The organism is Xanthobacter pollutisoli (assembly GCF_040044995.1).
Classification (GTDB): domain Bacteria; phylum Pseudomonadota; class Alphaproteobacteria; order Rhizobiales; family Xanthobacteraceae; genus Xanthobacter.
Genome location: NZ_JBDZDP010000009.1, coordinates 1 through 57,463 on the forward strand (window position 1 = coordinate 1; position 57,463 = coordinate 57,463).

Sequence of the window (57,463 nt, forward strand, 5' to 3'; positions counted from 1 at the left end):
CGTATCCACGCCCTTCATCCCCAGCCCGCCCGTCGCAACAAAACGACGGACCATGAGCCAAGAGGGGGGTCAAAATTACACGCCGATCCCCCTCACAACGGGGTCAATCTTCCATGCCGAAACACACCGCGGGGCGCCCACCTTCCAGCCCGCAATTATGCGGAGCAGAACCCCCGCCGAAACCGGCGGCAACACAGACCTTACAGGCCGGCGCTCTGCATAATCCCGCTCTCCGCATAATCGATCCGGCCCACCAGGACTCGGTGGCTGGGCGCGTTCTCGCCGTTGGCCCGCAGGTCGGGGACGATGCGCACGCCCTTGGCCTGGACGCTGAGGGTGACGATCTCGCCGGTGAATTCGTTCGTGCCGGTCTTCTTGAAGGTGCCGATGGTGGCCATGGTAAATCTCCGTCTTCCGTTTCCGAGCCCGCACCATTGCGGCCTCGATGGCGATCGGAAGGCCGGAGGCGACCGACGCCGCATCGCCTCGGGGTCCCCGTCGCGCCCGCGCGATGGGGTGAGGTTTGCGACCGGAGCGCAGCAGAGGACGGCGCGAGAGGGACTTTCTTGCCTCGCGAGGAATGACGGCGCCTCGGGGTCCCACGCGACCTGTCGCGTGGGGTGGGGTCCGGCAGGGGAAGAAAGTCATGATGCGCCGTTGCGGCAGAGGCGGTCGAGGCGCAGCCGTCCTTCGGCCAGATCCGCCCATTGGAGAGGCCGTTTGGAGCGGTCGACCGACGGATACCGAACGGGGATGATGGCGACCCGCCGCAACCTCACGGAAGACCGGCCCGATCCTCTTCGGCTTTACGTCCCCCGTTCCGGGCCGGCTCCGTGTGCTTCCGCCGCGCCGGGTCCAACCGGCCAAGATCGCTCCCACCATGCACTGGTCCGCCACTGACCGCGGGGCGCCGTGCCCGCGACCTGCATCAGCGTCGTGACGCCGATGGCAACAGCTCCGATGATCGAGAAAATGATCTGCCACGTCTCGGACGGCATGGCGAGCTTCGCGATACCATGCGTGGCGTGATAGCCGGCGAAGACGGCCGGGGCGACGAAGGCGAGCGCAATGGTGAGGCGCGCCCACATCGGACGCACAATCACGAGCAGAACCTGGCCGATGCCGAACGTGATGCCGCCGGCGATCAGGCCAACGACGATCGCACCGAGCCAGCCCGCGCCGGTTTGGTATGCCCAAGTGCCGGCGCTGACGGCGGCGAAGAACGGCAGCGCGAAGACGGCGAGCGTAAACAGCAGCCAGCAGAATAAGACGATGGCGGCGAGGCCAAGCAGGATGCCGAGGAAAATCATGGTGGTGTCTCCGTGAGGACAGCTCTGACGGTTGCGCCTTCCACCACCACCGCGGCGCGATCACCAGCATAGCAAGGGAAGATGGCTGCCGGAATCCCTGCAAGGGGGAGGCTCCGAACTTCCGCGCTCCCTCCACTATCTGGCGAAGGGGTCGATCTCACGGATGATCTGCGCAGCGTCACCGTCGAATTCGTCGGCCGGTACGACCGACAGGCTATCGTCGCCGGCGCGGAAGATCACGATGACGACCATCAGGGTCTTGGCGAGGCTAAGGGCGAAGGCCTGCGCATCGGTGGAGGACATGGGGGCCGGCTCCTGCTCGAAGCGGAGGACCATCCCCCGCTGACAGGCGCCCGATGGGTCCGGCCGATGGCCGCAATCACCGCGACGGCGAAGCGGAGCGGCGGCACGCTGTGCGTAGCCGACCCCTTGCGGATTGATGGCGTCAGGCCTTCGGCCGGCACCTAAGGATCTGCGCAGGAAAGCGGGGATAGACCGTCGCTCGAAGATCGGCAGGTGCGGCCGTCTCCCTGCATAAGCAGGCTCTGGAGGCTTTGTTCAGCTCCACGTCTGATGAGTACAGGTCCTGCTTGTCAGTCCGGTGAAAATCGACGGAGCCTGCACTTTCATGAGAAACGTTCAGGGCTCGTGAAATACGATTCCGATGGTCGAGGAAGGGGCAGCGCTTACGCGCCGCCCGACCCGAACCGATAGACCGGGATGCCGAGCTTGCGAGCCTTGTCGGCGAGATTGTCCTGGATGCCCGTGCCGGGGAAGATGAGGACCCCAATGGGCATCACCGCGAGCATCTGGTCGTTGCGCTTGAAGGGCGAGGCCTTGGCGTACCGCGTCCAGTCCGGCTTGAAGGCGACCTGCGGCACCTTGCGTGCATCGGCCCAGCAGGCGGCGATCCGCTCGGCGCCCTTGGGCGAGCCGCCATGCAGCAGCACCATGTCGGGGTGCTTGGCGTGCACCTGGTCGAGCTTCGTCCAGATGAGCTTGTGATCGGCCGTGTCGCCGCCGGAGAAGGCGATTTTGGGGCCCGCGGGCATCAGCACCTCGGTCTCCGCCCGCCTGCGGGCGGCCAGGAAATCGCGGCTGTCGATGAGGGCGGCAGTCAGATTGCGATGGTTCACCATGGATCCGATGCGGGGGCGCCAGACTGAGCCGGTGTGGCGCTCGAAGGCGTCGGCGGCTTCGTCGCGCATCAGCTCGAAGGAGTCGCGGCGCTCCACGAGGCTCTGCCCCTCGGCGATGAGGCGTTCCAGTTCCACCGAGCGCACCTCGCTGCCATCCTGCTCCTGCTGGCTGCGGCGCTGGCCCTGCTCGTTATCGTCAAGTGTGCCCGAGATCCGGCCGGCGGCACGATGGAAAAGGTGGACCGTCGACCACAGGAGATCGGGAAGGTCCGGCTCGAGACGGGTGTCCTGCAGCGTCGAGATGAGCGCATCGAAGATGTCGGCGATGGCGCCGGTGATGTGGTTGGCCTCGGGAAGGGGCCGGGGATCGGACTCGTCGTTGAGCGGGCGGTAGCCGTAGAGCTGGAGGTCCTGCAGCAGGTGATCGGTGGGAGAAGAGGCGTGGGGTTCGTCGTGCTCGGTGCTCATGGGATGCTCCGTCGGTTGGACCGCAGCCTTGCGGCCTTCATGGCGACGAAGCCGGCGGGCGGGACGGACCTGCACCCCGCGGGACGCGCGGGGCCGGAGCGCAGCGGAGGATGGCGGAGTCCGGCGATTTTGCTTCGCGATGGAACGGCGCGTGTCGGGGCCCCCGCGACGCCTGCGTCGTGGGGAAGCACCGCCGCCGGAAAATCGTCGGCCGCAGCCATTGCCGGGACGGCGCGACTGCTTGCCGATCGCCCTCTGGAAGGCTTGGCTGCGGGTCCTCTGTCGACGGTGAGCCTCAGAGCGTGGCGTCAGCGCAACCCCGCTCCTTGCTCCTTCAAATCACGGCTCAGCATCATGAAGCGGTTGACATCCTCGGGAGCAAGCAGACATCTCAGTTCCGCACGCAATGCATCGACGCCAAACGCGCGCAGATCCTCGTTGAAGTCTCCAAGCGCTGGCGACAGCACGACGGCCTCGATCCCGGTGGAGTTCGCTCGTGCGATGAGGCTGTCTCGTGCCCTGTCGCCGGCAGGATCGTTGTCGCGGACGATGTAGAGCCGCCGCAGGTCAGGTGGAAAGGCGATGACGGCAAGGTGTGCAGCCGAGAGCGCCGCCACCATTGGGAGGCTGGGCAGCGCTGTGCGCACGGAGAGAATGGTCTCGATGCCCTCGCCGGCGGCCATCACATCGTCAGCCCTGCCGAAGCGAACCGCATGCTCCAGCAGGTGGCCCATAGCGCGCCGGGGTGTGGCGATGTTGGCCTTGTCCGATCCATCCGGAGCGAGCCATGTCCGGTGGATGCCCATGATCCGTCCCGTGAGATCGGTGACGGCCGCGATCATGGCTGGCAGGAGTTGAGTGGACCCGTGTGCATCTGGACGATAGTAGCAGCGTGGGTTGAAGCGCAGGCTGCCGGTTTCGTGCAAAGCCGTGATGCCGCGGTTCCGCAGATACGTCTCCACGATTGTGCCCGGAATAGGCTGTGCTGCAGCGAACACTCTATGTGCCGAGATAACCGGATCTCGCGGGGAGCATGGCCGTGTGCGAGGGGGGGCTTCCGCGTATCGCGAGGCTGGCGGAAGGCGCAGAAATGCTTGGGCCTCGACGACCACATCGCTGAAGTTGGATAGGCCCCGGCTTTCGCGGATCACGTCGAGCAGGTCCCCGTGCTCCCCCGTGGCCGCATCGGTCCATTTTCCGGCCGGGCCATGTGCACTGTCTCGCAGCCGCACGAACATGGAGCGGCCCGGCGCATTGCGGGCATCTCCCACCTGCCAATAGTGACCCTGCCGCCGGCCTGCGGAGAGATAATGGCGGCAGACAGCCTCTGCCTGCCGCCCCAGCTGCCGGGCGAGATCGTGCGCAGCATCCGTCATGGGGACGCTCCAAGAAAATGGCCCGCCGTCCGGGCCACGCGACAGGGGAGCGCGAGGCGACGAGCGGCGGGCCAGGTTGCCCGGGAGGATTATTCGGCAGCGATCGGGGGAGACACCGCCTCGGGCTCCTCACTATCGGCGAGGTCCCCGCTGTCGCCTATGGCCGTTTCGCCGTCGATCTCCGCCGTCTCTTCGCCAGCGGTGTCGCAGGGCTGGGTCCGCAGGGCTTCCGGGAGCCAGCCGCTGTCGGCGAGAAGCGTTTCGGCCTCCCGGGCCATGTCGCCTTTCTTGAGGTGGGCGATCCGCTCCGCCGAGCGTTCCCCCTTGGCCTCGGTCACCGCCTGCAGAATGCGGGCCTTGGTCACCCGGCCGAGGAAGGTGTCGACGGTGGGCTTCCATCCGGCGGCCGCCATGTCGAGTGACACCGCCTGCGCCAGCCGGTCGGCATGGGCGAAGGCGCGTGGACGCCGGTTCCAGGCCTCATGCACCGCATTGACCGACAGGCTCACTACATGAGCGAACAGGGCAGCCCGGCTGTCGTGGTCCCAGCCGCCCAGGGTGTCCCAGAGCTCCCCCGGCTCCTTGGGCAGGGCTTTGGCCCAGCTTTCGTGCCGGACACGGATCGCCTCGGCCGAAACGCTGTCGTTGAGGCCCGGCGCCTGGGCGTTGAAGGACACGCTCTTGAGATCGAGTTCAAGGCAGCTGTCCGAGCCGTAGACGTAAAAGGCCTTCAGTGTCAGGGCGTGGACCGCGGCGAGGAAGGCGATGTCAGGCTGCTCGCCCAGCGCATGGCGCAGGCCGAGGGTGCGATGGGTGGTCAGCTCCGTGAGCAGACGGTCGGAGATGGGGGTGAGGCCGTCCTCCTCCTCGGGCTCAGCGGAAGCATCGGACGTTACTGCCTCCTGTCGAGATGCCGATGGAGCTCCGGTCGAAACTTCGGCGTCGGTGGAAGCGTCATGCACTTCTTCGACCGGCACTTCATCCTCCGGGCGGACATAGCCCCGCTCCACCCGGAGCTTGCCATCCTGCGCGATGCTGACGAAGGCGCCGGCCCTGGCGACCTCCGCCGGATCGAACGTGAGGGGCCGCGTCTCGAAGACCTCCAGCATCGCTTCGAGTTCTCCGAGCCGCGCGTCGACTTCCGCGGGAAGCTCGTCGGCATCGGCGTGTTCTTCGGAGAGGCGATCGTATTCCGCCTGGGCCGTCGCCCGAGCTGCCTCCTCCTCCGCGGTCAGGGGCGTCGGCTCACCCCGCAGCTGGCGCAAGCCGTAGGTGTGGCCATAGGCGAAGTCCGGCGCGACCTCGATCCACTTCCAGCCTTCGCTTCGGATCCCGTCGGCCTCGGCTGTGAGCTTCTCGGCCAACATCCGGTCGACGAGGGTCACATCCTGCAGCCAGCCGCCGTCGTCCCCCTGGAACAGGTCGCGCAGCACCGTGCCGCCGGCCGTCTCATAGGCCTCGATGCCGATGAACCGGGTCCGCTTGTCGGATGCGCGGACCGCACCCTCCGTCAGCATGCGACGGATGGCATGGGGCTGCTTGTCGTAGGTCTGGGCGAGACGGTCCAGCACCTGCTCCTGCCGCTCATGGTCGCCCGACACGGTGAAGGCCATGAGCTGGTCGAGGGTGAGACCATCCTCGGCATAGGTGTCGAGCAGCTTTGGTGAGACGGAGGCGAGCTTCAACCGCTGCTTCACCACGGCGACCGAGACGAAGAAGGCGGCCGCGATCTCCTCCTCGGACTGGCCCTTCTCCCGCAGAGCGAGGAAGGCGCGGAACTGATCGAGGGGATGGAGCGGGGCGCGCTGGACGTTCTCGGCCAGCGAATCCTCCTCGGCGATGCCGCCCTCGCGCACGATGCAGGGCACGGGCGCGGTCTTGGCGAGGCGCTTACGCTTCACCAGAAGCTCCAGCGCCCGATAGCGCCGTCCGCCGGCGGGGATCTCATACATGCCGGACTCGACGCCATCGGCATCGACCACGGCGCGGACATTGAGGCCTTGGAGCAGGCCCCGCCGGGCGATATCCTCGGCGAGCTCCTCGATGGACACGCCGGCCTTGACGCGGCGAACGTTGGCCTGACTCAGCACCAGCTTGTTGAAAGGGATGTCGCGGGACGACGAAAGGGTGATCTTCTGAACAGCCGTGGCCATGGGATGCTTCTCCGCGACGGGCGGCCGGAGAACCTCTCTCTGGCCTTCCACCCGTCACGAAGCACGGCGCCGCCCTCTACCTCTGAGGACGGCGCCGCAGAACCGACGATCCGGAAAGCCGGAACAACGCGGAGCCGGAGACACGACATTCCGCATCTTCGGCTTTGCGGATATCAGGCGGCCCGATCGAGCAGCTTCTTCGCCCGGGCCTCCAGATCGAGCCGGGCATCCTGGTGCGGCTTGTCCCGGGCCACAGCCGTGATGCCTTGGACGAAGTCGAAGATGCTCTCGGGCTTGCGGCCCTCCTCGGCGAGCACGGTCTCGATCACCTTCTGCGTCTCCGCCTTGGAGAAGCCCTTGCGGCGCAGGAACTCGGTGCGGTCCTCGTCGGTGCGCGCCACGATGCGCTCGCGTGCGGCCTTGATGCCGTTGACGAAGGGCATGGGCGAGGAATTGGCGAAGCGCTCCAGGGCCGGCGCCGCCTGATGGGCGAAGCGGGACGCGGCGTATTTGGAGTGGCGGATGGTGATCTCCTCGAAATCCTCCACGCCCCACAGGTTCCGGTTCTGGCACACGGCCCTGAGATAGAAGCTGGCGATGCCCAGCGTCTTCGCCCCCACCTCCGAGTTCCAGCAGTAGAAGCCCCGGAAGAACAGGTCGGGCGAGCCATCCGGCAGCCGGCCGGCCTCGATGGGATTGAGGTCGTCCACTAGGAACAGGAAAACATCCCGGTCCGAGGCGTAGAGCGTGGTGGTGTCCTTCGTGATGTCGACTCTGGGATTGTAGATGCCGGTCGACCAGTCGAGTACGCCCGGCACCTTCCAGCGGGTATCGCCCGTGCCATTGCCGGCAATGCGGCGCACGGCGTCCACCAGTTCATGGTCATAGATGCGGCCGTAGTCAGGGCCGGTCACCGCCCGGAGTTCGACGCGCCCGTCCTCGACCTCCAGCGTCTTGACCTGCTCGGCGCGGTGCGTGAGCAGGCCGTGCTGCAGGTTGATGCCGGCGAGCGGCGCCGGGAGCTGGCGCAGATAGGAAGCCGGCGCGCCGATGAGGCTCGCGAGCTGGCCGAAGCTCCAATGGGTCGGGGCAACAGGAGCCTCCGCCCCCGGCAGCGCGAGCGTCAACCGGTCCGGAGCCTCCCGGCTCGCCTCGACGCGAATAGCCGCGCTCTCCGCGGTGCGCGTCCGGCTCCGGTCGGACCGGCCGCGCACCGCGCCATACAGCTCAGACAGGGACAGAAAGCGCTCGTCCGCCGGCCGGAAGAACCACTCCGACGACACGCGCCCGTTCCGCTCGCCGCGGCTCGCATCCACCTTGTAACCGCTGGCCGCTTCCCGGCTCGCATCTAGAAGCTGAATCTCGGTCATGGGATCAAACTCCACGACAGGCGCCGGAAGCCTCTCTCCCGGTCCTCGACCCGTCATGGCAAACTCGACAGGCCTCTCACTCTCAGCGGGCGGAGCGGGCACGTCCGGTAATCGGGGAATCCCATCTTCCCGAGGATTTCCACGACAACCGATTGAGGCTCTCGGAGGGTCTTCGAGCAGTGGTCGCTACGTCGGACCGCTCTGGAACTGCGACTGAGCGCTCACCGAACTGGCTAAGCCGTAGGTCCCGAACGCCCCCCTCCAAAGACGGCGCGAGTGCCTCTTCACCGATCGCCCACGAAGAGGCACAGGCTGTCTTCTGCAGCCTTGTCTGACCGAGGTGTGGAAGCGCTTCGTAGAGGATCGCGGGCGATGCGGCCCAATCGCAAGGTTCAGCCAAAACCGTTTCAAAAACCGTTTCAGACCCGAAAACTGAAACGGTGAATGACGGCTAAGTACTTGTTTTAATGGCGCGCCGGGGAAGATTCGAACTCCCGACCCCCAGATTCGTAGTCTGGTGCTCTATCCAGCTGAGCTACCGGCGCCTGTGCCCGGGACCGGCGGGCCGGTCGGGAAGGCTGGAGGCCTTCCGGGCGTCGCGGCTGGGAACGCCGCGAGGCCCGTCTGCTACTCCTTTTCGCCGGAGGGTGCAAGGCCCCCGCCCGGACCTGCCGCCCTTCCCCCGCCCGGCATGTGGAAAACCGCGCGGCGCCTCACGCCCGGATGCGCTCGCGGCGGTGGTGGCGGCTTTCCGGCTGATCCGGGATGGTGATGCGGAAGGTGGTGCCCACCTGGGTATCCAGCAGGCGGATGTGGCCCCCATGGGCCCGCACCAGCTCGTCGGCGATGGGCAGGCCGAGGCCGGTGCCCCCGCGACGGGCGGAGGAAACGAAGGCCTCGAACAGGTGCTCGCGCCGCGCGGGCGGAATGCCGGGCCCGGTGTCGCCCATCTCGATTTCCACCACCAGTCCCTTGCGCCGCGCGCGGATGCGCACCTGATCGCGTTCGGGATCGAGCGGCGCGCGCGCCTCCAGCGCCTGGACGGCATTGCGCGCGATGTTGAGGATGACCCGGAACAGCTGGTCGGGGTCGGCATCGGCGGTGAGGCCGCGCTCCACGTCCATCACCCAGCCGATGCCGGCGCCCGGACCCAGGCCGAGGGTGTCGCGCACCTCCTCGAAGAGATGGATGAGCTCCACGTCGCGCCGCTCCGGCAGGGGCTCCTTGGCCTTGCCGTAGGACAGGGTCTGCTCGCAATAGGCGATGGCGCGGTCGAGCGCCGCCAGAAGCTTCGGCGCGAACCGCTGGACGGTCGGGTCCGGCACCGAGGCGAGACGGTCGGAGAGCAGCTGCGCCGAAGACAGCAGATTGCGCAGGTCGTGGTTGATCTTCGACACCGCGAGGCCGAGGGCGGCGAGGTGGCTCTTCTGGTGGAGCGTGTGGGTGAGCTCGCGCTGCATCTCCTCCAGCGCTTCCTCGGCCGTGCCGATCTCGTCGGAGCGCCCGCTGGGCACGATGATGCGCGAGGCGTCCTCGGGATTCTCGCGGAACGCCGAGATGCGCTCGGTGAGCCGGCGCATGGGCCGCACGAACAGCCAGTTGAGGCTGACGAAGACGAGGACGCCGGCCGCCATCGCCACCGCCAGCGACACCAGGAGCACGGTGGCGGCGAAGCGCAGCAGCGCAGTGCGCAGCGGGGTCTCGCTGAGGACGATCTCGATGAAGTCGGCGCCGCGGGGCGGATCGCCCACGACGCGCACCACCCGCCCGTCGTCGGCGGCGAGCGTGTCATAGGCGTCGCGCACCGCGCTCCACAGGGTGGTGGTGCGCATGTCGATATGCACATCAGCCTCGGGCGGCATGTCGGAGGCGGCGAGCAGGCGGCGCGTGCCCTCGCGCTTCACCACGATCACCATGGCGCCGACGCTTTCCAGCAGCTGGTGGGTCAGATCCACCGAGACGCCGTCCTGGGGCGTGGCATCAAGTACGAGCGCGGCGGTACGGGCGGCGGCGAGACGGTCGGACAGCCAGGCGATGCGATAGTTGGCGATGGTGGGCACGAGCACCGCGATCTCGGCCGCCGCCACCACGGCCACCGTCAGCGCCAGCAGTTTTGCGGACAAGCCGAGGCTCCACCGCGCGCTCTTTGGCGCCGGCCCCTCCGCGGGCGTATGGCTCCTCGGCTCGAACATTCATCTGATACGGGGGGAAAGCCCGTCCCGGATCTCCGGCGCCCTGCGCGCAGGGGATCGAGATTAAGAGATAGGCAACCATGGCCGAAGGGGCCAGAGCTACCTGCAATTGAGGTAAACGGCCGAAGGAAGAGGCTTTCGCATCGCGCCGCAAAGTGGGGGACGGAGCGGCCTATTCGTCCTCGCCGAACCGGTCGGCGACCAGGGCGCCGAGGGCGTCGAGCACGGCGGAGGCCTCTCGGCCGGTGGCGGTCACCGTCACGCACGTCCCCGGCCCGGCGGCCAGCATCATCAGGCCCATGATGGAATTGCCGCCCACGGCCTCGCCGCTGCGGCATACGGTGACGAGGGCGTCGAAGCGCTCCACCGTCTGCACGAACTTGGCGGAGGCTCGCGCATGCAGGCCCCGCTTGTTCACGATGGGCAGGGTGCGCACCAGCGCCTCGGGGGGAATGGGACCGCCGCAGGCGATCGCGGCCTCCTCGGCACCGCAGCGGGCGGCCGACCGCTCGGGCGCCACGGTATCGCCGGCGAAGGCGTCAGTTACCGGAGAGGACGCGGCTTGCGACATTGATGTATTTCCTACCGGCTTCCTGGGCGACGTCCACGGCCTGGGCCAGCGGCATCTCCCCGCGCACCTTGGCGAGCTTCACCAGCATCGGCAGGTTGATGCCCGCCACCACCTCGACGTCGGGCGTGTTCATCACCGATATGGCGAGGTTGGAAGGGGTGCCGCCGAACATGTCGGTGAGGATCACCACGCCATCGCCGGCCCGCACCCGGTCGACCGCCTCGATGATGTCCTGCCGACGCCGCTCCATGTCATCCTCGGGGCCGATCGTAACGGCGGCGATCTGGGTCTGCGGACCCATGACGTGCTCCAGTGCGGAGCAGAATTCGTCTGCCAGACGACCGTGTGTGACGAGGACGAGACCGATCATGCTTCCTCCGCCTCCACCTCCCCCTGATGAAGGCCTCCCGCGCTGCGGGATGGCCATATTCAGATCGGCTCAAAAATTACGCAAGGGGTGCAACGCACAAAAGCACATTTAGTTTTCGTAATCGTCACTCGTGAGAATGCAAGCGATTATGAGTGCCGCCGTCTCCGGATCGTTGAGGGGAAGCCGTGATATTTCAACACCTTCCATCATCACCCGCCGGGCCTCCGCGGACGGCATCCGCTCGGCATCGGCTGCCATCAGATCGACCACATGCCGCAATGCGACGGCGGGGCGATGGGGCATGCGGCGGATGCCAAGCCCCCTCACCTCGATCAGCCCTTCCAGCCCGGGAGCCGGTCGGGCGACCAGCGCACCAGCCTCGACCGTGAGTATGACGCGGTCATCGGCCACAAGTTCCGCCGGCGGCAGGATGCGCGGCGGATCGAGGATGAGGCGAAGGGCAAGGCGCGACTTGCCGGCCCCGGACGGTCCGCGGATCAGCACCCCCGTTTCGCCGATGGCGACGCAGCTCGCATGAATGCTGGCGGGGGCGCCGGGGGCCACGGCTCAGCCGGCCGGAAGGCGCACGATGAAGCGCGCACCGGCGATGCAGGGAGTGCCGTCCGCGTCGGTCTCCGTGCGGTTCTCGGCCCAGATGAGCCCGCCGTGGGCCTCCACGATCTGCCGCGAGATGGAGAGGCCGAGGCCCGAGTTCTGCCCGAAACCCTGGTGCGGGCGATCGGTGTAGAAGCGCTCGAAGATGCGCGCCAGCGCGTCCGGGCGGATGCCGGGACCGTCGTCGTCCACCACGATCTCCGCGCCGTCCTTCACCCGCCGACAGGTGACGCGGACCGAACCGCCCGAAGGCGAGAAGGAGCGCGCGTTCGAGACGAGGTTGTCCACCACCTGGCCGAGGCGGGAGGCGTGGCCGGCGACCAGATAGTCGGCCGGCGCGCCGGGGGCCCGCTCGAAGGCGAGGGAGACGGAGACGCCGTCATCTTCCTTGCGCACGTCCTGGGCGAGGCCCACCACCATTTCCAGCAGCTGCTTGAGGTCCACGCTCACCGCCTCCTGCCGCTGCAGCTCGGCATCGAGGCGACTGGCGTCGGAGATGTCGGAGATCAGGCGGTCGAGACGCTTCACGTCATGCTGGATCACCTCCAGCAGGCGGCCGCGGGAGGTGTCGTTGCGGGCGAGCGGCAGCGTCTCTACCGCGCTGCGCAGGGACGTGAGGGGGTTCTTCAGTTCGTGCGCCACGTCGGCGGCGAAGCTCTCGATGGCTTCGATGCGGTTGTAGAGTGCGCTCGTCATGTCGCGCAGCGCCCCGGAGAGGTGGCCGATCTCGTCGGCCCGGGCGGTAAAGTCGGGAATTTCGACGCGGGTCTTGATGCGCCGCCGCACCCGCTCCGCCGCTGCCGCGAGCTTGCGCACCGGATCGGCGATGGTGCCTGCGAGCAGCACCGAAAGCAGCACCATCACTGCCGCCGCCACAAGGAACACGCGCACGATGACGAAGCGCTCGGCTTTCACCGCCGCGTCGATCTCGCCGCTCTGGGTGGAGAGCAGCAGCACCCCCAGGATGGCGCGGAACCGCTGGATGGGAACGGCAACGGAAACCACCACCTGGCCGCGTTCGTCCACGCGCACCTCGCTCGCCTTGGTGCCGAGAGCGGCGGAGGCGACTTCGGGATAGTTCTTGCCCGCCTGGGGCCCGAACTCGCGGTAGAGCGGCAGGTCACCCCGGCCAAGCCACAGCTGCACCGCCCGCCACGCCCGCTCGACGATGCCGGGCTTTGGCTCGTTGGGCGAGGGCAGATCGAAGCGCAGGATCTCGCCGCGCGAATAGAGCGAGCGGGAATCCAGCAGCAGCTGGCCCTCCCGGTCATAGATGCGGGCGCGGGTGCGGGTGGGCCCCACGAGCCGGCGCAGCACCGGGGCGACGCGCTCGGGATTGATGGGGAACTCCAGCGGCGCGAAGCCATCGTCCGGGCCGTAGCTCTCGCCCGCCTGCAGTTCCAGCAGCCGGTCGGGATCAAGCGTGATGGCGTTGGTCTCCACCTGCGCCGACGAGGCGATGGCGGCCGCGATGATCTCGCCCTGCACCAGAAGGCTCTGGATGCGCGCGTCGATGAGGCCCGAGCGGAACTCAGACAGATAGAGGATGCCCGAGACGAGGGCGCACAGCCCGGCGAGGTTGAGCAGGACGATGCGGCGGGTGAGCGAGGAGAAGCCCTTGAACGCCACAAAGCGGCGGACCCGCCGCAACCAGCCGAGGATCGCCGCGAACGGCGCACGCCGGCGCGCCAGCCGCGCCGCCCGTGCTTCGACCGCGTCCCTCTCGACCGAATTCGTCTCGACCGTCATCTCGTGCCGGGCCCGCGCGCGGTCGTCCGGCTCACTCCTTGAACCGGTAGCCGACGCCGTAGAGGGTCTCGATCATCTCGAAGCTGTCGTCCACCGACTTGAACTTCTTGCGCAGCCGCTTGATGTGGCTGTCGATGGTGCGGTCGTCCACATAGACCTGGTCGTCATAGGCCGCATCCATCAGGGCATTGCGGCTCTTGACCACGCCGGGACGCTGGGCGAGGGCCTGGAGGATCAGGAACTCGGTGACGGTGAGGGTCACCGGCTCGCTCTTCCAGGTGCAGGTGTGGCGCTCGGGGTCCATGCGCAGGTTGCCGCGCTCCAGCACCTTGGCGCTGTCCACCTCGCGAGGGGCGACGCCATCCTTGGCGCCGGCGCGGCGAAGCACCGCCTTCACCCGCTCCACCAGAAGGCGCTGGGAGAACGGCTTCTTGATGAAGTCGTCGGCGCCCATCTTGAGGCCGAACAATTCGTCGATCTCCTCATCCTTGGAGGTGAGGAAGATCACCGGCATGTCGGTCTTCTGGCGCAGGCGGCGCAGAAGCTCCATGCCATCCATGCGGGGCATCTTGATATCGAGGATGGCGAGGTCCGGCGGATTGGTCTTGAAGCCATCGAGCGCCGAGGCGCCGTCAGTGTAGGTGTCGATGCGATATCCTTCCGCCTCCAACGCGATGGAGACCGAGGTCAGAATATTGCGGTCGTCGTCGACGAGGGCGATCGTGGGCATGACACCTCTTTTCAGCCGTCCGGAACGCGGCCTGTAACTGCGGCCTTGCGCGGGTGAACCGCGTTCGCGTGGCCGAAATGTGACACACAAGAGTCGAGTGCCGTAAAATAGCGGGATTCGTCACTGCCGCCAAACGAAGCGCTGCGGCCAAGCCGCGCGTTGCCGCAAAGGGCTGGACCAAGGCATCCTGACACCGCCGCAGGGGAGAAAAACATGTCCGACACGGCCGCCCTCGTGATCCGCCGCCTCATCCGGGAAGCCCGATTCGCCAGCTTGGCGACACTGGAAGCCGGTGGCGCGCCCTACGCCTCGCTGGTGGCGGTGGGCACCGATCGCGCGGGGCGTCCGACCCTGCTCATCTCCCGCCTCGCCCGCCACACCCGCAACATCGGCGCAGATGAGCGTGTCTCGCTCCTGGTGTCCGCGACGGGCACGCCCGATCCCCTGGACGCCCCCCGCGCGAGCCTGCTGGGCCGCATCGCGCCGGCACCTGCGCCGGACGTGCGGGCGCGCTATTTGGCGCGACACCCCGCGGCCGAGGGCTATGCCGACTTCACCGACTTCGGCTTCTACGCCGTCGACATTGCGGAGGCCCATCTGGTGCAGGGCTTCGGCCGCATCGTCGACGTGCCGGGCGAGGCCCTCCTCTCCAACTGGGACCGGGCCGATGAACTGGCGGCGGGCGTGGAGGGCGTGATCGCCCACATGAACGCCGACCACGCCGACGCCGTCCGCCTCTATGCCACGGAGCTGCTGGGCGCGCCCGAAGGCGCGTGGCGCATGCTCTCCCTTGATCCCGACGGGTGCGAGCTGACCAACGGCGATCTGGTGCGGCGGCTGGAGTTCCCGCGCCGGGTGGCCGACCTTGGTGCAGTGCGGCAGGAGCTCGTCGCGCTGGTGCAGGAGGCGCGGCGAGGGACCGCAGCCTGAACTTAAACGTTTAGGCCCATCCGCCAACGGTTTCCTTGCGGGCCAAGTGGCTCTAGCGTGCTTCGAGTGGCCGGGATGGATGCGCAAGACGTCCCCCGCCCGCCGCGGTTCGGCCCCAAGCGGGCCCGCCCCGCAAGCTGCATCGCCGCGCTTCAGGCCGGCGGGAACAATGGGAGATTCGTCCGTGCTCGAAACCGGTCACCGGAACAGCGCCTGCGGCGCCGACAGCTTCGGCCTCAAGCACCTCACCGCCGTCCACTGGAATCTGCTCGAGCCTGAGCTCTACGAGCATGCGCTGGCCCATCGCGAGGCGCATCTGTCGTCCGGCGGGGCGCTGATGGCCGAGACCGGCGCCCACACCGGCCGCAGCCCCAAGGACAAGTTCGTGGTGCGCGACGGCGCCACCGAGAACGAGGTCTGGTGGGACAATAACGGGGCCATCACCCCCGAGCAGTTCGAGACGCTCTACCAGGACTTCCTCACGGCCGCCGAGGACAAGTCGCTGTATGCGCAGGACCTCTACGGCGGCGCCGACCCGTCCTGCCGCATCAAGGTGCGCGTCTACACCGAGTTCGCCTGGCACTCGCTGTTCATCCGCACCATGCTGCGCCGGCCCGAGCGGGCCGAGCTCGACGGCTTCGTGCCGGAGATGACCATCATCGACCTGCCGTCCTTCCGGGCGGATCCGGCGCGGCACGGGGTGCGCTCCGAAACGGTGATTGCGGTGAACTTCGCCCGCGGCATCGTCCTCATCGGCAATTCGTCCTACGCGGGCGAAATGAAGAAGTCGGTGTTCACGGCGCTCAACTACATCCTGCCGAAAAAGGGCATCATGCCCATGCACTGCTCGGCGAATGTCGGCGCCGAGGGCGACGTATGCCTGTTCTTCGGCCTGTCGGGCACCGGCAAGACCACCCTCTCCGCCGACCCCAACCGCACGCTCCTCGGCGATGACGAGCACGGCTGGAGCGCCGACGGCATCTTCAATTTCGAGGGCGGCTGCTACGCCAAGACCATCCGCCTCTCGGCCGAGGCGGAGCCGGAAATCTTCGCCGCCTCCAACCGCTTCGGCACCGTTCTGGAGAATGTGGTGCTCGACAAGGTGACGCGGGAGCCCGACTTCGACGACGGCAGCCTCACCGAGAACACCCGCTCGGCCTATCCCCTGTCCTTCATTCCCAACGCCAGCCCCACCGGGCGGGCGGGGATGCCGAAGAACATCGTGATGCTCACCTGCGACGCCTTCGGCGTGCTGCCGCCCATCGCGCGGCTCACTCCGGCGCAGGCCATGTACCACTTCCTCTCCGGCTACACCGCCAAGGTCGCGGGCACGGAAAAGGGCGTGAAGGACCCCGAGGCCACCTTCTCCACGTGCTTCGGCGCACCCTTCATGCCGCGGCATCCCTCGGTCTACGGCAATCTCTTGCGCGACCTCATCGCACAGCACGGTGTGGACTGCTGGCTGGTGAACACCGGCTGGACCGGCGGCAAGTTCGGTACCGGGCGGCGCATGCCGATCAAGGTGACGCGCGCGCTGCTCACCGCCGTGCTCGACGGCTCCCTGAAGGATGCGTCCTTCCGCACCGACCCCTATTTCGGCTTCGAGGTGCCCACCTCCCTGCCCGGCGTGGAGCCGCACATCCTCTATCCGTCCAAGACCTGGGCGGACAAAGCCGAGTTCGACGCCACCGCGCGCAAGCTGGTCAGCATGTTCCGCGAAAACTTCACCCGCTTCGAGACCCATGTGGACGCCGCCGTGCGCGACGCCCAGCCGCAGGTGCGCATCGCCGCCGAGTGAAGGCGTCACCCGCAATGGAAAAAGGCCCGGCGCAAGCACGCCGGGCCTCATTGTCTTCTCAGCTTCGCAACGTCCGGTCGCTCAGCGCCCGCGGCGGCGCTGCTGGCCGAGGCCCATCTGCTTGGCGAGTTCGGAGCGGGCCGCCGCATAATTCGGCGCCACCATGGGGTAGTCCGCCGGCAGGCTCCACTTTTCCCGATACTGCTCGGGAGTCATGTCGTAGCGCGTGCGCAGATGGCGCTTCAGCGACTTGAACTTCTTGCCGTCCTCGAGGCAGATGATGAAGTCGGGATGCACCGAGCGCTTCACCGGCACGGCCGGCTTTAGGGGCTCGACCTCCGGCTGCTCCTCATTGCGCGACAGGCGCTGGAGCGCCGCATGCACGTCATAGATGAGCGCCGGAAGTTCCGCAGCCGCAACGGTATTGTTGCTGACGTAGGCGGAAATGATGTCGGTCGCGAGTTCGATGAAAGCCGGAGATTGCGTCGGTTCGCTCATGGGACCTGCTTCGCGTTGAGATCGTTCTGCTCAAAAATTTGCGTAATTGGTCAGGATTGGATGCCCGAATGCTGCGGGGCGACAACAATCGTCCAGTCGAGCGGGGCAACCCGATGGGTGGGAAAGACACGACACCTGCACCAAGGCTTCCCCGGCGACGCGGCCGACTGCGCTCATCCTTCGACGAACTGTGCGCAGAGCAGTGCGATCGCGTTGCAGCAATGCTGTGAAGACGCCTCTACAACCCTGTTAGTTTCGGTGCCCGCATTTTGCAACCATTAATTCGACCAATACCCGCGCTCTTCTTGCGCACGGCCGGGAGGACAACAGAAGGCCCGCCCCCGACCACGCCGATGCAATCGATTTCGCGCAGGCTCCCGCATCCGGCAGTCCGATGACGGTTGCGGCCGCCCGAGCGGCGGCGCCCGCGATGCGCCCTGCGCCGGATGAAAGCATTGGCATCTGATCGCGCCTGCCTTGCCGTTGCCATGTCCAATGCCTACGTCTGCGCAAGACGAACCGGGGACCTGCCATGTCCAATCCCGCCCCTTCCGGCATCGATCCGGCCAAGGTTGTGAAGAGCGACACCGAATGGCGCTCCTGCCTCACGCCGGAGCAGTATCGAATCACCCGTCAGGCCGGCACCGAGCGCGCCTTCACCGGTCCCTATTGGGACGAGAAGCGCGCTGGCCTGTATGCCTGCGTCGCCTGCGGCGCACCGCTGTTCCGTTCCGAGACCAAATACAATTCCGGCACCGGCTGGCCGAGCTTCTTCTCCCCGGTGTCGCCCGAAGCGGTGGTCACCCATGAGGACACCTCGCACGGCATGCGCCGCATCGAGGTGCGCTGCGCCGCATGCGAAAGCCACCTCGGCCATGTCTTTCCCGACGGGCCGGCCCCCACGGGCCTGCGTTTCTGCATGAATGGCACCGCGCTTTCCCTGAAGCCGGACGGCGGGGAAAACGGTGGCGCCTGAGACCCTGGCGTCCAAGCCCCCGATGAGCGAGCCGCCGCGCGCGCCGCGTCGCCCCAGCACCCGCACCGTCCACGGCGTCGCCCTCAGCGACGATTACGCCTGGCTGCGCGCCGACAACTGGCGCGCGGTCATGCGCGATCCCACGGTCCTCGACGCCGACATCCGCACCTATCTCGAAGCCGAGAACGCCTATGCGGACGGCTATTTCGCCCCCTTCGGCGACCTGAAGTCCAGGCTGGTCGCGGAAATGCGCGGCCGCATCAAGGAAGATGACGCCTCCGTGCCCGTGCCCGACGGGCCCTTCGCTTATTATTCCCGCCACCGGGAAGGCGGCCAGCACCCCCTCGCCTGCCGCAAGGCGATGCCCGCCGGCGAGGAGGTCATCCTGCTCGACGGCGATGCGGAAGCCGCGGGCAAGGCCTATTTCCATTTCGGCCACTGGCGCCACAGCTTCGACCATGCCCGCCTCGCCTTCTCGGCCGACACATCGGGCTCGGAGCTCTATTCCATCCGCATCCGCGACCTCGCCACCGGCGCCGATTTGCCCGACGCCATCGAGGAAACCACCGGCGACCTGCTGTGGAGCGCCGACGGCCGCGTGCTCTATTACATCCGGCGCGATGCCGAGCACCGCCCCTCTAAGGTGTTCCGCCATGAGCTGGGCACCGACCCGGCGGCCGACGTTCTGATCTATGAGGAGCCGGACAAGGGCTTCTTCGTCTCCCTCGGCGAGACCCAGTCGCACCGCTACGGCCTCATCGCCTGCGGCGATCACGATACGTCCGAGGTCCATCTTCTGGATCTGGAGGACACATCGGCCGCCCCGCGCTGCATCGCGCCGCGCTCCGCCGGCGTGCGCTACGATGTGGAGCACCACCCCGACCTGGGCGGCACCGACACGCTGGTTCTCCTCACCAACGCGGACGGCGCCGAGGATTTCAAGATTGTCGTCGCGCCCACCTTCGCGCCGGGGCGGGACAATTGGGTGGACTTCGTGCCGCACAGGCCGGGACGGATGATCCTCAGCCATTCGGTGCTGGCCGGCCACATGGCGCGGCTGGAGCGCGAAGCCGGGCTGCCGCGCATCGTCATCCGCGATCTCGAGAGCGGCGCCGAGCACGACATCGCCTTCGACGAGGAGGCCTACGCCTTGGGCCTGTCGGCCGGCTTCGCCTTCGATACGACCGAGGTCCGCTTCACCTACGCCTCCATGACGACCCCGTCGGAAGTGTGGGACTACGACATGGCCAGCCGCGAGCGGGATCTGCTGAAGCGGCAGGAAGTGCCCTCCGGCCATGATCCCGCCGACTATGTGACCCGGCGCCTCCAGGCGCGCGCGCCGGACGGGGAAATGGTGCCGGTTTCGCTCATCTATCGCCGCGACACCCCGCTCGACGGCAGCGCGCCGCTTCTTCTCTACGGCTACGGCGCCTACGGCATCACCATCCCCGCCGGCTTCGCCACCAACCGACTCTCGCTGGTGGATCGCGGCTTCATCTATGCCATCGCCCACATCCGCGGCGGCACCGACAAGGGCTGGCGCTGGTACTCCGACGGCAAGCTCGCGAAGAAGACCAACACCTTCACCGATTTCATCGCGGTGGCCGAGCATCTGGTGGCGGAGGGCTTCACCCGGCCCGACCGCATCGTCGCCCATGGCGGCTCGGCCGGCGGCATGCTCATGGGCGCGGTGTCGAACCTGAGGCCGGATCTCTTCGCCGGCATCATCGCCGAGGTGCCGTTCGTGGACGTCCTCACTACGATGCTGGACGACACCCTGCCCCTCACCCCGCCGGAATGGCCGGAGTGGGGCAATCCCATCGCCGACGCCGAGGCGTTCGAGCGGATTCGCAGCTACTCGCCCGTGGATAACGTGACGGCGGCCGCTTATCCCTCCATCTTCGCCCTTGCCGGGCTCACCGATCCCCGGGTGACCTATTGGGAGCCGGCGAAATGGGTGGCGCGGCTGCGGGCGTCGGACACCGGCGGGCGGCCGATCCTGCTGCGGACCAACATGGACGCGGGTCACGGTGGGGCTGCCGGGCGCTTCGACCGGCTGGACGAGGTGGCGCTGGTCTATCTCTTCGCGTTGCGGACGGTCGGGCGCGCCGTCTGAGGGCGCGGCCAAGGCAAGGTGGGACCGCGATGCGGCGCGGCCCCGGCTCACAGTGGGGCATTTGCGCGGCGGCCGGCTTCCGGCTATCCAGAGCCGTTCTCACATGGACATGCGAGTGGGGGGCGGCTCCGCGCATCAAAGGCACGCAGGATGGGCCGTCTCGATCGCTACATCTTCTCCACGGCCGCGGTCGCCTTCCTCGGTGTCGTGGTGGTGCTCGCCGGCATGATCTGGGCGACCCAGGCCCTGCGCCAGCTCGATCTTGTCACCAGCCAGGGCCAGACCATCCTCGCCTTCGTCGCCATCACCAGCCTCACCATGCCGACCCTGGTGCTGGTGATCGCGCCGGCGGCGCTGTTCATCGCCACCGCCTACACCCTGCTCAAGCTGAACGGCGACAGCGAGATCGTGGTGATGGCGGCGACCGGCATGGGGCCATGGCGGCTGCTGCGCCCGCTCATCATCCTCGCCATGCTTGTCTCGCTCTTCTGCGCCGCCCTCGCCGTCCAGATCGTGCCGTCGAGCCTCTCCACCTTCCGCGAGCAGGTGACGAAAGTGCGCGCGGACGTGGTGTCCTTCGTGGCCCAGCCGGGGCGCTTCGTGAACCTGTCCCAGGGCCTCGTCTTCCACGTGCGCGAGCGCGCCGCCAATGGGGTGATGCGCGGCATCTTCATCAACGACGCCCGCGACAAGGAGGTCTCCACCTATCTCGCCGACCGCGGCCAGATCATCGAGAACGAGGCCGGCGTTTTCCTGGTGCTGGAGAACGGCTCGATCCATCGCCGGGGCGGGGACCCCAAGAGCACGGCCTCGGGCTCCTCGGTGGTGGAGTTCCAGCGCTACGCCTTCGACCTCTCATCCCTCGCGCCGAACAACAAGGGCGTGGACATCAAGCCCGTGGAGCGCCCGCTCGCCTACGTGCTGAACCCGCCGCCCTCCGACATGTATGTGCGCTTCTTCCCCGGCCGCTACCGCGAGGAGCTGCACAAGCGCCTCTCCGCCGGGCTCTACCCCTTGGCCTTCTTCGCCATCGCTGCGGCCGCGCTCGCCTTGCCCCGGACCACACGGCAGAGCCGCAATTCGGCACTGTTCGTCATCATCCCGGCCATGGGGCTGGTGCAGATCGGCAATTTCGCCATCGCCGGGCAATTGAAGACCAATGCGGCGGCGGTGCCGCTGATCTACGCGCTGCCTATCGTGACCGTCCTCATCTGCGCCATGATCCTCCAGGGCTGGATCCGGCTGGCACCGCCGGCGGCGCTGGTGGCGCTGGCCGATGCGGTGCGCCAGCGCTTCACGCGGCGGGCGGCGGCCTGACGATGATCGGTCGCATTCTCGGATTTTATTTCGCGCGGCGCTTCGCGCAGGCCGTCGCGGTCATCTTCCTGTCCTGCGTCACGCTCATCGTGCTCGTGGACTTCCTGGAGATGGCGCGGCGCACCGCGGACCGCGAGCAGGTCTCCATCGGGCTGGTCGCCCTCATCACCATCTATCGCGCCCCGTCCTTCACCGAACAGTTGCTGCCCTTCGCCGTGCTGTTCGGGGCCATGGCGACCTTCGTGCTGCTCTCCCGCCGTCTGGAGCTGGTGGTGGCCCGGGCGGTGGGGCTCTCGGTCTGGCAGTTCATCACGCCCCTGGTGCTGGTGGCCTTCCTCATCGGCGTCTTTGCCACCTGCGTCTTCAATCCGGTCTCGGCCGAGTTCAAGGAGCGGGCGAACCAGATGGAAGGGGAGATCTTCTCTTCCGGCCCCTCCTCCCCCTCCCTGACGCAGGGGAAGAAGGAGTTCTGGGTGCGCCAGCAGAGTGTCGATGGCCAGTCCATCATCCAGGCGGCCGCATCCCGGCAGGGCGGCCGCATCCTCTCCGGCGTGGTGGTGTTCGAGTTCGACAAGGCCGGCGCTCTCGTGGAGCGGGTGGAGGCGAAATCTGCAACTTTGGGAGATGGTGCATGGTTTCTTACCGAGGCCAAGGTGCTCGTTCCCGGCCTCGACATGCAGTCCTATGCTACCTACCTGATTCCGACGAACCTCGATCCGAAGCAGGTCCAGGATTCGCTGATCGCCCCGGAAACCGTGTCGTTTTGGCAACTCCCGTCAGCCATTCGCAGTGCGGAACAGTCCGGCTTCGGCGCGGAAAAATACCGCCTCCAGCTCCAGAGCCTGCTTGCCCGGCCGTTTCTGCTGGTGGCAATGGTCCTGATTGCCGCGGTGGTGGGGCTGCGCCTGTTCCGGTTCGGCGGGGTGGGCCAGACGATTCTCGGTGGCGTGCTGGCGGGCTTTCTGCTTTATGTTGGGACCAAGCTCGCCGAGGATCTCGGGGAGGCCGGAGTCGTTCATCCCGTTGCCGCAGCGTGGTTTCCTGCGGCCGCGGGGATTTTGCTGGGGGCACTCATTCTGTTGCACCGGGAGGACGGATGACGGTCGGGCTTACCCCCGCCGGAGGAATGGCCGCCAAGGCCCGCCGCGCGACCGCGCGGTGGACGGGCGGGCTTGCGTCCACGGCTGCCCTGCTCCTGCTTCTCGCCGGTATCTCCGGAACGATGGATGGCGCGCGCGCCCAGGGTGCGACTGCGCCCGCCGCGGCGCAGAACACCACCCCCGGCGCCAACGTTCTCACCGCCCGCAAGCTCGACCCGAACCAGAAGATGCTGGTGACGGCCGACCAGCTGGAATACGACTACCAGCGCGACACCGTCTCCGCGGTGGGCAACGTCCAGATCTATTATGACGGCGCCACGCTGGAGGCGCGCCGCGTGGTGCTCGACCGCAAGGCCAACACCCTGCGCGCAGAGGGCAACGCCCGCCTCAAGGACAAGGACGGCAAGGTCCTCACCGCCGACACCCTCGAGCTGACGCAGGATTTCAAGCGGGGCTTCATCGATTCCCTGCGCCTCGACACCCCGGACAACACCCATTTCGCCGCCACCCGCGCCGACCGCACGGATGGCAACGTCACGGTGTTCCAGAACGGCATCTACACGGCCTGCGAGCCGTGCAAGGACGACCCGTCCAAGCCGCCGCTGTGGCAGATCAAGGCCAAGAAGATCGTCCACAACGACGACGAGAAGATGATCTACTACCAGGATGCCTGGGTTGAGTTCTTCGGCATGCCGGTGGCCTATTTCCCGTATCTGTCCTCGCCCGACCCGACGGTGAAGCGCAAGACCGGCTTCCTGATGCCGGAATTCTTCTCCTCGAGCCAGATCGGCTACGGGGTCACGGTTCCTTTCTTCTGGAACATCGCCCCCGACCGCGACCTCACCCTCAGCCCGGCCTTCGTGACCCAGCAGGGCCTGCTGATGCAGGGCGAGTGGCGCCAGCGCCTGATCAACGGCAGCTACGCCATCCGCGCCGCCGGCATCGTGCAGGAGAACCCGCAGGACTTCATCACCACGTCCAACGGCCTGACCGAGATCCTGCCGGGCTTTCGCGAGAACCGCGGCGCCGTGGAGAGCTCCGGCGCCTTCGCGCTCAACAAGTTCTGGACCTTCGGCTGGGACGCGACCGTCGTCTCCGACCGCACTTTCCTGCGCGACTACAACCTGATCGGCGACACCGTCACCACCAAGACCTCGTCCGTCTACCTGACCGGACAGGGGGACAGGTCGTATTTCGACGTCCGCGGCCTCTATTTCCTCGGCCTCGCCGTGACCGACGACCAGGACCGCCAGCCCATCGTGGGCACGCTCAATTACAGCAAGGTGTTCGACAAGGCCCTGTGGGGCGGCGAGGCGGGTCTCAAGATCAACCTCACCAGCCTGACCCGCGAGCAGGCCGACTTCATCGGCACGTCCGAGCTGACCTCCGCCATCGGTACCACCGGCGTGCCGACCGGCGCCTGCACCGTGCTCGCGCCCAACTCTCGCGAGTGCCTGCTGCGCGGCGCACCGGGCGACTACACCCGCCTGTCCGGCGACGTGTACTGGAAGAAGACGATCACCGATGCCATCGGCCAGCAGTGGACGCCCTTCGTCACCGCGCGGGTGGATGTCGCCTCGGTGGATACGGGCTTCCTGCCGCTCAACTACCAGTTCGGCTCCGTCTTCCCCGGCCAGAACCCGCTCCAGTCGGGCAGTGACGACCTGATCCGCGCCATGCCGGCGGTGGGCCTCGACTACAAATACCCCTTCATTTCGGCGGAGAGCTGGGGCACCCAGACCATCGAGCCGCGGGCCCAGGTCATCATCCGTCCCAACGAGAGCGACATCGGCCGCTTCCCCAACGAGGACGCCCAGAGCCTGGTGTTCGACGACACCAACCTCTTCGAGATCAACAAATATTCGGGCTACGACCGGGTCGAGGGCGGCAGCCGGCTGAACCTCGGCGTCACCTATACGGCGGCGGTCCACGGCGCCGGCCTGTTCACCGCGGTGGTCGGCCAGTCCTACAATCTGTTCGGCAAGAACTCGTTTGCCTATGGCGACATGGCCAACACCGGCCTGGAATCGGGGCTCGAGACCTCCGCCTCCGACTACATCGCCAAGTTCGGCTACTCGCCCACCAAATATCTGGAGTTCGTGACCCGCTTCCGCTTCGACGAGGAGAATTTCTCCATGCAGCGCTTCGAGCTGCAGGCGCGGGCGGAGATCGACCGGTTCAACGTCGCGGTCACCTACGGCCGCTACGAGGCGCAGCCCCTGCTCGGCTATTACGACCGCCGCGAGGGCGTCTACACCAACGCCTCCTACAAGCTGACCGACAACTGGGCGCTGCGCGGCGCCATCCGCTACGACTTCGCCGCCGCCGAGGTGGACTACACCCTGGTCGGCCTCAGCTATATCGACGATTGCTTCACCCTCGCGCTCAACTACATCTCCGACTACACCCTCAACGGCCCCAACGCGCCGCCGGTGAACAAGGTGATGTTCCGCATCGGGCTGCGCACGCTCGGCGAGGGCGGCTTCTCGACCAGCTTCGGCTCCTCCGGCAGCGACAGCTCCAACTGAGTCATCGCTGGGTTCCCGGCACCCGGCGGAGGGCCGCATTGCCGCCACAGGAAGACGACAAAAGTCGCAGGAGCCCTTCGGACAGGACCATGCCGCTGCATCGCCTCCTCTTGCTTGCCTTCGCCCTTCTCACCGCGGTCCTTGTCGGCGCGCCCGCCCGCGCGCAGCAGATCGTGGTCATGGTCAACGGCGACCCCATCACCACCTACGACGTCTCCCAGCGCCAGCGCATGCACGAGCTCATCGAGCGCAAGTCCATCAGCGCCAAGGACGCGCTGGAGACCCTCATCGACGAGCGCATCAAGATCCAGCAGGCCATCAGGCTGAAGCTTGATGTGGACCAGGCGGACGTGGACCGCTTGTACGCCCAGGTGGCGGAGCGCTCGGGCCGCACGCCGGAGCAGCTCTCCGCCGGCTTCAAGCAGTCGGGGCTCGACGATCGCACCTTCAAGCAGAAGCTGCTCGCCGATTACGTGTGGGGCCAGTATGTGCGCGCCCGCTCGGGCACGGTGAACATCCGCGACGCCGACGTCATCGCCGCCCTTCAGAAGCGCGGCGAGACCCAGATGATCGCCACCGAATACACCCTGATGCCCATCGTGTTCGTGGTGCCCCGCACCTCCGGCAATTACGGCGCCCGCCTCGCCGAGGCGAATGCGCTGCGCGGCCGTTTCAATGATTGCGACAGCGGCGCGGAGATGGCGAAATCCCTCAAGGAAGTGGTGGTGCGCCCCAAGGTGACGCGTCTGTCTTCCGAAATGCCGGGCCCGCTCAAGCAGATCCTCGACAAGACCGAGATTGGCAAGCTCACCCCGCCTGAGGTGGCGCAGAGCGGGGTCGAGACCTTCGCCATGTGCGGCAAGCGCGAAGTGCGCGGCGAGAGCTCGCAGAAGCGCGAGATCAAGGACGAGCTGAGCTCCTCCCAGTTCACCGCCGAATCCAAGAAGTTCATGGCGGAGCTGAGGAAGCAATCGCTCATCGACTACCGCCGCTGATCCGTCCGCCCCGCGCCGTCTCCCGCCCGTGCTATGGTCGGGGCGCGCCCACCCTGGGCTTTCCGCTTTCCCGTTCGCGACACTGCCCTGATGGCCGCCCCGCTCCTGCTCTCCCTCGGCGATCCCGCCGGCATCGGCCCCGACATCGCGCTCGGCGCCTTCATGCTGCGGCGGGAGGCGCGCCTGCCGGCCTTCCTCGTCGCCGGCGATCCCGAGGCGTTGAAGGCGCGGGCGCGCCGCCTCGCTCTCGACGTGCCGGTGGCCGAGGCAACTGCGGAAGATGCGGCCGCGCTTTTCGCCGACGCCCTGCCCGTTCTGCGCACCGGCCCGGCCTTCACCGGCGGGCCTGGCGTGCCGGACAAGAGCTCGGCTGCCTGCGTGCGTGCTGCTCTCAATGCCGGGATGGATCTGCTGGAGGCGGGCCGGGTCGCGGCGCTCGTCACCAATCCCCTGTCCAAGGCGGTGATGTACGAGGCCGGCTTTCCCTTTCCCGGCCACACCGAATATCTCGCCGCGCGCGCGGCGCGGCCCGGGCGGCCGGCGCCCCACCCCGTGATGATGATCTGGTCCCCCCTGCTCGCCGTGGTGCCGGCCACCATCCACATTCCCTATGCCGAGGTGCCGGAACGCCTCACCGTGGACCTGCTGGTGGAAACCGGCCGCATCGTCGCCCGCGACATGGCCCGCCGCTTCGGTCTCGCCCGCCCCCGCCTCGCCTTCTGCGGGCTCAATCCCCACGCCGGGGAGGACGGCACCCTCGGCCGTGAGGACGAGACGATCGTGCGTCCCGCCGTGGCGGCGCTGAGCCGCGAGGGCATCGCCGCCGTGGGGCCGCTGCCGGCCGATACCCTGTTCCATCCCGAGGCGCGGGCGCGCTACGACGTGGCCGTGGGCATGTATCACGATCAGGTGCTGATCCCCGCCAAGACGCTGGCCTTCCACGACGGGGTGAACGTCACGCTCGGCCTGCCCTTCATCCGCACGTCGCCGGACCACGGCACGGCCTTCGACATCGCAGGCACCGGGCGGGCCGATCCGTCGAGCCTCATGGCGGCGTTGCGTCTCGCCCGTCGCCTCGCCGACGCGGAAGCGGAAGCGGGGAGCGCCCGTGCGGCGACGCCGCCAGCACTGGCGGGCACATGAGCGCCCTTGACGACCTGCCGCCGCTGCGCGACGTCATCCGCCGCCACGGCCTCTCGGCCCAGAAGTCGCTCGGCCAGAACTTCCTGCTGGACCTCAATCTCACCGGCCGCATCGCCCGGGCCTCGGGACCGCTGGAAGGCGTGACCATCGTGGAGGTCGGCCCCGGCCCCGGCGGCCTCACCCGCGCCCTGCTGGCGCTGGGGGCCGGACGCGTCATCGCCATCGAGCGCGACCGGCGCTGCATGGATGCCCTCGCCGAGGTGGCGGCGCATTATCCCGGCCGGCTGGACGTCATCGAGGGCGACGCGCTGAAGGTGGACGCACGCCCCCTGCTCGGCGCCGGCGAGGCGCGGGTGGTGGCGAACCTGCCCTACAATGTGGCGACGATCCTGCTGGTGGGCTGGCTGTCCACCGATCCGTGGCCGCCGTGGTTCTCGTCCCTCACCCTCATGTTCCAGAAGGAGGTGGCGGAGCGCATCGTCGCCGAGCCCGGCAGCAAGGCCTATGGCCGCCTCGCGGTTCTGGCCGGCTGGCGGACCAAGGCGCGGATCGCCTTTGACGTCGCCCCCTCCGCCTTCGTGCCGCCGCCCAAGGTGACCTCCTCGGTGGTCCACCTCGTGCCGCGCGCGGAGCCTTTGCCCTGCGCCCTGTCCGCCCTCGAAAAGGTGACGGAAGCCGCCTTCGGCCAGCGCCGCAAGATGCTGCGCCAGAGCCTGAAGTCGCTGGGCGTCGACCCCTTCCCGCTCCTCGCCGCCGCCGGCGTGGAAGAAACCGCACGCGCCGAGGAGATCGACGTGGCGGGCTTCGTGCGGCTGGCCAATGCCTATTCGGAGGGGCTCGGGCGCCCGTTCGGCGCCCTCGCCGCCCTGCGCTGAGTTATTCCGCCGCCTCAACCCGCGCCGGATCGTAGTTGAGGATGGGGGCGAGCCAGCGCTCGGCCTCCTCCACGCTCCAGCCCTTGCGGGCGGCATAGTCCTCCACCTGGTCGCGCTCGATGCGGCCGACGCCGAAATAGACGCTCTCCGGGTGGCCGAAATAGAGGCCCGACACCGCCGCGCCTGGCCACATGGCGAAGCTCTCGGTGAGATGGATGCCCGCCTTGGCGGTGACGTCCAGTAGCTCGAAGATGGTCGCCTTCTCGGTGTGGTCGGGCTGGGCAGGGTAGCCCGGCGCCGGGCGAATGCCGCGGTAGCGCTCGGCGATCAGATCGTCATTCGGCAGCGCCTCGTCGGCGGCATAGCCCCAGAAGCGGGTGCGGACCAGATGGTGCAGCCGCTCCGCGAACGCCTCGGCGAGGCGATCGCACAACGCCTTGAGCAGAATGGCGGAATAATCGTCGTTGGCGGCCTTGAAGGCGGCCACCCGCTCCTCCTCGCCGATGCCAGCCGTCACCGCAAAGCCGCCGACATAATCGGGAACACCGGTTTCCAGCGGCGCGACGAAATCGGAGAGCGCGAGGTTGAAGCGCCCGTCCCGTCGCGCCAGCTGCTGGCGCAGGGTGTGCAGGGTGGCGAGCGGCGTCTTGCGGGTGTCGTCGCGGAACAGAAGGATGTCGTCGCCCACCGCATTGGCCGGCCAGAAGCCGAAGACGGCGCGGGCCGTCACCCACTTCTCCTCCACCATCTTCTTGAGCATGGCCTGCGCGTCTGCGAACAGGGCGCGGGCGGGCTCGCCCACCACCGCGTCGTCGAGGATGGCGGGGTAGCGCCCGGTGAGCTCCCAGGACTGGAAGAAGGGCGTCCAGTCGATATAGGGCACGAGGTCGGCGAGGTCGTGGTCCTCGATCACCTCGGTGCCGAGGAATGTTGGCTTCTCCGGCACGTGGGCCGCGAAGTCGAGCTTCAGGCCATTGGCGCGAGCCTTGGCGAGGGGCACGCGCTGCTTGTTGGCGTCGGCGCGGGCGTGGGCCTCGGCGAGCTTCACGTATTCGGCGCGGATGTCGGCCACATAGGCGCCCCGCGTGTCGGCGTTCAGCAGGTTGGAGACGACGCCGACCGCGCGGCTCGCGTCGGTGACATAGACCGCCTGCCCGCGGGCGTAGCGCGGCGAGATCTTCACCGCCGTGTGCACGCGCGAGGTGGTGGCGCCGCCGATCAGCAGCGGCACGTCGAAACCCTCGCGCTCCATCTCGGCCGCGACATGGACCATCTCGTCGAGGGAGGGGGTGATGAGGCCGGAGAGGCCGATCACGTCCACCTTCTCCTCCTTGGCGATCTGCAGGATCTTGGCGGTGGGCACCATGACGCCGAGGTCGATGACCTCGTAATTGTTGCACTGGAGCACAACGCCCACGATGTTCTTGCCGATGTCGTGCACGTCGCCCTTCACGGTCGCCATCAGCACCTTGCCGGCGGCCGAGGCGGAGGTGACGCCCATCTCCTCCTTTTCCTTCTCCATGAAGGGCATGAGATAGGCCACCGCCTGCTTCATCACGCGGGCGGACTTCACCACCTGGGGCAGGAACATCTTACCGGCGCCGAACAGGTCGCCCACCACGTTCATGCCGGCCATGAGCGGGCCCTCGATGACGTGCAGCGGGCGAGCCACGGAGGCGCGCGCCTCCTCGGTGTCGGCCTCGACGAAATCGGTGATGCCGTTGACGAGGGCGTGCTCCAGCCGTTTCTCGACCGACCAGGTGCGCCAGGCGAGATCCGCCTCGCGCTTCTCCTTGCCGGCCGCGCCCTTGAAGCCCTCGGCGATCTCCAGCAGGCGCTCGGTGGCGTCGGCGCGGCGGTTCAGCACCACGTCCTCGCAGGCCTCGCGCAGCTTGGGCTCGATCTCGTCATAGACGGCCAGCTGGCCGGCATTGACGATGCCCATGTCCATGCCCGCCTGGATGGCGTGGTACAGGAACACGGCGTGCATGGCCTCGCGTACCGGCTCGTTGCCGCGGAACGAGAAGGAGAGGTTGGACACGCCGCCGGAGATGTGGGCGTGGGGCAGGCTCTGGCGGATGAAGCGCGTCGCCTCGATGAAGGCGACCCCGTAGCCCGCGTGCTCCTCGATGCCGGTCGCCACCGCGAACACGTTGGGATCGAAGATGATGTCTTCCGGCGGGAAGCCCACCTCCTCGGTGAGGATGCGGTAGGCGCGCTCGCAGATCTGCGTCTTGCGGGCGTAGGTGTCGGCCTGTCCCTGTTCGTCGAAGGCCATCACCACCACGGCGGCGCCGTAGCTGCGCACCAGGCGAGCCTTCTCGCGGAAGGCGTCCTCGCCCTCCTTCATGGAGATGGAGTTGACGATGCCCTTGCCCTGCAGGCGCTTCAGTCCCTCCTCGATGATCTCCCACTTGGAGCTATCCACCATCACCGGCACCTTGGCGATGTCCGGCTCGGCGGCCACAAGGTTGAGGAAGGTGATCATGGCCGCCTCGCTGTCGAGGAGGCCTTCGTCCATGTTGATGTCGATGACCTGGGCGCCGCTCTCCACCTGGTCGCGCGCCACCGCCAGCGCGGCGGGGAAGTCGCCCGTGGTCACGAGCTTGCGGAAGCGGGCCGACCCGGTGACGTTGGTGCGCTCGCCCACGTTCACGAACGGGATCTGAGGGGTGAGCTCGAACGGCTCGAGGCCGGAGAGGCGCAGGCGCGGCTCCAGCTCCGGCACCGGCCGGGGGGCCTTGTCCTTCACCACCTGGGCGATGGCGCGGATGTGCGCCGGAGTGGTGCCGCAGCAGCCGCCGACGATGTTCACGAGGCCGGACTGGGCGAATTCGCCCACCAGCTCCGCCATGGCCTCCGGGCTCTCGTCATACATGCCGAATTCGTTGGGCAGGCCGGCGTTGGGATAGGCGCAGACGAGGGTGTCCGCCACCCGGCCGATCTCCGCCACATGGGCGCGCATCTCCTTGGCCCCCAGCGCGCAGTTGAGGCCGATGGAGAAGGGCTGGGCGTGCCGCAGCGAATACCAGAAGGCGGTGGGCGTCTGGCCCGAGAGGGTGCGGCCGGAAAGGTCCGTGATGGTGCCGGAGATCATCACCGGCAGGCGCAGGCTGCGCTCGGCGAACAGCTTCTCGATGGCGAAGATGGCCGCCTTGGCGTTCAGCGTGTCGAAGATGGTCTCCACCAGCAGGATGTCGGCCCCGCCGTCAACGAGGCCGCGCGCCTGCTCGAAATAGGCATCCGCCAGCTCGTCGAAGGTCACGGCCCGGAAGCCGGGATCGTTCACGTCCGGCGAGATGGAGGCGGTGCGGTTGGTGGGGCCGAAGGCGCCGGCGACGAAGCGGGGGCGCCCGTCCTCCTTCTCGGCGATGTCGGCAGCCTCGCGGGCGAGACGCGCGCTCTCGAAATTCAATTCGTAGACGATCTCCTCCATGCCGTAATCGGCCTGGGCGATGGAGGTGCCGGAGAAGGTGTTGGTCTCCACCATGTCCGCGCCGGCGCGGTAATATTCAAGGTGGATGGCGCGCACCGCGTCGGGCTGGGTGAGGCACAGAAGGTCGTTGTTGCCCTTCACGTCCCGCGGCCAGTCCTTGAAGCGGTCGCCGCGATAGCCGGCCTCGTCCAGCTTCAATTGCTGGATCATGGTGCCCATGGCGCCGTCGAGCACCAGGATGCGCTCGGAGGCGGCCTTGGCGAGGGCGGCGGAAATGTCGGCGGCGCGGGCGGCTGTAGCGGTCATGGGGTCGTCTCGGGGCTCGGGGCTCGGGGCGGCCGCAAGGCCCGCCGCCGTGAAGGAAAAACCGGCGCTGCGAGGCACCGGCGGGACGGGAGGCGCGCTCAGACCGCCACCGCCTGCGCCGCCGGCCCGGCATTCGGGCGCAGACCGAGCAGGTGGCAGATGGCGTAGACGAGGTCCGCGCGGTTCAACGTATAGAAATGGATATCGGTGACGCCGCGATCAACGAGGTCCGTCACCTGCTCCGCCGCCACCGCGGCGGCGATGAGCTTGCGGGTCTCGACGTCGTCGTCGAGGCCCTCGAAGCGCTTCAGCAGCCAGGCCGGCACGCTCGCGCCGGTGCGGGTGGCGAAATTGGAGGCCTGCTTGAAGTTCGTCACCGGCAGGATGCCGGGCAGGATGGGAATGTCGATACCCTTGGCCCGCACCTTGTCCAGATAGCGGAAATACACGTCGTTTTCGAAGAAGAACTGGGTGATGGCGCGGGTGGCGCCGGCATCCACCTTGGCCTTCAGATAGTCGATGTCGGCATCAAGGCTGGGGCTCTCGGGATGCTTCTCGGGATAGGCCGAGACCGAGACCTCGAAATCGCCGATCCGGCGGATGCCCTCGATGAGGTCGCAGGCGAAGGGATAGCCCTCCGGGTGTGGCTCGTAGCGCGTGCCCACACCGCTCGCGGGATCGCCGCGGAGCGCCACGATGTGCTTCACCCCGGCATCGCGATAGGAGCGCACCACATCGTCGATCTCGTCCCGGCTCGCGCCGACGCAGGTGAGGTGGGCGGCAGGGTGAAGGTCGGTCTCCTTCACGATGCGCGCGACGGTGGAGTGCGTGCGCTCGCGGGTGGAGCCGCCGGCGCCGTAGGTGACCGAGACGAAGCTCGGGGCGAGCGGCGACAGGCGGCCGATGGAGGACCACAGGGTCTTCTCCATCTCCTCGGACTTGGGCGGGAAGAACTCGAAAGAGACCTTGACCGGCGGCCGGTCCATCTCCCGGCTGGCCCGCACCGGAGCCAGGGCAAGGGCGGGGGTCGTCATCAGGCAATCTCCCTGTCGGCAAGGTCGGCTCCGGCCACCACGAAGCGCGGGTCGCGGGCGAGCCAGAGCGATACGGTGAGGCCGTCCCCCGTGTCGCCTTCGGGGGTGAGGCTGCGGAACGAGACGAGGTCGAGGCCGGCATCCGCGAGCCAGCCTTCTACCGTCTCGCGGGCGAAGCCGAGATGACGGTGGGCCTGGGCCTCGCGGAGGAACTCGAGGGCGTGCGGGGCGAAGTCCACCACCAGCAGCCGGCCACCCGGCGCCAGCACCCGCGCCGCCTCCTTCAAAGCGCGGCGGCCGTCGTCGAGATAATGCAGCACCTGGTGCACGATCACCGCGTCAAAAGCGTCGCGCGGGGCCGGCACGGCATAGATGTCGCTCTGGCGCAGCAGGCAGTTGCGCACCCCGGCATGTTCCAGATTGGTGCGCGCCACGCCGAGCATGTCAGGCGAGAGATCGACGCCCATGCCGCGCTCGATGTCGGGGGCGAACATTTCCAGCATGCGGCCGGTGCCGGTGCCGAGGTCGAGCAGGGAGCGGATGGGTACGCCGGCAAGGGCGTGGCGGACCGCCGCCTCCACCGCCGCCTCGGGCACGTGCAGGCGGCGAATCTCGTCCCACTGGCGGGCGTGAGCGGCGAAATAGGCCTGGGCGGCCTGGGCGCGCGCGGTGCGCACCGCATCGAGCCGTGCGCGGTCGCCCGCCAGCACCGGGTCGTCGCGGTCGAGCAGATCCAGCAGGCCGGCGGCGATGCGTCCGCCCGGCCCTTCGGCGGCGCGGCGATAGAACACCCAGCTGGCCTCGCGATGCCGCTCCACCAGCCCGGCTTCCGCCAGGAGCTTGAGATGGCGGGAGATGCGCGGCTGCGACTGGCCGAGAATTTCGGTGAGGTCGGAGACCGTCAGCTCCGCCTCCCCCAGCACCGCCACGAGGCGCAGCCGGGTATCTTCCCCGGCAGCCTTCAGGCTTTCGAGGACGGCGGCGAAGGACAACGGCGCGCGCGACAGGCGATCTGACATAAAGATATCTTTATATCCTTACCGGAAGCGGTTCAACCCATTCCTGACCTATTCGTTCGGCCGCGTGCGCGAGCCGATCACGATCGCGCGTCAACCCTTCTGACCCATTGCCGGCGAACGACCGCAAGTCTACACGGGGATCAGATGATCCGCCCCGTTGCGACGGATTTGACGGATCTGAATACCACTCATCGGGGCGAAATTTTTCCTCACCCCGTTTCCAATTTCGTCACGTTTCACGGTTAACACCTCAGACATGACCCTGCGCAACACCTTCCTCCTCGCCGCCTTCGGGGCATCCGTCCTCACCGCTCCGGCCCTCGGCCAAGGCGCCTATGGCACCCGCTACAGCCTGCCTGCGGCGGGCGAAGAGGAAACCGGTACCCTGCCTCCGGGCTCGGTGGGCGGCTATGGCGAGGCGCCTCCCGGCTACTCCGACCCCTATGCGCGGCAGGCCCCCGTGCGGCGCGATCAGGTGGAGCGCACCGAGCTTCCCCCGCCCGGTCCGGGCGCGACCTATGCCGTGCCGGCGGCGCCCCAGCCTTACCCCCAGCAAGCGTACCCGCAGCCGGCCTACCCGCCGCAGCAGGGCTATCCGCAGCCGGTCCAGCCCAATTATGCCCGCGCTCCCATGGGCGTCCCGGCTGAAGCGGGTCCCGCCCCCATCGCGGTGGTGCCCGAAGGCCAGCAGGCCTATGGCGGCCAGCCGCCCTACAACACCCCGCCCGATCTCTATGGTCGCCAGCCGGCGCCTGCGTCCTACGAACCGCCCCAGCAGGTGTATGGCCAGCCCGCCGGCGCACAGCCCGGTTACGGTCAGCAGGCCTATGGCGGCTCCGGCCGCGGCGCGGTGGATCAGGACGCGCTCTATGCCAGCCTGAACGCCGGCCCCCCGCCCGCCGGTGTCTACGGCCCCAACTCCGCCGTGGTGCCCGGCACCACCGAGGCGCCCTCCGGCCCGCGCATCGAGAATATCGATCCGACCGAGCCGGTGCCCGAGCGCTTCCGCCGCCAGACGGTGGACTACGTGACCACCCAGCCGGCCGGCACCATCGTCATCGATACGCCGAACACCTACCTTTATTACGTGCTCGGCGGCGGCAAGGCGATCCGCTACGGCATCGGCGTGGGCCGCGAGGGCTTCACCTGGGCCGGTACGGAAAAGATCACCGCCAAGAAGGAATGGGCCGACTGGCGCCCGCCGTCTGAGATGATCGAGCGCCAGCCCTATTTGCCGCGCTTCATGGCCGGCGGCCCGGGCAACCCCCTCGGCGCCCGCACCATGTATCTCGGCGGCACCGTCTACCGCATCCACGGCACCAACGAGCCGCAGACCATCGGCAAGTTCGTGTCGTCCGGCTGCTTCCGCATGCTGAACGCCGACGTGGAAGACCTCTACGACCGCGCCAAGGTGGGCACCAAGGTGGTGATTCTGCCCAAGTCCGGCACGCCTCAGGCCAATGCCGGTTCCGGCCCCGTCTCCACCGCCGCTGCCGGAAAGCCTGCGGCCCAGCGCTGAGTGCTGCAAAGACCTACAGATCGAACGGCCCGGCCCATCGCCGGGCCGTTTTGATTCGGGCCGGCGGCAGCGCTCGGGGCTCCGCAATCCGCCGGATGCGCGGGCCCCTGTCCGACGCCCTTCACTTCGATATGATGGCCCCGCAGCGATCTAGCTGACAGGAGGGGGCCCATGTCGATGCCTGCATCTGCGCCAACGCCAGCGTCTACCGTCGCCGACCATCTGCACGCCGTGCGGGCCAGCTGGGGCTGGTTCGCGGTGCTCGGCATCGCCTTCATCGTGCTGGGCTTCGTCGCCCTCGCCCACGTTCTCGCCTCCACATTCGTCACCGTGCTCTATGTGGGCGCGCTGATCGTTGTGGGCGGCGTGGTGCAGGTCATCCACGCCTTCCGTGTGCAGAGCTGGGGACGCTTCTTCTACTGGCTGCTCGCCGGCATCCTCTACGTCGTGGCCGGCGCGCTCATGATGTACAACCCGCTGCTCGGTGCCGGCGTGCTCACCCTCATGATCGGCGTGGCGCTGGCGGTGGAAGGCATCTTCCGCATCTTCGCCGGCCTCGGCAGCCGCCCCGGCCAGGGCTGGGGCTGGATCGTCGTCTCCGGCATCGTGACCTTGCTCCTGGGCCTCATCATCATCGCCCGCTGGCCGGTGAACTCGGTCTACATCCTCGGCCTCTTCCTCGGCATCGACCTCATCGTCAACGGCGTCGGCACGCTGCTGTTCGGCCTCGCCCTGCGGGGCAAGAAGGCCTGAGCGCACCAACCGGAAGGAGCCGTCCCGCCCGCCTGCGAACCAGGGGCGATGCCGCCGACGGGCGGGACGGACAGCCCCGGGGGGCGCCGGGGCATGGGGTGCGGCCGGGGGCTCCGGCCGGGTTCACGGCGCCGCAGGGGCGCGCGGCTTACTCGGCCGGCTGGGGCAGCGCGGCGGGCGCGTCTTCCTCGTCCTTGACCTTGACGCGGAACCAGGTGGCATAGAGCGCCGGCACCACCAGCAAAGTCAGCACGGTCGCCACCAGCAGGCCGCCCATGATGGTCACCGCCATGGGACCCCAGAACACGCTGCCGGCGAGCGGGATCATGCCCAGCACCGCGGCGAGCGCGGTGAGCACCACCGGGCGGGCCCGCCGGAGCGTGGCGTCGACGATGGCGCGATGCGGCGTGTGGCCGTCGCGGATGTCGTGGTCGATCTGGTCCACCAGGATCACCGTGTTGCGCATGATCATGCCGGCGAGCGCGATGAGGCCGAGCAGCGCGACGAAGCCGAACGGCTTGTGGGCGATGAGCAGCGCCGCAGTGGCGCCGATCAGCCCGAGCGGCGCGGTGGCGAGCACCAAGGCAAGGCGCGAGAAGCTCTGCAGCTGGATCATCAGCAGCGTCAGCATGACGATGATCATCACCGGGAAGACCGCCGCCAGAGAGGCGTTGGCCTTGACGCTCTCCTCGATGGAGCCGCCGGTCTCGATGCGGTAGCCGGGCGGCAGCTCCGCCTTCAGCGGGGCGAGCTTCGGCAGGATGCGCGTGGTTACGTCGGGCGGCTGGACGCCGTCCTTCACGTCGGCGCGCACGGTGAGCACCAGGTCGCGGTCGCGCCGCCACAGGATAGGCTCCTCATGGGCGTAGGCGATGCGCGCCACCTGGCCCAGCGGCACGGCAAGGCCGTTGCGCGTGGTGATGGTGAGCGCCGCGAGGTGTTCGAGGTCCACGCGCTCCTCCGGCACGGCGCGCGCCATCACGTCGATGAGCAGATTGCCCTCGCGGTGCTGGGTCACGGTGTAGCCGGTGAGCAGGGTCTGGAGCGTCTCGGCGATGTCGCGCGGCGCGGTGCCGATGGCCCGGGCGCGGTCCTGGTCCACCGACAGGGTGATGGACTTCACCTGCTCGCCCCAATTGAGGTGCGGGTCGATGGTGTCCGCGTCGGAGGCCATGACCACGCGCACCTTCTCGGCGATGTCGCGCACCGCGATGGGATCGGGACCCACCACGCGGAACTGCACCGGGAAGCCCACCGGCGGGCCGAACACGAAGCGGTCCACGCGCACCCGCGCCTCCGACAGCGCGCCCTCGGCGAGGGCCGCGTCCAGCCGCGCCTTCAGCCGCTCGCGGCCGGGCACGTCCTTCGCGACGATCACGATCTGCGCAAAATTGGGGTTGGGAAGCACCGGATTGAGGCCGAGCCAGAAGCGCGGCGCGCCGCGGCCCACGTAGGTGGTGGCGGTGGCCACGTCCTTGTCGTCGCCGATGAGCGCCTCGGCCTTCTTCGCCGTGGCCTCGGTGACGGTGATGGACGTGCCCTCGGGCAGGCGGACCTCCAGGAACAGCTCGGGCCGGGTGGAGGTGGGAAAGAACTGCTGCTGCACCAGGCCGAAAGCGCCGATCGAGGCGGCGAACATGCCGACCGTCGCCGCGATCACCAGGAAGCGGTGGCGCAGGCACGCTTCCAGCGCCCGCCGCAAGATGCGGTACATGCGCCCGTCGTGCATTTCGTGGTGGGCCGCCTTCTTCATGTCCGGCAACAGCACCGTGCCGAGGTAGGGGGTGAAGATCACCGCCACGAACCACGACGCGATCAGCGCGATGCCCACCACCCAGAAAATGCCGCCGGCATATTCGCCGGAGGAGGACTTGGCAAAGCCCACGGGCAGGAAGCCCGCCGCCGTCACCAGCGTGCCGGTGAGCATGGGAAAGGCGGTGGAGGTCCAGGCGAAGGTCGCCGCCCGCATGCGGTCCCAGCCCTCCTCCATCTTCACCACCATCATCTCGATGGCGATGATTGCATCGTCCACCAGCAGGCCGAGGGCGATGATGAGCGCGCCCAGCGTGATGCGGTGCAGGTCCATGCCTGACGAGAACATGACCAGGAAGACGATGGCGAGCACCAGCGGCACGGAGAGCGCCACCACGATGCCGGTGCGGAAGCCGAGCGAGAGGAAGCTCCCACCAGCACGATGACGAGGGCCTCGAGGAAGGTCTTCAGGAACTCGCCCACCGATTCGCCGACAATGTGCGGCTGGTCGGCCACCTGGGTCACGTCGATGCCGTGGGGCAGCTCGGCGGTGGCCTCGGCCATGGCGGACTTGAGGGCCGCGCCGAGCGTGATGATGTTGGCGCCCTGCTCCATGGACACGCCGATGCCGATGGCCGGCAGGCCGTGCTGGCGCATCAGGAACGAGGGCGGGTCTTCATAGCCGCGCCGGACGGTGGCGATGTCGCCGAGACGCACCAGCGCGCCGTTGACCGCCACCGGAACCTCGGCGATGGCGTCGACCCCGGTGAAGGCGCCGGTGACGCGCAGGTTGATGCGGTCGGAGCGGGTATCCACCGCGCCGCCGGCCACCACCGCGTTCTGCCTTGCGACGCTGTCGAACACCTGCTGGGGCGTCACGCCGAGGTTGGCGAGGCGGGCGTGGGAGAATTCGATGTAGATCTTCTCCGGCCGCTCCCCGATGAGATCAACCTTCTCCACGTTGGGCACGCGCAGGAGCCGCTGGCGGATGATCTCGGCCTGCCGCTTCAGCTCGGCCGGCGAGGCGCCCGCGCCGCTGAGGATGTAGAGGGCGGAATAGACGTCGCCATATTCATCGTCGAAGCCGGGACCAACCACGCCGGGCGGAAGCTCCCCGCGCATGTCGGAGACCTTCTTGCGAACCTGGTACCAAAGCTCCTTGACGTCCCGCGCCGGCGTGTCGTCGCGCAGGATCACCTGCACGAAGGAGACGCCCGGCCGCGAATAGCTCTCGACGCGGTCGAGGTGCGGAAGCGATTGCAGCTTCTTCTCGATGGGGTCGGCCACCTGGGCCTGCATCTCCGAGGCGGTGGCGCCCGGCCACGCGGCCTGCACCACCATCACCTTGATGGTGAAGGAGGGATCCTCGGCCCGGCCGAGGTTGAGATAGGAATAGGCGCCCGCCGCCGCGAGCAGCAGGATGGCGAACAGGGTCAGCGCGCGGTGGGTGATGGCCCAGCGCGAAAGGTTGAACCGGCCGACGGGGCTCTCGCCGGCGTCGTGGGGCGCCTCGGCGCCGTTTGGGGTCTGGCCGGCGGGGCTCACGGACGGCGCTCCGCGACAGCGGTGGCGGCGGCGGGGCGCGCGGCGTAGCGCGGCGCGCCTTCGGGAGAACGCTCGGCCACGTCGGTCGGGGCCACCGCCTTGGCGGTGCGCACCTTCTGGCCGGGCAGCAGCGTCTGTACGCCAAGCGTGACCACGTCGTCCCCCGCCATCAGGCCGGAGGCGATCAGCACCGAGTCGCCGGTATAGGCGGCGACCTCCACGGGCCGCGCCACCAGGGTGCGCGAGGCCGGGTCCACCACGAACATCTGCGGGCCATGGCCGCGATCCACCAGAGCCGACAGCGGCAAGCGCGCCACCGCCTGCTGGCCCTTGGGCTGGAGCGTCACGGTCGCGGTCATGCCGAGGGCGACGGTGTCGTCCACGCCCTCCAAGGTGAAGCGCGCGGGATAGGTGCGGGAATTGACGTCCGCCTGGGGCGACAGCTCGCGCAGCCGGGCGGGGATGCGCCGGCCCGGGTCGGCCCACAGGGTGACGGTGGCACCGGCACTGCGGGCGTCGGCCAGAGCCGTCTCGGGCAGGGAGACCACCGCCTCCTTCTCGTCGAGACGGGCGATGCGGACGATGGTTTGGCCGGACGAGACCACCTGACCGGGTTCCGCCGAGGTCGCGACCACCACGCCGGCCGCGTCGGCCGCGAGGTCGGAATAGGAGAGGCGGTTCTCCGCCAGTTCCAGGGAGCGCTTCGCCCGCTCGAGACGGCCCACCGCCTCTTCCTTGGCGAGGGACTTGCGGTCGAGGTCGGCGCTGGAGGCGGCGCCCTTGGCGGTCAGCGAGCGATAGCGGGTATCCTCGGCCGAGGTCTGGGAAAGGTTGGCCGTGGCGGCGGCGAGCTCCGCCCGGGCGCTTTCCAGCTCCAGCTTCAGGTCCTCGCGATCGAGGCGGGCCACCACCTGGCCGGGCTCGACCCGTTCGCCGACCTCGACGAGGCGCTGCACCACCTTGCCGCCGACGCGAAAGGCGAGGTCGATCTCTCGGCGGGCGCGGACCACGCCGACGAAGCTCTTCTCCGCCTCGCGGGGGCGATACACCACCGTCATCACCTGCACCGGGCGCGCCACGACGGCGGGCGCCTCGGTGGAGGCATTGGCATTGGCCGGGTTCTCCTCACCGCATCCAGAGAGAAGAACGCTCGCGCCGGTCAGCGCCGCGGCGATGACGCCGGCCCGGAGGCGGCGCATCGCGCGGTTTTCGGCATGGGCGGGTGTCATGGGCTCGATCCTGTCGAATATGAAGTTATGGCTCAGAACTGATGATTTTCTTCGATCGTCACTTTATGGGCGCACGAAAATCCGCCCGCCCCACCCAATCAGGGGAGAGGCGAGCGCTCGACCTCGATGCTGCGCAGGAGGAACACGAGTGTCTCGCGCAGGTTGGTCGCCAGATCCTCGTCGATGTTCTGGGCCACCAGAACCGGATGGCAGTAGCGCACCGTCGCATGCATCAGCATCACGCTGACCTTGCGCGGGTCATGGGGCACGAAAACGCCGCTGGCGATGCCTTCCGCCAGCACCGCTGCGACCATTCCGGCGATGCGCGCCTTGTGGGCCTCTATGGCGTCCCAATTGTTCTCCATCGCCACGAGGACCATGTCGTGCAGGCGCCGCTCCTCAAGGAAATTCTCCTTGTGATAGCGCAGGATCGCGAGATAGGCGTCGATGATGCGCTGCTGCGGCGAACCCGGCCCGCCTACCACAGCGGCGATCTCGGCCTCGCTCTCCAGCAGACAGCGGGTGCAGATGGTTGCGACGATGGCCGTCTTGGACGGAAAAAAGCGGTATACGTTGGCGGCGGACATGCCGAGTTCGGCGGCGATGTCGGCCACCGCCGTCTTGGCGAAACCCATGCGGCGGAACAGTTGTTCGGCCGTGCGCGCGATGCGCTCGCGGGTTTCCTCCGCCGTCTCCTTCACCCTGACGTTCACGCCGCTCTCCTTATCTCTGACGATTATCATAATTCGTCAGAACTAAAGAACCAAGAGGGAATTGGGAATAATTTTCGCCCCGTGTCGGCGCCCGTCCCGGCTCCACGTCCTCAGATCGGTCCGACGCCAAAGGGGGAGGAGAACGATGCCGCGCAAGGTCCTGGTGCTCATCGGAACAAAGAAAGGCGCCTTCATCCTTCAAAGCGATCCGGCGCGGCGCGACTGGGCGCTGGCCGGCCCCTTCTGCGACACCTGGCCCACCAACCATGTGGTGGCCGACGCCGCCACGGGCCGAATCTATGCCGCCGGCGGCAATGAATGGTTTGGACCCGCGGTCTGGCAGTCCGACGATCTCGGCGCCAGCTGGACTCACTCCAGCCGTGGCCTCGCCTATGGCGAGGGCGAGACGCCGGTGAAGAGCGTATGGAGCCTCGCGCCCGGCCGCGACGGCGCGCTCTATGCCGGCGTGGAGCCGGCCGGCCTGTTCCGGTCCGACGACGGCGGCCAGACCTTCGTCCATCTGGATGGGTTGCAGAAGCATCCCTCGCGGGGCGAGTGGAATCCTGGCGGGGCCGGCCTCATCCTGCACTCCCTCGTGCTCGACCCGGACGATCCCGCCTCGGTCTGGGTGGGCATCTCCGCCGCGGGCGTGTTCCACAGCGCCGACGGCGGGAAGAGTTGGAGCGCCCGCAACCGCGGCACCCGCGCCGACTACATGCCCGAGGACCAGCGCTATCCCGAGCACGGCCAGTGCGTGCATTGCGTGGTGAAGGCGCCCGGCCTGCGCCACCGCCTCTACCAGCAGAACCATTGCGGCATGTATCGCTCGGACGACGGCGGCCAGAGCTGGCGGAGCATCGAGGCGGGCCTGCCCTCCTCCTTCGGCTTTCCCGCCGCCGCCCACCCGCGCGACCCGGAAACGCTCTTTCTGGTGCCGCTGAACGGCGACACCGCCGGCCGCTTCATGCCCGAGGCCAAGGCCGCCGTGTGGCGCACCCGCGACGGCGGCGCCTCCTGGACCGCGCTGCGCACCGGCCTGCCCCAGACCAATGCCTATTTCAACGTGCTGCGCCAGGCCATGGCCACGGACACGCTGGAGCCGGCAGGCGTCTATTTCGGCACCGGCTCCGGCGAGATCTACGCCAGCGCCGACGAGGGCGAGAGCTGGACCCGCCTGGCCGAGCACCTGCCGACCATCTCATCGGTGGAAACGCTGGTGGTGGAGGCCTGAGTGGCGCACGCGCCAGCCCCGGTGAAGCTCCGGCTGCCGGCCCATCTCGTCCGGCTGTTTCCGGACGGTGTGACGTATCTGGAGCTGGAGGCGGCGAGCGTGCGCGACCTCATGGACGCCCTGGAGGCGCGCTGGCCGGGCATGCGCGACCGGCTGTGCGACGAGCGCCCGGCGATCCGCCGCCACATCAATGTCTTCGTCGATGGCCGCCGCGCCCGGCTCGACACCGTGCTGCCCCCGGGCGCGGACGTGTTCGTGCTCACCGCCATCAGCGGCGGCTGACGCTGCTCAGCCGCCGGCGACAAGACAGCCCGGGGGCATGGCGAGGCCGTCCAGGGCCGCGACCACGCACTGGGCGGAGATGAGATTGCCGCGCGCCAGCGCCTCCCCGCTGGAGCCGGAGGCGTGGGCGGTGGCAACCACGTCCGGGCGGGCGGCGAGGGCCGCGGCCACCGGCTTGAGTGCGGGGTCTGCCTCGGCCTCGAACACGTCGAGGCCGGCGCCGCCCAGCCGGCCGGCCTCCAGCGCCGCGAGGAGCGCCCGGTCGTCCACCAGGCCGCCGCGCGAGGTGTTCACCAGCACGGCGTGAGGCTTCATGGCGGCAAGGGCAGCGGCGCCGATGAGGTGGCGTGTCTCCGGCCCGAGGGGGGCATGCAGGCTCACCACGTCGCTGCGGGCGATGAGGTCGTCCAGGGGCACATATTCGACGAAGGGGAAATCGGGGTCGGGGGTGCGCGTCGCCACGAGAACCTTGGTGTCGAAGCCGTGCAGCCGGCGCGCCACTGCCTTGCCGATGCGGCCGAGACCGACGAGGCCCACCGTCTTGCCGGTGAGGTCGAAGCCGCTCACCACCCGCCAGTCGTCCGCGGCGATGGCGATGGCGCTCTCCTTCAGCCGGCGCAGCACGGCGAGGATCATCGCCAGGGTGTGGTCGGCGACGGCCGGATCATTGGCGCCCGCGGCGATGGTGACGATCCGTCCGAGCGCCCGGGCTCCGGCGATGTCGACCCGGTCGTAGCCGACCCCACGCCGGGCGATCACCTTCAGGTCCGGGTGCGCGGCCAGAATCTCACGCGTCACCGCCCGCTGGCCCACGATCCAGCCGACCGCGCCTTCCAGAAGGGCGCTGAGCGCCGCATCGGGAATGTCGCTGTCGAGGGCGTCGGCGGGCAGGCCCGACGGCACGGCGACACAATCGTGCTCGGCGAGATAGCGGGCGGCCGCGTCGTCGAACAGGCGGGTGGTGATGAGAATGCGGCGGGGGGCGGGCGACACGGGCAGACGACCTCTGCGCAGGAGACGGGAAACGAAAGTCCCTCCTCCTCCGCCGGAGCGCCAAGATCAAGCCCGCCGTGTGGACAGCGATGCCGCACAATGCAAAAGGGCGGCACCGAGGGGTGCCGCCCGAAGGCAAGGGGGCGGGCCTGAACCCGTCCCCGTCCGCGCCGCGCGGGCGGTCAGGCCGCCTGCGCACTCCCCTCCACGGTCGCGCCCTCGATGGTCTTCGGGGCCGACGCGTTGCCGATGGGGATGATGCGGGGCTTCTTGGCCTCGGGAATGTTGCGCACGAGGTCCACGTGCAGCAGGCCGTTCTCGAGTACCGCGCCCTTCACCTCCATGTGGTCGGCGAGCTGGAAGCGTCGCTCGAAGGCGCGGGCAGCGATGCCGCGATACAGCAGCTGGCCATTCTCGGCGACCTCGGACGACTTCTTCTCGCCCTTGAGGGTGAGGGTGTTTTCCTTCACCTCGATGCCGAGCTCGGCATCGGTGAAGCCCGCCACGGCCACCGTGATGCGATAGGCGTTCTCGCCGGTCCGCTCGATGTTGTAGGGCGGGTAGGTGGGCGCTGCATCCACGCCACCGACGGAATCGAGCAGCGAAAACAGCCGGTCGAAGCCCACGGTGTTGCGATACAGCGGAGACAGGTCAAACGTACGCATGGCATATCCTCCTTTGAAGCGACATGCGGGACCCGCACAGGGCCGGGTCCGGTCAAGGCGCCGTCAGGTTTGCCCGGCGCCTGCGGTCGATGTGGGAAAGGGTCCAGCAGGCGTCAAGAGGGCGCCGGAGGGGACAAGCTGAACGGGCGATGAACGCCGGCGTCGGGCCGCGTTCACCCGTGCGGGCTAGACTTTGCAGAACGATACAGCTCCATCCGCCGGGTCCGGCGTTCTGGGAGGAGCACAGGCGATGTGGGCCGGCTCGGCCGCCGTTGCGGCGATAGTCTTGATGGCGCTGGCGCCTCCGGCGGCCGCCGAATGCGGCCCCCCTCCCGGCGCCGCCGAAGCGCGGCCCACCGTTGCCTCCCCTGCCAGCGTGGAGTCTGGCGCCCGGCCGGCGGTGGGCCGCTCGGAAGCCGGGGCCGTCGGGCTCTCGGTCTCCCGTCCCTTGGCTCGGTCGGCGGACCCCACCGCCGCGCAGGCAGCCGTGACGGGGGCGCCCATGCCGGGCGCGGTGCCGCCGCGCGCCTACCGGCCCTATCACCTCCAACCCCAAAGCGGCCGGCCGCTGACGTCCGACAGCGTGGCGGAGAGCCTGGAGGCCCGCGGCTTCAGCCAGGTGGGCGCCATCCGCCAGCGCGGCCAGTCCTTCCTCGCCGAGGCCACGGGCCCGCGCGGCGAGCGGGTGCGGCTGGTGCTCGATGCCGCGAGCGGCGAGATCAGCGGCATGCAGGTGATCGGCTACGAGCGCCGACGCTAGATCCCGGTCGGTCCGCCTCGGACATCCCGCTTGCGCGCAAAGGCCGATGCCTGGGCGGAACCGGGCGGCGCGCCCCTTCGGACCTCGCGATTGTGGAGCCGGCCCGCAGCGTGTAACCCTCGCGCCCGGCGGAGCCGCCGGCCTGCCCCCGACACCACGCCCCCAACGCCCCGCCCCAATGCCGCGCCCCACGACACCCCCATGACCCTCTTCGCCCTTCCGAACCACCCGGTGCCCGATGGCTGCGTCGATGGCGAGATCGTCGCCGCCGACGGCATCCGGCTGCGCTTCGCCCGCTTCATGCCCGAAGGCCGGGCCAAGGGCACCGTGGCGGTGCTCGGCGGACGGTGCGAGTTCATCGAGAAATATTTCGAGGTGGTGCGCGAGCTGCGTTCGCGCGGCTTCGCGGTAGCGCTGCTGGATTGGCGCGGACAGGGCGGCTCCCAGCGCCTGCTGCGCAATCCGCTGAAGGGGCACGTCACCCGCTTCGCCGACTATCAGCTGGACCTCGAAATCTTCGCCCGCGAGATCCTGCTGCCCGACTGCCCGCCGCCGCACTTCGCCCTCGCCCATTCCATGGGCGCCACCATCCTCCTCTCCTCGGTGCTGGAAGGGCGGCGCTGGTTCGATCGCATGGTGCTCAGCGCGCCCATGCTCGCCCTTGATTCGGTGCCCTTCGAGGCGGTGATCCGCCCGCTCTCCATCGGCCTGGCCCACATCGGCTTCGCCCGCGCGTTCGTGCCCGGCGGGCGCGGCCGCGCGCTGGCAAAGATGCGCTTCGAGGGCAATCCGGTGACCTCCGACCGGGGGCGCTTCGAGCGCACGCAGGCCCTCGCACGCACATTTCCGCAGCTCGACCTCGGTGCGCCGACCATCGGCTGGCTGGCCGGCGCCTACCAGACCATGGCGGAGCTGACCCATCCGGACACCATCGCGCGGATCCGCCAGCCGCTGCTCATCATCGCCGCGGGCGGCGAGCGCCTGGTGTCCAACAAGGCCATCGAGCATTTCTCGGCGCGGCTCATCGCCGGCGCCCACGTGGTGGTGCCGGCGAGCCGCCATGAGCTGCTGATGGAGCGCGACATCTTCCGCGCCCAATTCTGGGCGGCGTTCGACGCCTTCGTCCCCGGAACGCCGGTGTTCTGAGCCTTTCGGAAAGCGCGGAGACTCAGGCGCCGAGCTGGCGCAGGGCCGCCTCGTGCACCTTGCGGCTGCCGGCCGCGACCACCCGCCCGCCAGCCACGGGCGAGCCCCCCTCCCAACTGGTGACGATGCCGCCGGCCCCCTCGATGATGGGCACGAGCGCGATCACGTCGTGATCCTGCAGCCCGGTCTCGATGACGAGATCGATGAGGCCGGCCGCCACCATGCAATAGGCGTAGCAGTCGCCGCCGTAGCGCGAGAGACGCACCCGCTCCTCCACCGTGCTGAAGGCGGCAAGGTCCTCCGCTTCCATCAGGCGGGGACTGGTGGTGTAGAGCACCGCGTCCTCCAGCCGGTCGCAGGCGCGGGTGGCGAGGATGCGCTCCCCCGCGGGCCCGAGATAGCGCGCCACCCCGCCGTCGCCGAAGAAGCGCTCGCCGATGAAGGGCTGGTGCATCATGCCGTAGACCGGGTCGCCCTCCTTCAGCAGGCCGATCAGCGTGCCCCAGGCGGGCAGGCCGGCGATGAAGGACTTGGTGCCGTCGATGGGGTCGAGTGCCCAGGTGTAGGGCCCTTCGGCGGGCACGTTATCGAACTCCTCGCCGATGATGCCGTGGGCCGGAAAGGTGGAGCGGATCAGGCTGCGCATGGCCTGCTCGCCCGCCCGGTCGGCCTCGGTGACAGGATCGAAGCCGAAGCCGCGGCCGGCGCCCTTGTCCTCGATGCCGAGGGTGGTGCGGAAGAAGGGCAGGATGGCCTCGCCCGAGACGGTCGCGAGCTGGTGGACGAAGGCGTCGAAATCGACCGCGGTCATGGGCGCTCCGAAAGGTCCGGCACGGGCAGGCGGCGGGGCGAGACGGCGTCCCGCCGGAGCGGCAAGAAAGCGCGCGCGTCGGCCCCTGCCAAGCGAAAACTGGACGACGCCGGCCGGCAGGAAGACGCATTTACCGTTCTGGATCGCCGGCGACGCGGCGATGACCTCGCCGGAGGCAGCTGCATCGCGAAGCCGCATAACGAATGAGCAATCGGCAGCGAAGGCACTGGCAACGAATGGTTTTAAATTTGTACGAGTGCACAAACTATCCGCCGGTACCGGTCTTGTCGCGCACGGGGGGCGGGCGCATATTATTGCGGCGCGGCAATGCTTTTTGCAGTGCCGCTGCCCTCCTTGGGCGTTTCCTCCCTAGACTTGGGCCGCTGCGATTTCGCTAGCGGCCCCTTTCTTTTTTGGGACCTGCGCTCCCTGCGACATGGGCGATCGCCCCGTGCGCGGACCCCCAAGGCTCCCGCTAAGCCTCCGGATTGCGAAGCGGTCTGCCCCCGAGCCCGTCCGGGAGATTCCCGCCTGGCGCTTCCTTCAGAGACGCGCCCCTCGCTCCGGCGACACGGCGCCCCCGCCAGCAGACCCGCTCTATCGAAAGACGCGGCACCTCCGGCCCACCGTGGGACCCGAGTCGCTTCATGTTTGATTGTGCAGCGCGGGCGCAAGGTTCGCGGGCGGTCGAAAATCGACTCCAAAAACGTTTTAAATATCAGGGTCTTAATACTGTATACCAGAGTGCGACAAACCGGCACTTGATTTCTGGCACTGCACTCGGCTATTTGTGCATAGCGACACGGCGATTGGCGTCGCTGTGTCGCTGCCCTCCTTGGGCGTTTCCTCCCTAGACTTGGGCCGTCTGCTCACGCGGACGGCCCCTTTCTTTTTCGGCTGCTTCGTTCGGCATTCGCCTTTACGTCAGCCTTCAGTCTAGGCCCCCTGTCTCAGCCTTCTTGGGATGCTGCACCCTTCGCGGGGCGCGGTCTGGCGCCGCTTGCATCCGTGCGCGACCCAGGCTCTCCGAAAGGTTCGCCAACGCGACCAGTGCGGTCAGCGAGCGATGATCGGAGCGTTGCCGGGAGGCGCGCGCAATGTGGTAGCGCTGCCATTCGAAAAACGCAAGGCACCATGCTCAAAAATGCAGGGCTATGTCATTCCGCTGCAGCACGGTGCGGCGCCAGGCCGTCGGAAACCGCATCGAACAGCTCCGGCAGGATCGCCCTGATGTCGGACCTCAGCTGCTCGAACCCGCTGTTTCGCTCATAGGCCGCCTCGTCCATGTAGAGGCCGCGGTTGATCTCGATCTGCACCGCGTGGAGGCCGGCCGCGGGGTTGCCGTAATGCTCGGTGATGTAGCCGCCGGCGTAGGGCTTGTTCCGCACCACCCGATAGCCGCGCGCCGAAAGCGCGCGCTCGATGGCGTCCGTCACCACCTCGCTGCAGCTGGTGCCGTAGCGATCGCCGATGACCAGATCGGCCCGCGCGATGTCCTCGCGCGCCGAGTTGGACGGCATGGAATGACAATCCACCAGCACGGCGAGGCCCCACTGGCGCTGGATGCGCCCCACCAGACGGCGCAGCGCCTGGTGATAGGGCTTGTAATAGGTCTCGATGCGCTCGATCGCCTCGTTCACCGCCAGCCGCCGCGGATAGATCTCCTGCGCGTCGCCCACCACGCGGGCGATGGTGCCGAGCCCGCCGGAGACGCGAATCGAGCGCGTGTTGGCGAATGGCGGCAGCCGCCCCTCGAACATGCGCGGGTCGAGCTCGTAGGGCTCGCGGTTGAGATCGAGGAAGGAGCGCGGGAACAGCGCCCGCATCAGCGGCGCCCCTCCCGCGACCGCATCGAGGAACAGCTCGTCGACGAACGTGTCCTCGGACCGGCGCAGGGTCGGGAAGTCGAGCCGGGTCTGCTCGACGAAGCTGCGCGGATAGATCCGGCCCGAATGGGGAGAGTTGAAGACGAACGGCGCGGTCGCCTCCGCCGGAGCCAGCACCTCGAATGCGGGATCAATGGTGTCGGCGAGACAGGCGGTCATCAAGAGCCCAGCACCTTGGAATTGTTCCAGAATTAGCCATGCACCGGCGGCGCATCATGGCCCGGCCGCGCGCCGCTTGTGAAGGGGAGGCGGAACCTTCACTTCGAATTTACCCGATTGCGGCAGACAAGTCATATGGACCCCGGCCCCGGCCAGGGGGCGGACAGAACACGACATCAGGGGAAGCGGCGTGGCCAAGATCCTGCTCGCTGAAGACGACAACGACATGCGCCGCTTTCTGGTGAAGGCGCTACAGAATGCGGGCTACTCCGTCGCCTCCTGCGACAATGGGCGCTCGGCCTACGAGCGGATGCGCGAGGAGCCGTTCGAGCTTCTGCTCACCGATATCGTGATGCCCGAGATGGACGGTATCGAGCTCGCCCGCCGCGCCACCGAGCTCGACCCCGATCTCAAGGTGATGTTCATCACCGGCTTCGCCGCCGTCGCCCTCAACGCCGATGGCGAGGCGCCCACCGAGGCCAAGGTGCTCTCCAAGCCCTTCCATCTGCGCGATCTCGTGAGCGAGGTCGGCAAGATGCTGGCGGCGGCCGCCTGACCATCCACAATCGCCCGCACACCCCGCCTTGCCTCCGGCGATTTCAGCCGATATAGAGGCGCTTCCTGCGAGGGGGCGCGTAGCTCAGCGGGAGAGCACTACGTTGACATCGTAGGGGTCACAGGTTCGATCCCTGTCGCGCCCACCATCCCTCACCTTCGTCCTGCCGGTCGCCGCACCGGGCTTGCTGCGGCACCCATCCGCCCGGCGCGCCCGCGCGTACCGGTTGGCCGTGCACGCGCCGTCCGATTGACGGGACAGCGGCGCGGCGCCATCACACCGGCGCAAGCGAGGACCCGATGACCCATCTGCCGCCGACGGCCGCCGAGGCCGCGCATCTGCCGCCCGACCATCCCAAGGTCGCCTTCGGCCGCATCGGCGTCCTCATCGTCAACCTCGGCACGCCCGAGGGCACGGACTACTGGTCCATGCGGGCCTATCTGAAGGAGTTCCTTTCCGACCGGCGGGTGATCGAAGTGAACCGCGCGGTGTGGTGGTTCGTGCTCAACGCCATCATCCTCACCAAGCGGCCGGGTCCCAAGGGGCGCGACTACGCCAGCATCTGGAACACCGAGCGCGACGAAGGCCCGCTCAAGACCATCACCCGCGCCCAGGCCGAGCGCCTCGCCGCCCATTGCGCCGGCCTTGATCCGCGCATCGTGGTGGATTTCGCCATGCGCTACGGCAAGCCGCCCATCGCCGAGCGGCTCGCGGCGCTGCAGGCCCAGGGCTGCGAGCGCATCCTCCTGGTGCCGCTCTATCCGCAATATTCAGCCGCCACCTCCGCCACCGTTTGCGACAAGGCGTTCGACGCGCTGAAGGCCATGCGCTGGCAGCCGACGCTGCGCGTCGCCCCGCCCTGGCATGACGACCCGGTCTATATCGACGCGGTGGCGCGGGACCTGGAGCGCCATCTGGCGGCGCTGCCCTTCGAGCCGGAGGTGATCCTCGCCTCCTTCCACGGCGTGCCGGAATCCTATCTGCGCAAGGGCGACCCCTATCACTGCCAGTGCGCCAAGACCGCCCGCCTGCTGCGCGAGCGCCTGGGGCTCGACGACAAGCGGTTTCGCCTTACCTTCCAGTCACGCTTCGGCCGGGAGGAATGGCTGAAGCCCTATACCGATGCGACGGTAAAAAGCCTCGCCGAGAGCGGCGTGAAGCGCCTCGCGGTGGTGAATCCGGGCTTCGTGGCCGACTGTCTTGAGACTTTGGAAGAGATTGGGGTTGAGAACCGCGAGATCTTCATGCATCACGGCGGCGAAGAATTTGCCGCCATCCCCTGCCTCAATGCCGGGGACGAGGGCCTTCGCGTGCTCACGGCCGTTGTGGAGCGGGAGCTGAAGGGCTGGGTCGGCTGATCCAAGGACGGAAACGCATGACCGAGATCACCCTGCGCCGCGCCTCCCTCGCGCAGATCCATGCCATGGCCCTGCGCAGCGAGATCCTGCTGCGCCCCGCCGTCTGCCGCGGCGCCAGCCACGGCCGCCACGCCCAGAGCCGCACCGCGCCCGAGAAGATCGACCCGCGCACGCTGGCCGTCCGCCGCAAGACCCGCAAGGTCTGAGCGGCGTTATCTCGGCCGTCACTCCCCCGCCGGACCGACCTTCGCGGCTTCCCAGCCGAGTATGGCGCGCTTGCGCGTCAGGCCCCAGTGGTAGCCGGTGAGGTCGCCGCTCTTGCCCAAGACGCGGTGGCAGGGCACCACGAACGAGATGGGATTCTTGCCGACGGCCGCGCCCACCGCCCGCGCCGCCTTCGGCCGGCCCACGTGCTCGGCTATGGTGGAATAGGTGGTGGCCCGGCCCATGGGGATGCGCAGCAGCGTCTCCCAGACCCGGATCTCGAAATCCGTGCCGATGAACACGATGCGCAGCGGCTGGTCGTCCTTCAGGGCTGCCGGCTCGAAGATGCGCGCCACGAGGGGTGCCGTCGCGGCCGGGTCTTCCACATAGGCCGCATTAGGCCAGCGTGAGCGCATGTCGGCGAGCGCCGCCGCCTCCTCGCCCGCATCGGCGAAGGCAAGGCCGCACAGGCCGCGCGGCGTGGACATGGCGAGGGCCTGGCCGAACGGCGAGGGATGGAAGCCGAAGCGGATGACGAGGCCATCCCCACCGGTCTTCCACTCGCCCGGCGACATGGCCTCGTGCACCACGAACAGGTCGTGGAGCCGCCCGGGGCCGGACAGGCCCAGTTCCAGCGCGGCGTCCAGCACGTTGGGGCACTCGGCGAGGACGCGGCGGGCGCGGTCCAGCGTCACCGCCTGCAGGAAGGCCTTGGGGGTGAGACCGCACCAGCGGCGGAAAAGGTCGGTCAGCGCGCGGGGGGAGACGCCAGCGGCGGCGGCGATGGCTTCCACCTCCGGCTGGTCGCGCACATGCCGCGAGATGTATTCCACCGCCCGGCGCACGACGTCATAGTCGCGGGCGGCGATGGCGAGCGGGGTCGCGGGCGCCGCGGCCATCGTGAGGCCCGACGGGGGCAGGATCAGCTCTTGGACATCGGGCGCCAGCACGGCACGTCTCCTTCGGATCAAGCGTCGCCTATCTCAGCAGAGCCGGCAAGTCGCGCCCACCCGATTCCGGCGCCGTGCCGGCTCGGCACGCTCAGGCCGGGTTGCGCTTGAGGGCCAGCGGACCGAAGCCCTGCTGCGAGGCCATGGACTGGATGCGGTTGATGTTGACGTGGCGCGGCGCGGTGCAGGCGAAGAACACCTGCTCTGCGATATCCTCGCCGGTCATGGGCTCGGTGCCGGAATACACGCTGTCGGCGCGGCCCTTGTCGCCGGCGAAGCGCACCACCGAGAATTCGGTCTCGGTGAGGCCCGGCTCGATGTTGGTCACGCGCACGCCGCTGCCGGCGAGATCGGCCCAGATGTTCAGCGAGAACTGCTTCACGAAAGCCTTGGTGGCGCCGTAGACGTTGGCGCCGGGATAGGAATAGTCGCCGGCGATGGAGCCGGTGAAGACCACATGCCCCTCCTTGCGCTCCACCATGGCCGGCAGCGTCGCGCGCACGGTGTAGAGCATGCCCGAGATGTTGGTTTCCACCATGGTGCGCCAGTCGTCGAGGCTCGCCGAGTGGGCCGGGTCGAGGCCCATGGCGAGGCCGGCATTGGCGAACACGATATTGTAGCCGTCGAACGGTGCCGGGAGGCCGGAGAAGGCCTCGAAGGTCGCCTTCTCGTCGCGCACGTCCAGCACCAGCGGCAGGATGAGGTCGCCAAACTCGGCCTTCAGCTCGTCCAGGCGCTCCGCCCGTCGCCCCACCGCCACCACCCGAGCGCCGGCGCTCGCAAAGCGCCGGACGGTGGCAGCGCCGATGCCCGAGGTGGCGCCGGTGACGATCAGGGTGAGCGAACGGGGATCGAGCATGGCCATGGAAAGCTCCAGCACGGCAACAGGAGGGGAAAATCTGCGCGGCGACGCGCTCCGCCGTGGATTAAACTGCCTTAACCATCGCGTCCATCCGCCGCCGGTAAACGGTATTGAGATATGGCATCTGCCTTGGTGCTGCCATGTTCTGCCGAAAGGGTGAGGCCCATCAGAGCCGGCAATGCACTTCGCTTGCCGCGCCGCGATCCGAACGTCGATGGCGCTTTCTGCGCGCCGCCCTTGCGGGTGGCGGTCGTTGCAGGGACACGCTAGGGTTTGCGGGCACGTCCGGAGAGGTATGGATGAAGGCGGTACATGTGACGGCGGCGCTGGCGCTGGCCCTTGGCGGGTGCAGCACAGAGCTCGACGGCTTCGGGGCGAAGCCGTCCGCCACGGCGGGCAACCGCGTTCTCACGGCGCCCACCGCATCGGTGGAGACTTCGCCGGCGCCCGGCAATGTGTCCACGGCCTCGGCCGATACGGCCACCGGCGCCATCAGTCCGCGCACCACCGCCTCCAACGTCCCCCTGACGCCGCCCTCGGCCAATCCCGGCGGCAGCGCCTACGCGCCGAGCGCCGCCAAGGAACAGGTGTCGGGCGCCTGGAGCTTTTCCTGGGATTCCGGCCGCGGCACCTGCCCGCTGCGCCTCGGCACCGACCGTGGTCTCTCCGGCCTCTCGGCCCAGGCCGACGTCTCCTGCCCCAGCGAGATCTTCATGACCAAGGGCTGGGACATGATGGGTCCAGACATCGTGCTGCAGAATCATCAGGGCAAGGTCACGGCCCGGCTCCAGCCGGCCGGCCCCAACCGTTACGTGGGCGTGATCGCCGACACCGGCCAGCAGGTCGCCCTCGTCCGTTGAGGGCGTTTCGACCGCCTCACCCCTCCACCGGCGCCGCCTCCCGCGCGCCGAAGCGTTCCTCGAACACCAGATCCTCCAGCGCCAGCCGCTGGCGCCATCCGGCCCGCTCCAGGTCCGGCGTAGCGGCGAAGGCGTCCACATAGCCGACGCACAACAGCGCGATGGGCACGATGGGATCAGGAATGCCGAGAACGCGGCGCAGGTCCGCCTCGGACAGGATCGACACCCACCCCACGCCGAGATTTTCCGCCCGCGCTGCGAGCCAGATGTTCTGCACGGCACAGACCGTGGAATAGATGTCCATCTCGCTCTGGTGGGTACGCCCCAGCACCACCGGCCCGGCGCGATCGCGCTCGCAGGTGACGCACAGGAGCAGCGGCGCCTCCATGAGGCCCTCCAGCTTCAGCGAGCGGTAGAGCTGCGCCCGCTCGCCCTCGAACATGTCCGCTGCTTCCGCATTGGCGCGGCTGAAGGCGGCGTGCAGCGCGGCCTTGGTGGCGGCCGCACGCACCAGGATGAAGTTCCACGGCTGGAGGAAGCCAACAGAAGGGGCCGCGTGACCCGCCGCCAGAACCCGGGCGAGCACATCGTCGGGCACCGGGTCCGGCCGGAAATGCCGCCGCACGTCGCGCCGCTCGGCGATGCAGCGATAGATGGCGGCGCGCTCGGCGGGCGAGAAGCTGTCGTCCCGGCTCATCGACACGCCCTCCCCGTTCTCGTTCGCGGCATTCGGCGGCAGGTTGCCGGCAAAATCAATCCCCATCCAGCAGCCGGCCCACCGCCTGGCGCCAGGCCGAGAGCCGCGCACTCCGGTCCGTGGGCGCCATCTGCGGCGTGAAGCGCCGCTCCAGCCGCCACTGCCCGGCAAACACGTCCGGCGGGGGAAAGAAGCCGCAGGCGAGGCCGGCGAGATACGCGGCGCCGAGCACCGTCGTCTCCTTCTGCACCGGCCGGTCCACCGGCGCGCCGAGGAGGTCGGCGAGTCGCTGCATGGTGAAGTCCGACGCGGTCATCCCGCCGTCCACCCGCAGCACCGTATCGTCGGCCGCGCCCGGCCAGTCGGCATGCATGGCGTCGAGCAGGTCGACGGTCTGGAAGCACACGCTCTCCAGCGCCGCCCGCGCCAGCTCGGCGGGGCCCGTGGCGCGGGTGAGGCCGAACAGGGCGCCACGTACGTCGGGACGCCAATAGGGCGCGCCGAGACCGACGAAGGCCGGCACCAGGATCACGTCCTGCCCGTCATCCGCCCGCAACGCCAAATCGTCGCTCTCGCTGGCGCGGGCGATGATGCCCAGCCCGTCCCGCAGCCACTGCACCGCCGCCCCGGCAACGAAGATGGAGCCCTCCAGCGCATAGGTGCGCCGCCCGTCGATCTGGTAGGCGATGGTGGTGAGGAGCCGCCGGGTGGAGACCACCGGCGTCGCGCCGGTGTTGAGCAGAGCGAAGCAGCCCGTGCCATAGGTGGATTTCACCATGCCGGGGCTGAAGCAGGCCTGCCCCACCACCGCCGCCTGCTGGTCCCCCGCCATGCCGCGGACGGGGATGGGGCCGCCGAACAGCGCCGGGTCCGTCGTGCCGAAGGCGGCGGCGCAGTCCATCACCTGCGGCAGCAGGGCGCGCGGGACCCCGAATATGGCGAGGAGGTCGTCGTCCCACGCGCCCTTGTGGATGTCGAACAGCAGGGTGCGCGCCGCATTGGTGGCGTCGGTGGCGTGGGCGCGCCCGCCCGTGAGCCGGAAGAGCAGGAAGCTGTCCACCGTGCCGAAGGCGAGTTCGCCCTTCTCCGCCCGCTCGCGCGCACCGGGCACGGCGTCGAGGATGTGGGCGATCTTGGTGGCGGAGAAATAGGGGTCGATGAGGAGGCCGGTGCGCGCCTTCACCAGCGGCCCGTGTCCCGCCGCCTCCAGCCGCGCGCAGGTCGGTGCCGTCCGGCGGTCCTGCCAGACGATGGCGCGATGGATGGCGCGACCGGTGGCGCGCTCCCACACCAGCGTGGTCTCGCGCTGGTTGGTGATGCCGATGGCGGCGATGTCGGCCGGCCCGGCCCCGGCCTCGGCGAGCGCCGCGCGGCAGCAGCGCAGCACGGTGCCTAAGATGTCCTCCGCCTCCTGCTCCACGTGGGCGGAAGCGGGGAAATGCTGCGGCAGCTCCTCCTGCGCCATGGCGGCGACGGAGCCGTCCCGGCGCACCAGCAGCGCCCGCGACGAGGTGGTGCCCTGGTCGATGGCAAGGATGTAGGCGGCCATGGCGTCCTCCCTTTATTGCTGTTCAGCCGCCGTCGCGGGTCGCCATGTAGGCGTCGAGCGCCACTGCTTCCGGCGCCGAGGTGCGCAGGCCCAGCTTCGAGCGGCGCCATAGCACTTCGGCGGCGGTCATGGCCCATTCCCGGTCCATCAGCCAGTCCACTTCCCGTGCGCACAGATGCGCGCCGAACCAGTCGCCGAGGTCGTCCTCGTCGACGACGCCCTCAAGCAGGCGGAAGGCATCGGTGCCATAGGCGCGGGCGAGGCGGGCGAGCAGGGCCGGATCGAGGGCCGGAAAGCTGGCGCGCAGGGCGCGGGCGAGATGGTCGAACCCCTGCCGGGGAAATCCGCCGCCCGGCAGAGGCGCGGTGGCAGTGAAGGCCGGGCCAAGGGCGGGAAGGTGCGGCGCGAGGCGCTCCATCGCCGCCTCGGCGAGGCGCCGGTAGGTGGTGATCTTGCCGCCGAAGACGGTGAGGAGCGGCGCCTCCCCCTCCGGCGCGTCGAGGGAGAGCACATAGTCGCGGGTGGCCGCCTGGGCGGTGCCGGCGCCGTCGTCATAGAGCGCACGCACGCCCGAATAGGTCCACACCACCTGCTCGGGAGCGATGGCGGCGGCGAAATATTCGCTCGCCGCCGCGCACAGATAGGCCACTTCGTCGGGCGTTGCCTGCGCCTCCCCGGGCCGGCCGCTGAAGTCGCGGTCGGTGGTGCCTATGAGAGTGAAGTCGCCCTCGTAGGGAATGGCGAAGATGATCCGCCCGTCGGCGTTCTGGAAGATGTAGCAGCGCTCGTGGGCATAGAGGCGAGGCACCACGATGTGGCTGCCTTGCACGAGGCGCAGCGGCGCCGGCGCCTTCACCTTCAGGGCGTCG

Annotated in this window: 47 protein-coding genes, 2 tRNA genes and 2 pseudogenes (1 of these 51 cut by a window edge); 21 read left to right on the forward strand and 30 right to left on the reverse strand. The window is 68.5% G+C overall.

The genetic code is table 11. From position 1 onward, the window contains the following. Nucleotides 1–239: 239 nt before the first annotated feature. The 14 genes and pseudogenes from ABLE93_RS16975 to ABLE93_RS17040 form a co-directional block, all read right to left on the reverse strand. Nucleotides 240–482 (reverse strand): annotated as a pseudogene (locus ABLE93_RS16975) (DUF736 family protein); the annotation flags it as partial. 324 nt (nt 483–806) lie between these two features. Then, nucleotides 807–1,310, reverse strand: a complete 504-nt coding sequence (locus ABLE93_RS16980; protein ID WP_348841034.1) for a hypothetical protein — start codon at nt 1,308–1,310, stop codon at nt 807–809. A gap of 135 nt (nt 1,311–1,445) precedes the next feature. Next, nucleotides 1,446–1,613, reverse strand: coding sequence for a hypothetical protein (locus ABLE93_RS16985; protein ID WP_348841035.1), 168 nt, complete (start codon nt 1,611–1,613; stop codon nt 1,446–1,448). Between the two features lie 383 nt (nt 1,614–1,996). After that, nucleotides 1,997–2,917, reverse strand: coding sequence for a DUF2493 domain-containing protein (locus ABLE93_RS16990; protein ID WP_348841036.1), 921 nt, complete (start codon nt 2,915–2,917; stop codon nt 1,997–1,999). Between the two features lie 308 nt (nt 2,918–3,225). Further along, nucleotides 3,226–4,293, reverse strand: coding sequence for a DUF7146 domain-containing protein (locus ABLE93_RS16995; protein WP_348841037.1), 1,068 nt, complete (start codon nt 4,291–4,293; stop codon nt 3,226–3,228). A gap of 89 nt (nt 4,294–4,382) precedes the next feature. Continuing rightward, entirely contained in the window at nt 4,383–6,446 is a 2,064-nt protein-coding gene (locus ABLE93_RS17000; RefSeq protein WP_348841038.1) for a ParB/RepB/Spo0J family partition protein, read from the reverse strand. Nucleotides 6,447–6,619: 173 nt separating this feature from the next. Then, a complete protein-coding gene (locus ABLE93_RS17005) occupies nt 6,620–7,816 on the reverse strand; it encodes a DUF932 domain-containing protein (protein ID WP_348841039.1) in 1,197 nt (398 codons plus the stop codon). A 468-nt stretch (nt 7,817–8,284) separates the two neighbouring features. Continuing rightward, nucleotides 8,285–8,361, reverse strand: a tRNA-Arg gene (locus ABLE93_RS17010). A 168-nt stretch (nt 8,362–8,529) separates the two neighbouring features. Next, nucleotides 8,530–9,939: an ATP-binding protein gene (locus ABLE93_RS17015; RefSeq protein WP_348841040.1), complete on the reverse strand. Its 1,410-nt coding sequence runs from the start codon at nt 9,937–9,939 to the stop codon at nt 8,530–8,532. 241 nt (nt 9,940–10,180) lie between these two features. Next, a complete protein-coding gene (locus ABLE93_RS17020) occupies nt 10,181–10,480 on the reverse strand; it encodes an HPr family phosphocarrier protein (protein WP_510183050.1) in 300 nt (99 codons plus the stop codon). A 67-nt stretch (nt 10,481–10,547) separates the two neighbouring features. Continuing rightward, entirely contained in the window at nt 10,548–10,949 is a 402-nt protein-coding gene (locus tag ABLE93_RS17025; protein ID WP_348841042.1) for a PTS sugar transporter subunit IIA, read from the reverse strand. 108 nt (nt 10,950–11,057) lie between these two features. Continuing rightward, nucleotides 11,058–11,513: an HPr kinase/phosphorylase gene (locus ABLE93_RS17030; RefSeq protein ID WP_348841043.1), complete on the reverse strand. Its 456-nt coding sequence runs from the start codon at nt 11,511–11,513 to the stop codon at nt 11,058–11,060. 3 nt (nt 11,514–11,516) lie between these two features. Beyond that, a complete protein-coding gene (locus ABLE93_RS17035; protein WP_348841044.1) occupies nt 11,517–13,313 on the reverse strand; it encodes a sensor histidine kinase in 1,797 nt (598 codons plus the stop codon). Between the two features lie 31 nt (nt 13,314–13,344). Continuing rightward, nucleotides 13,345–14,043 (reverse strand): response regulator transcription factor, encoded by a 699-nt coding sequence (locus tag ABLE93_RS17040; RefSeq protein WP_348841045.1) that lies wholly within the window; start codon nt 14,041–14,043, stop codon nt 13,345–13,347. 213 nt (nt 14,044–14,256) lie between these two features. Between ABLE93_RS17040 and ABLE93_RS17045 the strand changes: the two genes are divergently transcribed. Both ABLE93_RS17045 and ABLE93_RS17050 read left to right on the forward strand, forming a co-directional pair. Next, nucleotides 14,257–14,973: a HugZ family pyridoxamine 5'-phosphate oxidase gene (locus ABLE93_RS17045; RefSeq protein WP_348841046.1), complete on the forward strand. Its 717-nt coding sequence runs from the start codon at nt 14,257–14,259 to the stop codon at nt 14,971–14,973. 184 nt (nt 14,974–15,157) lie between these two features. Beyond that, nucleotides 15,158–16,771, forward strand: a complete 1,614-nt coding sequence (locus ABLE93_RS17050; protein ID WP_510183047.1) for a phosphoenolpyruvate carboxykinase — start codon at nt 15,158–15,160, stop codon at nt 16,769–16,771. An 81-nt stretch (nt 16,772–16,852) separates the two neighbouring features. Here ABLE93_RS17050 and ABLE93_RS17055 read toward each other — a convergent pair whose 3' ends face one another. Further along, nucleotides 16,853–17,269, reverse strand: coding sequence for a Ros/MucR family transcriptional regulator (locus ABLE93_RS17055; protein WP_348841048.1), 417 nt, complete (start codon nt 17,267–17,269; stop codon nt 16,853–16,855). A 532-nt stretch (nt 17,270–17,801) separates the two neighbouring features. Between ABLE93_RS17055 and msrB the strand changes: the two genes are divergently transcribed. The 8 genes from msrB (at nt 17,802) to rsmA (ending at nt 28,319) form a co-directional block, all read left to right on the forward strand. Beyond that, nucleotides 17,802–18,245, forward strand: coding sequence for a peptide-methionine (R)-S-oxide reductase MsrB (gene msrB / locus ABLE93_RS17060; protein WP_348841049.1), 444 nt, complete (start codon nt 17,802–17,804; stop codon nt 18,243–18,245). A 22-nt stretch (nt 18,246–18,267) separates the two neighbouring features. Beyond that, on the forward strand, nt 18,268–20,361 hold the full coding sequence (locus ABLE93_RS17065; protein WP_348841050.1) for a S9 family peptidase: 2,094 nt from the start codon (nt 18,268–18,270) through the stop codon (nt 20,359–20,361). Between the two features lie 150 nt (nt 20,362–20,511). Beyond that, nucleotides 20,512–21,678, forward strand: coding sequence for an LPS export ABC transporter permease LptF (gene lptF, locus ABLE93_RS17070; RefSeq protein WP_348841051.1), 1,167 nt, complete (start codon nt 20,512–20,514; stop codon nt 21,676–21,678). A gap of 2 nt (nt 21,679–21,680) precedes the next feature. After that, complete coding sequence (lptG, locus tag ABLE93_RS17075; protein ID WP_348841052.1) at nt 21,681–22,778, forward strand: LPS export ABC transporter permease LptG; 1,098 nt, start codon at nt 21,681–21,683, stop codon at nt 22,776–22,778. Further along, a complete protein-coding gene (locus ABLE93_RS17080) occupies nt 22,775–25,306 on the forward strand; it encodes an LPS-assembly protein LptD (protein ID WP_348841053.1) in 2,532 nt (843 codons plus the stop codon). The genes lptG and ABLE93_RS17080 overlap by 4 nt, the downstream gene beginning before the upstream one ends. Before the next feature lie 89 nt (nt 25,307–25,395). Continuing rightward, nucleotides 25,396–26,301, forward strand: coding sequence for a SurA N-terminal domain-containing protein (locus tag ABLE93_RS17085; RefSeq protein ID WP_348841054.1), 906 nt, complete (start codon nt 25,396–25,398; stop codon nt 26,299–26,301). Between the two features lie 90 nt (nt 26,302–26,391). After that, nucleotides 26,392–27,444, forward strand: coding sequence for a 4-hydroxythreonine-4-phosphate dehydrogenase PdxA (gene pdxA, locus ABLE93_RS17090; RefSeq protein WP_348841055.1), 1,053 nt, complete (start codon nt 26,392–26,394; stop codon nt 27,442–27,444). Next, nucleotides 27,441–28,319, forward strand: coding sequence for a 16S rRNA (adenine(1518)-N(6)/adenine(1519)-N(6))-dimethyltransferase RsmA (gene rsmA, locus ABLE93_RS17095; RefSeq protein ID WP_348841056.1), 879 nt, complete (start codon nt 27,441–27,443; stop codon nt 28,317–28,319). Before pdxA ends, rsmA begins: the two co-directional genes overlap by 4 nt. A gap of 1 nt (nt 28,320) precedes the next feature. Here the strand turns inward: rsmA and metH are convergent, their stop codons facing one another. The 3 genes from metH to ABLE93_RS17110 form a co-directional block, all read right to left on the reverse strand. Continuing rightward, nucleotides 28,321–32,061 (reverse strand): methionine synthase, encoded by a 3,741-nt coding sequence (gene metH, locus ABLE93_RS17100; protein ID WP_348841057.1) that lies wholly within the window; start codon nt 32,059–32,061, stop codon nt 28,321–28,323. A gap of 98 nt (nt 32,062–32,159) precedes the next feature. Further along, nucleotides 32,160–33,095 (reverse strand): methylenetetrahydrofolate reductase [NAD(P)H], encoded by a 936-nt coding sequence (gene metF / locus ABLE93_RS17105; RefSeq protein ID WP_348841058.1) that lies wholly within the window; start codon nt 33,093–33,095, stop codon nt 32,160–32,162. Continuing rightward, nucleotides 33,095–34,114, reverse strand: coding sequence for an ArsR/SmtB family transcription factor (locus ABLE93_RS17110; protein ID WP_348841059.1), 1,020 nt, complete (start codon nt 34,112–34,114; stop codon nt 33,095–33,097). Before ABLE93_RS17110 ends, metF begins: the two co-directional genes overlap by 1 nt. A gap of 256 nt (nt 34,115–34,370) precedes the next feature. On the opposite strand from ABLE93_RS17110, the gene ABLE93_RS17115 reads away from it, so the two are divergent. Both ABLE93_RS17115 and ABLE93_RS17120 read left to right on the forward strand, forming a co-directional pair. Next, the gene (locus ABLE93_RS17115; protein ID WP_348841060.1) at nt 34,371–35,633 is read left to right on the forward strand and encodes a L,D-transpeptidase family protein; all 1,263 of its coding nucleotides are present in this window, start codon (nt 34,371–34,373) and stop codon (nt 35,631–35,633) included. A 171-nt stretch (nt 35,634–35,804) separates the two neighbouring features. Next, the gene (locus ABLE93_RS17120; RefSeq protein WP_348841061.1) at nt 35,805–36,386 is read left to right on the forward strand and encodes an HdeD family acid-resistance protein; all 582 of its coding nucleotides are present in this window, start codon (nt 35,805–35,807) and stop codon (nt 36,384–36,386) included. Nucleotides 36,387–36,534: 148 nt separating this feature from the next. Here ABLE93_RS17120 and ABLE93_RS17125 read toward each other — a convergent pair. From ABLE93_RS17125 to ABLE93_RS17135, 3 genes and pseudogenes are all read right to left on the reverse strand, one after another. Further along, nucleotides 36,535–39,590 (reverse strand): annotated as a pseudogene (locus ABLE93_RS17125) (efflux RND transporter permease subunit). 89 nt (nt 39,591–39,679) lie between these two features. Beyond that, complete coding sequence (locus tag ABLE93_RS17130) at nt 39,680–40,912, reverse strand: efflux RND transporter periplasmic adaptor subunit (protein WP_348841062.1); 1,233 nt, start codon at nt 40,910–40,912, stop codon at nt 39,680–39,682. A 98-nt stretch (nt 40,913–41,010) separates the two neighbouring features. Beyond that, a complete protein-coding gene (locus ABLE93_RS17135) occupies nt 41,011–41,625 on the reverse strand; it encodes a TetR/AcrR family transcriptional regulator (protein ID WP_348841063.1) in 615 nt (204 codons plus the stop codon). Between the two features lie 145 nt (nt 41,626–41,770). On the opposite strand from ABLE93_RS17135, the gene ABLE93_RS17140 reads away from it, so the two are divergent. Then, nucleotides 41,771–42,856 (forward strand): WD40/YVTN/BNR-like repeat-containing protein, encoded by a 1,086-nt coding sequence (locus ABLE93_RS17140; RefSeq protein ID WP_348841064.1) that lies wholly within the window; start codon nt 41,771–41,773, stop codon nt 42,854–42,856. Beyond that, entirely contained in the window at nt 42,857–43,138 is a 282-nt protein-coding gene (locus ABLE93_RS17145; RefSeq protein WP_348841065.1) for a MoaD/ThiS family protein, read from the forward strand. It abuts the gene before it with no gap. A gap of 6 nt (nt 43,139–43,144) precedes the next feature. On the opposite strand, the gene ABLE93_RS17150 is transcribed toward ABLE93_RS17145, so the two are convergent. Further along, complete coding sequence (locus ABLE93_RS17150) at nt 43,145–44,131, reverse strand: phosphoglycerate dehydrogenase (protein WP_348841066.1); 987 nt, start codon at nt 44,129–44,131, stop codon at nt 43,145–43,147. A 182-nt stretch (nt 44,132–44,313) separates the two neighbouring features. Further along, nucleotides 44,314–44,796 (reverse strand): Hsp20 family protein, encoded by a 483-nt coding sequence (locus tag ABLE93_RS17155; protein WP_348841067.1) that lies wholly within the window; start codon nt 44,794–44,796, stop codon nt 44,314–44,316. Nucleotides 44,797–45,046: 250 nt separating this feature from the next. Here ABLE93_RS17155 and ABLE93_RS17160 point away from each other — a divergent pair, with 250 nt between their 5' ends. Then, nucleotides 45,047–45,556: a hypothetical protein gene (locus tag ABLE93_RS17160; protein WP_348841068.1), complete on the forward strand. Its 510-nt coding sequence runs from the start codon at nt 45,047–45,049 to the stop codon at nt 45,554–45,556. Nucleotides 45,557–45,757: 201 nt separating this feature from the next. Then, a complete protein-coding gene (locus tag ABLE93_RS17165) occupies nt 45,758–46,702 on the forward strand; it encodes an alpha/beta fold hydrolase (protein ID WP_348841069.1) in 945 nt (314 codons plus the stop codon). Between the two features lie 22 nt (nt 46,703–46,724). Here ABLE93_RS17165 and hisN read toward each other — a convergent pair whose 3' ends face one another. After that, nucleotides 46,725–47,513, reverse strand: a complete 789-nt coding sequence (gene hisN, locus ABLE93_RS17170) for a histidinol-phosphatase (protein WP_348841070.1) — start codon at nt 47,511–47,513, stop codon at nt 46,725–46,727. A gap of 1,157 nt (nt 47,514–48,670) precedes the next feature. Further along, nucleotides 48,671–49,558, reverse strand: a complete 888-nt coding sequence (locus tag ABLE93_RS17175) for an N-formylglutamate amidohydrolase (protein WP_348841071.1) — start codon at nt 49,556–49,558, stop codon at nt 48,671–48,673. Nucleotides 49,559–49,748: 190 nt separating this feature from the next. Between ABLE93_RS17175 and cpdR the strand changes: the two genes are divergently transcribed. From cpdR to ABLE93_RS17195, 4 genes are all read left to right on the forward strand, one after another. Then, nucleotides 49,749–50,114: a cell cycle two-component system response regulator CpdR gene (gene cpdR, locus ABLE93_RS17180; protein WP_348841072.1), complete on the forward strand. Its 366-nt coding sequence runs from the start codon at nt 49,749–49,751 to the stop codon at nt 50,112–50,114. 73 nt (nt 50,115–50,187) lie between these two features. Next, nucleotides 50,188–50,262 (forward strand) — tRNA-Val (locus ABLE93_RS17185). A gap of 151 nt (nt 50,263–50,413) precedes the next feature. Beyond that, complete coding sequence (gene hemH / locus ABLE93_RS17190) at nt 50,414–51,472, forward strand: ferrochelatase (RefSeq protein ID WP_348841073.1); 1,059 nt, start codon at nt 50,414–50,416, stop codon at nt 51,470–51,472. 17 nt (nt 51,473–51,489) lie between these two features. Beyond that, complete coding sequence (locus ABLE93_RS17195; protein WP_348841074.1) at nt 51,490–51,678, forward strand: hypothetical protein; 189 nt, start codon at nt 51,490–51,492, stop codon at nt 51,676–51,678. A gap of 18 nt (nt 51,679–51,696) precedes the next feature. Here ABLE93_RS17195 and ABLE93_RS17200 read toward each other — a convergent pair whose 3' ends face one another. After that, on the reverse strand, nt 51,697–52,575 hold the full coding sequence (locus ABLE93_RS17200) for a methylated-DNA--[protein]-cysteine S-methyltransferase (RefSeq protein ID WP_348841198.1): 879 nt from the start codon (nt 52,573–52,575) through the stop codon (nt 51,697–51,699). Between the two features lie 142 nt (nt 52,576–52,717). Next, a complete protein-coding gene (locus ABLE93_RS17205) occupies nt 52,718–53,491 on the reverse strand; it encodes an SDR family NAD(P)-dependent oxidoreductase (RefSeq protein ID WP_348841075.1) in 774 nt (257 codons plus the stop codon). Between the two features lie 296 nt (nt 53,492–53,787). Here ABLE93_RS17205 and ABLE93_RS17210 point away from each other — a divergent pair, with 296 nt between their 5' ends. Further along, the gene (locus ABLE93_RS17210; protein WP_348841076.1) at nt 53,788–54,348 is read left to right on the forward strand and encodes a protease inhibitor Inh/omp19 family protein; all 561 of its coding nucleotides are present in this window, start codon (nt 53,788–53,790) and stop codon (nt 54,346–54,348) included. Nucleotides 54,349–54,364: 16 nt separating this feature from the next. Here the strand turns inward: ABLE93_RS17210 and bluB are convergent, their stop codons facing one another. The 3 genes in view from bluB to glpD are tightly spaced (at most 55 nt apart) and all read right to left on the reverse strand, a layout consistent with a single transcriptional unit that may run on beyond the window. Next, nucleotides 54,365–55,045, reverse strand: coding sequence for a 5,6-dimethylbenzimidazole synthase (bluB, locus tag ABLE93_RS17215; RefSeq protein ID WP_348841077.1), 681 nt, complete (start codon nt 55,043–55,045; stop codon nt 54,365–54,367). 55 nt (nt 55,046–55,100) lie between these two features. Next, nucleotides 55,101–56,594, reverse strand: coding sequence for a glycerol kinase GlpK (gene glpK / locus ABLE93_RS17220; RefSeq protein WP_348841078.1), 1,494 nt, complete (start codon nt 56,592–56,594; stop codon nt 55,101–55,103). Nucleotides 56,595–56,616: 22 nt separating this feature from the next. Next, nucleotides 56,617–57,463, reverse strand: partial view of a glycerol-3-phosphate dehydrogenase gene (gene glpD / locus ABLE93_RS17225; RefSeq protein ID WP_348841079.1) — the 3' portion only. Its footprint extends 656 nt past the window's final position; 847 of the gene's 1,503 nt are visible here — the last part of the coding sequence; its start codon lies beyond the right edge, outside the window; its stop codon occupies nt 56,617–56,619.

Excerpts from the sequence above, each read along its gene's own strand:
- ABLE93_RS17210 (WP_348841076.1), top strand. The coding sequence starts at position 53,788 with ATGAAGGCGGTACATGTGACGGCGGCGCTGGCGCTGGCCCTTGGCGGG.
- ABLE93_RS17195 (WP_348841074.1), top strand. The coding sequence starts at position 51,490 with ATGACCGAGATCACCCTGCGCCGCGCCTCCCTCGCGCAGATCCATGCC.
- ABLE93_RS17035 (WP_348841044.1), bottom strand. The coding sequence starts at position 13,313 with ATGACGGTCGAGACGAATTCGGTCGAGAGGGACGCGGTCGAAGCACGG.
- ABLE93_RS16985 (WP_348841035.1), bottom strand. The coding sequence starts at position 1,613 with ATGTCCTCCACCGATGCGCAGGCCTTCGCCCTTAGCCTCGCCAAGACC.
- ABLE93_RS17000 (WP_348841038.1), bottom strand. The coding sequence starts at position 6,446 with ATGGCCACGGCTGTTCAGAAGATCACCCTTTCGTCGTCCCGCGACATC.
- ABLE93_RS17065 (WP_348841050.1), top strand. The coding sequence starts at position 18,268 with ATGAGCGAGCCGCCGCGCGCGCCGCGTCGCCCCAGCACCCGCACCGTC.
- rsmA (WP_348841056.1), top strand. The coding sequence starts at position 27,441 with ATGAGCGCCCTTGACGACCTGCCGCCGCTGCGCGACGTCATCCGCCGC.
- ABLE93_RS17025 (WP_348841042.1), bottom strand. The coding sequence starts at position 10,949 with ATGATCGGTCTCGTCCTCGTCACACACGGTCGTCTGGCAGACGAATTC.
- metH (WP_348841057.1), bottom strand. The coding sequence starts at position 32,061 with ATGACCGCTACAGCCGCCCGCGCCGCCGACATTTCCGCCGCCCTCGCC.
- ABLE93_RS17045 (WP_348841046.1), top strand. The coding sequence starts at position 14,257 with ATGTCCGACACGGCCGCCCTCGTGATCCGCCGCCTCATCCGGGAAGCC.
- ABLE93_RS17120 (WP_348841061.1), top strand. The coding sequence starts at position 35,805 with ATGTCGATGCCTGCATCTGCGCCAACGCCAGCGTCTACCGTCGCCGAC.
- ABLE93_RS17080 (WP_348841053.1), top strand. The coding sequence starts at position 22,775 with ATGACGGTCGGGCTTACCCCCGCCGGAGGAATGGCCGCCAAGGCCCGC.
- ABLE93_RS16995 (WP_348841037.1), bottom strand. The coding sequence starts at position 4,293 with ATGACGGATGCTGCGCACGATCTCGCCCGGCAGCTGGGGCGGCAGGCA.
- bluB (WP_348841077.1), bottom strand. The coding sequence starts at position 55,045 with ATGAGCCGGGACGACAGCTTCTCGCCCGCCGAGCGCGCCGCCATCTAT.
- ABLE93_RS17115 (WP_348841060.1), top strand. The coding sequence starts at position 34,371 with ATGACCCTGCGCAACACCTTCCTCCTCGCCGCCTTCGGGGCATCCGTC.
- lptG (WP_348841052.1), top strand. The coding sequence starts at position 21,681 with ATGATCGGTCGCATTCTCGGATTTTATTTCGCGCGGCGCTTCGCGCAG.
- ABLE93_RS17165 (WP_348841069.1), top strand. The coding sequence starts at position 45,758 with ATGACCCTCTTCGCCCTTCCGAACCACCCGGTGCCCGATGGCTGCGTC.
- glpK (WP_348841078.1), bottom strand. The coding sequence starts at position 56,594 with ATGGCCGCCTACATCCTTGCCATCGACCAGGGCACCACCTCGTCGCGG.
- metF (WP_348841058.1), bottom strand. The coding sequence starts at position 33,095 with ATGACGACCCCCGCCCTTGCCCTGGCTCCGGTGCGGGCCAGCCGGGAG.
- ABLE93_RS17085 (WP_348841054.1), top strand. The coding sequence starts at position 25,396 with ATGCCGCTGCATCGCCTCCTCTTGCTTGCCTTCGCCCTTCTCACCGCG.
- ABLE93_RS16990 (WP_348841036.1), bottom strand. The coding sequence starts at position 2,917 with ATGAGCACCGAGCACGACGAACCCCACGCCTCTTCTCCCACCGATCAC.
- hemH (WP_348841073.1), top strand. The coding sequence starts at position 50,414 with ATGACCCATCTGCCGCCGACGGCCGCCGAGGCCGCGCATCTGCCGCCC.
- ABLE93_RS17155 (WP_348841067.1), bottom strand. The coding sequence starts at position 44,796 with ATGCGTACGTTTGACCTGTCTCCGCTGTATCGCAACACCGTGGGCTTC.
- ABLE93_RS17130 (WP_348841062.1), bottom strand. The coding sequence starts at position 40,912 with ATGACACCCGCCCATGCCGAAAACCGCGCGATGCGCCGCCTCCGGGCC.
- hisN (WP_348841070.1), bottom strand. The coding sequence starts at position 47,513 with ATGACCGCGGTCGATTTCGACGCCTTCGTCCACCAGCTCGCGACCGTC.
- ABLE93_RS17205 (WP_348841075.1), bottom strand. The coding sequence starts at position 53,491 with ATGGCCATGCTCGATCCCCGTTCGCTCACCCTGATCGTCACCGGCGCC.
- pdxA (WP_348841055.1), top strand. The coding sequence starts at position 26,392 with ATGGCCGCCCCGCTCCTGCTCTCCCTCGGCGATCCCGCCGGCATCGGC.
- lptF (WP_348841051.1), top strand. The coding sequence starts at position 20,512 with ATGGGCCGTCTCGATCGCTACATCTTCTCCACGGCCGCGGTCGCCTTC.
- ABLE93_RS17110 (WP_348841059.1), bottom strand. The coding sequence starts at position 34,114 with ATGTCAGATCGCCTGTCGCGCGCGCCGTTGTCCTTCGCCGCCGTCCTC.
- ABLE93_RS16980 (WP_348841034.1), bottom strand. The coding sequence starts at position 1,310 with ATGATTTTCCTCGGCATCCTGCTTGGCCTCGCCGCCATCGTCTTATTC.
- msrB (WP_348841049.1), top strand. The coding sequence starts at position 17,802 with ATGTCCAATCCCGCCCCTTCCGGCATCGATCCGGCCAAGGTTGTGAAG.
- ABLE93_RS17200 (WP_348841198.1), bottom strand. The coding sequence starts at position 52,575 with ATGGCCGCGGCGCCCGCGACCCCGCTCGCCATCGCCGCCCGCGACTAT.
- ABLE93_RS17005 (WP_348841039.1), bottom strand. The coding sequence starts at position 7,816 with ATGACCGAGATTCAGCTTCTAGATGCGAGCCGGGAAGCGGCCAGCGGT.
- ABLE93_RS17140 (WP_348841064.1), top strand. The coding sequence starts at position 41,771 with ATGCCGCGCAAGGTCCTGGTGCTCATCGGAACAAAGAAAGGCGCCTTC.
- ABLE93_RS17055 (WP_348841048.1), bottom strand. The coding sequence starts at position 17,269 with ATGAGCGAACCGACGCAATCTCCGGCTTTCATCGAACTCGCGACCGAC.
- ABLE93_RS17175 (WP_348841071.1), bottom strand. The coding sequence starts at position 49,558 with ATGACCGCCTGTCTCGCCGACACCATTGATCCCGCATTCGAGGTGCTG.
- ABLE93_RS17160 (WP_348841068.1), top strand. The coding sequence starts at position 45,047 with ATGTGGGCCGGCTCGGCCGCCGTTGCGGCGATAGTCTTGATGGCGCTG.
- ABLE93_RS17040 (WP_348841045.1), bottom strand. The coding sequence starts at position 14,043 with ATGCCCACGATCGCCCTCGTCGACGACGACCGCAATATTCTGACCTCG.